General features: G+C 71.5%; 49 protein-coding genes and 2 tRNA genes. 12 read left to right on the forward strand and 39 right to left on the reverse strand.

The window, feature by feature from the left end:
* Positions 1–34: 34 nt before the first annotated feature.
* The 8 genes from ACWDCZ_RS19860 to ACWDCZ_RS19895 all read right to left on the reverse strand — a co-directional run bounded on the left by ACWDCZ_RS19860 (position 35) and on the right by ACWDCZ_RS19895 (position 4,909).
* Positions 35–107: transfer RNA gene (locus tag ACWDCZ_RS19860), tRNA-Ala, on the reverse strand.
* Positions 108–150: 43 nt separating this feature from the next.
* A tRNA-Ala gene (locus tag ACWDCZ_RS19865) sits at positions 151–223 on the reverse strand.
* A 170-nt stretch (positions 224–393) separates the two neighbouring features.
* Positions 394–1,044: a histidine phosphatase family protein gene (locus ACWDCZ_RS19870; protein ID WP_074001141.1), complete on the reverse strand. Its 651-nt coding sequence runs from the start codon at positions 1,042–1,044 to the stop codon at positions 394–396.
* Positions 1,041–1,499 (reverse strand): ribosome silencing factor, encoded by a 459-nt coding sequence (gene rsfS, locus ACWDCZ_RS19875; RefSeq protein WP_049658573.1) that lies wholly within the window; start codon positions 1,497–1,499, stop codon positions 1,041–1,043. The genes ACWDCZ_RS19870 and rsfS overlap by 4 nt, the downstream gene beginning before the upstream one ends.
* 192 nt (positions 1,500–1,691) lie before the next feature.
* Entirely contained in the window at positions 1,692–3,578 is a 1,887-nt protein-coding gene (locus ACWDCZ_RS19880) for a LytR C-terminal domain-containing protein (RefSeq protein WP_449816548.1), read from the reverse strand.
* A 14-nt stretch (positions 3,579–3,592) separates the two neighbouring features.
* The gene (gene nadD, locus ACWDCZ_RS19885) at positions 3,593–4,225 is read right to left on the reverse strand and encodes a nicotinate-nucleotide adenylyltransferase (RefSeq protein WP_049658574.1); all 633 of its coding nucleotides are present in this window, start codon (positions 4,223–4,225) and stop codon (positions 3,593–3,595) included.
* A 123-nt stretch (positions 4,226–4,348) separates the two neighbouring features.
* On the reverse strand, positions 4,349–4,504 hold the full coding sequence (locus tag ACWDCZ_RS19890; protein WP_181970583.1) for a hypothetical protein: 156 nt from the start codon (positions 4,502–4,504) through the stop codon (positions 4,349–4,351).
* A gap of 258 nt (positions 4,505–4,762) precedes the next feature.
* The gene (locus tag ACWDCZ_RS19895; RefSeq protein ID WP_158077652.1) at positions 4,763–4,909 is read right to left on the reverse strand and encodes a hypothetical protein; all 147 of its coding nucleotides are present in this window, start codon (positions 4,907–4,909) and stop codon (positions 4,763–4,765) included.
* Positions 4,910–5,234: 325 nt separating this feature from the next.
* On the opposite strand from ACWDCZ_RS19895, the gene ACWDCZ_RS19900 reads away from it, so the two are divergent.
* Positions 5,235–6,311 carry a M48 family metallopeptidase gene (locus ACWDCZ_RS19900; protein ID WP_416876113.1) on the forward strand — a complete coding sequence of 359 codons (1,077 nt, stop codon included), beginning with the start codon at positions 5,235–5,237 and terminating at the stop codon, positions 6,309–6,311.
* Between the two features lie 92 nt (positions 6,312–6,403).
* Here the strand turns inward: ACWDCZ_RS19900 and ACWDCZ_RS19905 are convergent, their stop codons facing one another.
* The 5 genes from ACWDCZ_RS19905 to proB form a co-directional block, all read right to left on the reverse strand.
* The gene (locus tag ACWDCZ_RS19905; RefSeq protein ID WP_380782544.1) at positions 6,404–7,465 is read right to left on the reverse strand and encodes an SCO2583 family membrane protein; all 1,062 of its coding nucleotides are present in this window, start codon (positions 7,463–7,465) and stop codon (positions 6,404–6,406) included.
* Positions 7,466–7,571: 106 nt separating this feature from the next.
* Complete coding sequence (locus ACWDCZ_RS19910; RefSeq protein WP_074000709.1) at positions 7,572–8,153, reverse strand: SCO2584 family spore wall biosynthesis protein; 582 nt, start codon at positions 8,151–8,153, stop codon at positions 7,572–7,574.
* 127 nt (positions 8,154–8,280) lie between these two features.
* Positions 8,281–9,597: a glutamate-5-semialdehyde dehydrogenase gene (locus tag ACWDCZ_RS19915; RefSeq protein WP_049659684.1), complete on the reverse strand. Its 1,317-nt coding sequence runs from the start codon at positions 9,595–9,597 to the stop codon at positions 8,281–8,283.
* Positions 9,598–9,707: 110 nt separating this feature from the next.
* On the reverse strand, positions 9,708–10,232 hold the full coding sequence (locus ACWDCZ_RS19920) for a hypothetical protein (protein ID WP_074000707.1): 525 nt from the start codon (positions 10,230–10,232) through the stop codon (positions 9,708–9,710).
* A gap of 191 nt (positions 10,233–10,423) precedes the next feature.
* On the reverse strand, positions 10,424–11,560 hold the full coding sequence (gene proB, locus ACWDCZ_RS19925; RefSeq protein WP_049660991.1) for a glutamate 5-kinase: 1,137 nt from the start codon (positions 11,558–11,560) through the stop codon (positions 10,424–10,426).
* A gap of 304 nt (positions 11,561–11,864) precedes the next feature.
* On the opposite strand from proB, the gene ACWDCZ_RS19930 reads away from it, so the two are divergent.
* Positions 11,865–12,623 (forward strand): hypothetical protein, encoded by a 759-nt coding sequence (locus ACWDCZ_RS19930; protein ID WP_117487742.1) that lies wholly within the window; start codon positions 11,865–11,867, stop codon positions 12,621–12,623.
* Between the two features lie 99 nt (positions 12,624–12,722).
* On the opposite strand, the gene obgE is transcribed toward ACWDCZ_RS19930, so the two are convergent.
* The 5 genes from obgE to ACWDCZ_RS19955 form a co-directional block, all read right to left on the reverse strand.
* Positions 12,723–14,201, reverse strand: a complete 1,479-nt coding sequence (gene obgE, locus ACWDCZ_RS19935) for a GTPase ObgE (RefSeq protein ID WP_388044074.1) — start codon at positions 14,199–14,201, stop codon at positions 12,723–12,725.
* Positions 14,202–14,341: 140 nt separating this feature from the next.
* Positions 14,342–14,599 (reverse strand): 50S ribosomal protein L27, encoded by a 258-nt coding sequence (gene rpmA / locus ACWDCZ_RS19940; RefSeq protein WP_030309712.1) that lies wholly within the window; start codon positions 14,597–14,599, stop codon positions 14,342–14,344.
* Positions 14,600–14,613: 14 nt separating this feature from the next.
* Positions 14,614–14,931, reverse strand: coding sequence for a 50S ribosomal protein L21 (rplU, locus tag ACWDCZ_RS19945; protein WP_045696828.1), 318 nt, complete (start codon positions 14,929–14,931; stop codon positions 14,614–14,616).
* A gap of 230 nt (positions 14,932–15,161) precedes the next feature.
* Entirely contained in the window at positions 15,162–18,866 is a 3,705-nt protein-coding gene (locus tag ACWDCZ_RS19950; protein WP_449816549.1) for an Rne/Rng family ribonuclease, read from the reverse strand.
* A gap of 397 nt (positions 18,867–19,263) precedes the next feature.
* Positions 19,264–20,064: a TIGR03936 family radical SAM-associated protein gene (locus ACWDCZ_RS19955; RefSeq protein WP_049659422.1), complete on the reverse strand. Its 801-nt coding sequence runs from the start codon at positions 20,062–20,064 to the stop codon at positions 19,264–19,266.
* A 348-nt stretch (positions 20,065–20,412) separates the two neighbouring features.
* Between ACWDCZ_RS19955 and ACWDCZ_RS19960 the strand changes: the two genes are divergently transcribed.
* Entirely contained in the window at positions 20,413–22,032 is a 1,620-nt protein-coding gene (locus ACWDCZ_RS19960) for a recombinase family protein (protein ID WP_449816550.1), read from the forward strand.
* Positions 22,033–22,130: 98 nt separating this feature from the next.
* Here the strand turns inward: ACWDCZ_RS19960 and ACWDCZ_RS19965 are convergent, their stop codons facing one another.
* From ACWDCZ_RS19965 to ACWDCZ_RS19985, 5 genes are all read right to left on the reverse strand, one after another.
* The gene (locus tag ACWDCZ_RS19965) at positions 22,131–23,657 is read right to left on the reverse strand and encodes a replication initiator (RefSeq protein WP_449816551.1); all 1,527 of its coding nucleotides are present in this window, start codon (positions 23,655–23,657) and stop codon (positions 22,131–22,133) included.
* A 127-nt stretch (positions 23,658–23,784) separates the two neighbouring features.
* Complete coding sequence (locus ACWDCZ_RS19970) at positions 23,785–23,976, reverse strand: hypothetical protein (protein WP_380741483.1); 192 nt, start codon at positions 23,974–23,976, stop codon at positions 23,785–23,787.
* A complete protein-coding gene (locus ACWDCZ_RS19975; RefSeq protein ID WP_449816552.1) occupies positions 23,976–24,962 on the reverse strand; it encodes an FtsK/SpoIIIE domain-containing protein in 987 nt (328 codons plus the stop codon). Before ACWDCZ_RS19975 ends, ACWDCZ_RS19970 begins: the two co-directional genes overlap by 1 nt.
* 317 nt (positions 24,963–25,279) lie before the next feature.
* Complete coding sequence (locus ACWDCZ_RS19980) at positions 25,280–25,486, reverse strand: hypothetical protein (protein WP_117487749.1); 207 nt, start codon at positions 25,484–25,486, stop codon at positions 25,280–25,282.
* The gene (locus ACWDCZ_RS19985) at positions 25,486–25,845 is read right to left on the reverse strand and encodes an SCO3933 family regulatory protein (RefSeq protein ID WP_074000700.1); all 360 of its coding nucleotides are present in this window, start codon (positions 25,843–25,845) and stop codon (positions 25,486–25,488) included. The genes ACWDCZ_RS19980 and ACWDCZ_RS19985 overlap by 1 nt, the downstream gene beginning before the upstream one ends.
* A 254-nt stretch (positions 25,846–26,099) precedes the next feature.
* On the opposite strand from ACWDCZ_RS19985, the gene ACWDCZ_RS19990 reads away from it, so the two are divergent.
* Entirely contained in the window at positions 26,100–26,879 is a 780-nt protein-coding gene (locus ACWDCZ_RS19990) for a GntR family transcriptional regulator (RefSeq protein WP_449816553.1), read from the forward strand.
* Between the two features lie 417 nt (positions 26,880–27,296).
* Here ACWDCZ_RS19990 and ACWDCZ_RS19995 read toward each other — a convergent pair whose 3' ends face one another.
* The gene (locus tag ACWDCZ_RS19995) at positions 27,297–29,414 is read right to left on the reverse strand and encodes an ATP-binding protein (RefSeq protein ID WP_449816554.1); all 2,118 of its coding nucleotides are present in this window, start codon (positions 29,412–29,414) and stop codon (positions 27,297–27,299) included.
* Positions 29,415–29,525: 111 nt separating this feature from the next.
* Between ACWDCZ_RS19995 and ACWDCZ_RS20000 the strand changes: the two genes are divergently transcribed.
* The gene (locus ACWDCZ_RS20000) at positions 29,526–30,587 is read left to right on the forward strand and encodes a DNA cytosine methyltransferase (RefSeq protein WP_449816555.1); all 1,062 of its coding nucleotides are present in this window, start codon (positions 29,526–29,528) and stop codon (positions 30,585–30,587) included.
* 313 nt (positions 30,588–30,900) lie between these two features.
* Here the strand turns inward: ACWDCZ_RS20000 and ACWDCZ_RS20005 are convergent, their stop codons facing one another.
* The 4 genes from ACWDCZ_RS20005 to ACWDCZ_RS20020 all read right to left on the reverse strand — a co-directional run bounded on the left by ACWDCZ_RS20005 (position 30,901) and on the right by ACWDCZ_RS20020 (position 32,570).
* On the reverse strand, positions 30,901–31,194 hold the full coding sequence (locus ACWDCZ_RS20005; RefSeq protein WP_449816556.1) for a hypothetical protein: 294 nt from the start codon (positions 31,192–31,194) through the stop codon (positions 30,901–30,903).
* Between the two features lie 161 nt (positions 31,195–31,355).
* Positions 31,356–31,643 (reverse strand): hypothetical protein, encoded by a 288-nt coding sequence (locus ACWDCZ_RS20010; protein WP_117487753.1) that lies wholly within the window; start codon positions 31,641–31,643, stop codon positions 31,356–31,358.
* Complete coding sequence (locus ACWDCZ_RS20015) at positions 31,640–31,960, reverse strand: hypothetical protein (RefSeq protein WP_117487754.1); 321 nt, start codon at positions 31,958–31,960, stop codon at positions 31,640–31,642. Before ACWDCZ_RS20015 ends, ACWDCZ_RS20010 begins: the two co-directional genes overlap by 4 nt.
* A gap of 145 nt (positions 31,961–32,105) precedes the next feature.
* Positions 32,106–32,570, reverse strand: coding sequence for an ATP-binding protein (locus ACWDCZ_RS20020; protein WP_449814344.1), 465 nt, complete (start codon positions 32,568–32,570; stop codon positions 32,106–32,108).
* 170 nt (positions 32,571–32,740) lie between these two features.
* Here ACWDCZ_RS20020 and ACWDCZ_RS20025 point away from each other — a divergent pair, with 170 nt between their 5' ends.
* Both ACWDCZ_RS20025 and ACWDCZ_RS20030 read left to right on the forward strand, forming a co-directional pair.
* A complete protein-coding gene (locus tag ACWDCZ_RS20025) occupies positions 32,741–34,015 on the forward strand; it encodes a hypothetical protein (protein WP_449816557.1) in 1,275 nt (424 codons plus the stop codon).
* Positions 34,016–34,040: 25 nt separating this feature from the next.
* Positions 34,041–34,754 (forward strand): creatininase family protein, encoded by a 714-nt coding sequence (locus tag ACWDCZ_RS20030; RefSeq protein ID WP_449816558.1) that lies wholly within the window; start codon positions 34,041–34,043, stop codon positions 34,752–34,754.
* A gap of 313 nt (positions 34,755–35,067) precedes the next feature.
* Here ACWDCZ_RS20030 and ACWDCZ_RS20035 read toward each other — a convergent pair whose 3' ends face one another.
* Positions 35,068–37,011: a TIGR03960 family B12-binding radical SAM protein gene (locus ACWDCZ_RS20035; protein ID WP_074000690.1), complete on the reverse strand. Its 1,944-nt coding sequence runs from the start codon at positions 37,009–37,011 to the stop codon at positions 35,068–35,070.
* Between the two features lie 556 nt (positions 37,012–37,567).
* Between ACWDCZ_RS20035 and ACWDCZ_RS20040 the strand changes: the two genes are divergently transcribed.
* Entirely contained in the window at positions 37,568–38,872 is a 1,305-nt protein-coding gene (locus ACWDCZ_RS20040) for a M14 family zinc carboxypeptidase (protein ID WP_387827148.1), read from the forward strand.
* A gap of 99 nt (positions 38,873–38,971) precedes the next feature.
* Here the strand turns inward: ACWDCZ_RS20040 and rodA are convergent, their stop codons facing one another.
* The 8 genes from rodA to folC form a co-directional block, all read right to left on the reverse strand.
* Positions 38,972–40,171, reverse strand: coding sequence for a rod shape-determining protein RodA (gene rodA, locus ACWDCZ_RS20045; RefSeq protein ID WP_449816559.1), 1,200 nt, complete (start codon positions 40,169–40,171; stop codon positions 38,972–38,974).
* Positions 40,168–42,483: a penicillin-binding protein 2 gene (gene mrdA, locus ACWDCZ_RS20050; RefSeq protein WP_380743957.1), complete on the reverse strand. Its 2,316-nt coding sequence runs from the start codon at positions 42,481–42,483 to the stop codon at positions 40,168–40,170. The genes rodA and mrdA overlap by 4 nt, the downstream gene beginning before the upstream one ends.
* A 73-nt stretch (positions 42,484–42,556) precedes the next feature.
* Positions 42,557–43,195, reverse strand: coding sequence for a rod shape-determining protein MreD (mreD, locus tag ACWDCZ_RS20055; RefSeq protein ID WP_049658707.1), 639 nt, complete (start codon positions 43,193–43,195; stop codon positions 42,557–42,559).
* Positions 43,196–43,198: 3 nt separating this feature from the next.
* Positions 43,199–44,170, reverse strand: a complete 972-nt coding sequence (mreC, locus tag ACWDCZ_RS20060; RefSeq protein ID WP_449816560.1) for a rod shape-determining protein MreC — start codon at positions 44,168–44,170, stop codon at positions 43,199–43,201.
* Positions 44,171–44,285: 115 nt separating this feature from the next.
* On the reverse strand, positions 44,286–45,311 hold the full coding sequence (locus ACWDCZ_RS20065) for a rod shape-determining protein (RefSeq protein WP_049648984.1): 1,026 nt from the start codon (positions 45,309–45,311) through the stop codon (positions 44,286–44,288).
* 332 nt (positions 45,312–45,643) lie between these two features.
* Positions 45,644–46,057: a nucleoside-diphosphate kinase gene (gene ndk, locus ACWDCZ_RS20070; protein WP_049648947.1), complete on the reverse strand. Its 414-nt coding sequence runs from the start codon at positions 46,055–46,057 to the stop codon at positions 45,644–45,646.
* Positions 46,058–46,165: 108 nt separating this feature from the next.
* Positions 46,166–46,516, reverse strand: a complete 351-nt coding sequence (locus tag ACWDCZ_RS20075; RefSeq protein WP_049648948.1) for a DUF4233 domain-containing protein — start codon at positions 46,514–46,516, stop codon at positions 46,166–46,168.
* Between the two features lies 1 nt (position 46,517).
* On the reverse strand, positions 46,518–47,909 hold the full coding sequence (gene folC / locus ACWDCZ_RS20080; protein WP_079271806.1) for a bifunctional tetrahydrofolate synthase/dihydrofolate synthase: 1,392 nt from the start codon (positions 47,907–47,909) through the stop codon (positions 46,518–46,520).
* 184 nt (positions 47,910–48,093) lie between these two features.
* On the opposite strand from folC, the gene ACWDCZ_RS20085 reads away from it, so the two are divergent.
* The 3 genes from ACWDCZ_RS20085 (at position 48,094) to ACWDCZ_RS20095 (ending at position 52,426) form a co-directional block, all read left to right on the forward strand.
* Complete coding sequence (locus tag ACWDCZ_RS20085) at positions 48,094–49,527, forward strand: glycosyltransferase family 2 protein (protein ID WP_082345126.1); 1,434 nt, start codon at positions 48,094–48,096, stop codon at positions 49,525–49,527.
* A 52-nt stretch (positions 49,528–49,579) separates the two neighbouring features.
* Positions 49,580–50,725 (forward strand): non-hydrolyzing UDP-N-acetylglucosamine 2-epimerase, encoded by a 1,146-nt coding sequence (wecB, locus tag ACWDCZ_RS20090; RefSeq protein ID WP_449816561.1) that lies wholly within the window; start codon positions 49,580–49,582, stop codon positions 50,723–50,725.
* 165 nt (positions 50,726–50,890) lie between these two features.
* On the forward strand, positions 50,891–52,426 hold the full coding sequence (locus ACWDCZ_RS20095) for a chitinase (RefSeq protein ID WP_449816562.1): 1,536 nt from the start codon (positions 50,891–50,893) through the stop codon (positions 52,424–52,426).
* A gap of 31 nt (positions 52,427–52,457) precedes the next feature.
* Here ACWDCZ_RS20095 and ACWDCZ_RS20100 read toward each other — a convergent pair whose 3' ends face one another.
* Both ACWDCZ_RS20100 and ACWDCZ_RS20105 read right to left on the reverse strand, forming a co-directional pair.
* On the reverse strand, positions 52,458–52,982 hold the full coding sequence (locus ACWDCZ_RS20100; RefSeq protein WP_049648950.1) for a hypothetical protein: 525 nt from the start codon (positions 52,980–52,982) through the stop codon (positions 52,458–52,460).
* Between the two features lie 311 nt (positions 52,983–53,293).
* Positions 53,294–55,933: a valine--tRNA ligase gene (locus tag ACWDCZ_RS20105; RefSeq protein WP_049648951.1), complete on the reverse strand. Its 2,640-nt coding sequence runs from the start codon at positions 55,931–55,933 to the stop codon at positions 53,294–53,296.
* Between the two features lie 190 nt (positions 55,934–56,123).
* Between ACWDCZ_RS20105 and ACWDCZ_RS20110 the strand changes: the two genes are divergently transcribed.
* Positions 56,124–56,996, forward strand: coding sequence for a hypothetical protein (locus ACWDCZ_RS20110; protein ID WP_449816563.1), 873 nt, complete (start codon positions 56,124–56,126; stop codon positions 56,994–56,996).
* Positions 56,997–57,084: the final 88 nt, after the last annotated feature.

The following is a 57,084-nucleotide window of genomic DNA, read 5'->3' on the forward strand; positions in this document are numbered from 1 at the left end:
GCCACCCCTTGGGTGACGGCCTTCCGAACTACTGTGGAGCTATGGGGAATTGAACCCCAGACCTCTTGCATGCCATGCAAGCGCTCTACCAACTGAGCTATAGCCCCGCGACACGGGCGACCCTGGCTGACCACGACCGCCGATGCGGAGTGGAGCTATGGGGAATTGAACCCCAGACCTCTTGCATGCCATGCAAGCGCTCTACCAACTGAGCTATAGCCCCGCACTCACCGGATCTCCCGCTTCCCTTCCGGGCCGCGTTCCTTCCCTGCGAACGAGGAAGACTCTAGCTGGTCAGGGCCGGAACTGCGAAATCCGCTCCCTCCGGACCCCCGCCGAGGGCCCCGTGAGGGCCCCCGGCACCCGGTGCCGCCCGAGCCGGTACGGCTCGGCTCAGGTGTCGTCGCCGATGACCGGCTGCGGGAGGGTGCCCGCGTTGTGCTCCAGCAGGCGCCAGCCGCGCGTGCCCTGGCCGAGCACCGACCAGCAGCAGTTGGACAGTCCGCCGAAGCGCTCCCACTGGTCCGGCTCCATGTCGAGCAGCCGCCCGAGCATGGTGCGGATCGTCCCGCCGTGGCTGACCACCACCAGCGTGCCGTCCTCGGGGAGCTTGCCGACGGCGTCCAGGACCACCGGCACCGAGCGGTCGGCGACCTCGGTGGCCAGCTCGCCGTCACCGCCCCGCCGCACCGGCTCACCGGCCGCCCAGGCCTCGTACTCCTCCGGGAAGCGCTCGCGGATCTCGGCGTTGGTCAGGCCCTGCCAGGAGCCCGCGAAGGTCTCCCGCAGGCCCTCGTGGTGCTGCACGTCGAGCCCGGTGACCTCGGCCAGCTCCGCGGCGGTGCGCCGGGCCCGCTGGAGGTCCGAGGAGATCAGCAGGTCGGGACGGAGCCCGGAGAGCAGCCGGGCCGCCCGCTGGGCCTGCTGGACGCCCTGGCCGGTCAGCTCGATGTCCGTGGTGCCCTGGAAGCGCGATTCGAGGTTCCAGGAGGTCTGGCCGTGCCGCCAGAAGACGATGCGCGGGCCGCGCGGGCCCCGGCTCAGTGCAGGTCCTCGGGCTTGCCGAAGTCGTCGGCGGGGGCGACGACGTTGCCGGCCTCGTCGGTGAACGCGTCCGGACGGTTGCGCGAGGCCAGGGCGTCCTCGGGCAGCGGGAGCTCGGGGCAGTCCTTCCAGAGCCGGTCCAGCGAGTAGAAGGAGCGCTCCTCGGCGTGCTGGACGTGCACGACGATGTCCAGGTAGTCGAGCAGGATCCAGCGGCCGTCGCGCTCGCCCTCGCGGCGCACCGGCTTGATGTCCAGCTGCTCGCGCAGCTGGTCCTCGATCTCCTCGGCGATCGAGCGGACCTGGCGGTCGTTGTTCGCGGAGGCGATCAGGAAGGCGTCGGTGATCGACAGCACCTCGCTGACGTCGAAGGCGATGATGTTGTGCGCGAGCTTGTCGGCCGCCGCCTGCGCGGCGACGGTGATGAGCTGCTGGCTGTGGTCGGTAACGGTCACGGTGTTCTTCCGGCTCGGCGGCTTGGGGGGCGCCCCGGCGCTCGGCCGGGGTCGCCTTCCAGGATCTCACGCCGCCCGGGCGGGCCCGGAACCGTTTTTCCAGGCCCCCGAGCCCCGGGCCCCCAAGCCAATACCGGGCCACCGCCCCCGCCGCCACCAGGCCCGGACCCCCGCCGGGCCCGGGCCACCGCCCTACTGGGTCTTCGGCGGCTGGTAGTCCTTGCCGAGCACCACCAGCAGGTCCGCGTTCTGGGTGTCGCCGGTCACCTTCTTCACCACCGTGTCCGGCAGCCCGAGGCTGGTCGCCAGCGACTTCGCCGCGCCCTGCCGGGCGTCGTCGGTGTAGCGGATCTCACTGGTGGCCTGCGGGGCGCCCTTGGCCCCGCCCGGGATGAAGGTCAGACCGGAGTTGACGATCTGGACCTGTACGGCGGCCGCCGCCGCGTCGTTGCCGCTGGAGTCCTGGACCGCGACCCGGACCGGGGCGTCGCCGGCGGCCGCGGACTTCACGGTGCCGCCCAGCACGTCCTTGACCTGCTTGCCCGCGGTCGCCTCGTCCAGGCTGCCGTCCGGCTTGACGGTCAGCGCGGCGGTGCCGAAGTGGCCGTCCTTCGCCTGCTGGGAGAGCTGGACGAGCACCCCGGCGAGGGCGTCCTCGGGCAGCGAGGGGTCGAGCACCGCGTTCATCCGGTGCACGTCGTCCTTGGCGTCCTTGAACTCGGTCGGCATGGCGCGCACCAGCGCGTCCATGACCTGCCCGAACCGGGCCAGCTGGGCGTCCCGGTTCTCGCCGGGGTTCTGCAGGGTGGCGTAGGCGACCGCGGCCTTCCCGCTGAGCATGGTGTTCTTGCCCGCCGCGGACAGCAGCTTGCCGTCCGGCTTGCCGCCCTCGTGGGTCTCGGCGTTGGTGTCCACCCGGACGCCGCCGAGCTGGGAGACCAGCAGTTCCAGGTACGGGGTGTCCAGCCGCCAGGTGCCGGCCACCGGGGCGCCGAGCACGGTGGACAGGCCGTCGCGGGTCGCCGAGGCGCCGATGCCGTCCATGGACTGGCCGACCGTGGTGACCGGCGGGTCCCCCGGGCCGGGCAGCCGCAGGGTGTCGGGCAGCAGCAGCACCGTGCCCTTCTTCCCGGAGGCGTCGTTGACCAGCAGCGCGCTGGACACCTTGCCCTGGAGGTCGCGCAGGTGGACGACGTTGACCTGGCGCCCGCCGGCGGCGGCCGCCGCGGTCGGCTTGCCGCCGGTGAGGAAGAGGTACCCGCCGACGCCGGCGGCGGCCAGCGCCACCACCGCACCGAGGCCGATCAGCCGGTTGCGCAGCTTGCGGCGGCGCTCGGCGCGCACCTCGCTGCGGGACTCGGCGAACTTCAGCCAGTCGATGACGTCCTCGGTCTCCTCCGCCTCCTCGTCGACGAAGGTGAACTCCCCCGTGGTGTAGCTGTCGTCGGGCGCCTTGCCGCCGCCCTTCCCGCCCTTCCCGGCCTTCCCCGCCTTCCCGGCCCGCGCCCCGGCGACCTGCTCGGACGGCGGCTCGGCCTTGGCCGGCACCGGCTCGGCGGCCGGCCGGGGCACCCGCGGACGCGCCGGTGCGACCGCCGCGGCCGCGGCCGGCTCGGCCTGCACCAGTTCCTGCGCCTGCGACGGCGCCTGCGACGGCGCCTGCGGTTCGGTCACGACCGGGGCGGCCGCCTGGTACGGCTGCTCCTGGTACCCCTGGTAGCCCTGCTGCTGGTAGACGTACGTGCCCTGCCCGTACACCGGCTGCCCGTACTGGTCGTACTGCTGGTCGTACTGCTGCTGCTCGTACGGCTGTTGCTGCGGGAACTGCCCGCCCTGCTGGTACCCGTCGTACCCCTGGTAGCCCTGCTGCTGGTAGCCGTACGCGCCCTGCCCGTACACCGGCTGCCCGTACTGGTCGTACTGCTGCTCGTACTGCTGCTGCTCGTACGACTGCGCCTGCGGCTGCTGCTGTGGCTGCTGCTGCTGCGGGTCCTGCGGCTGCTGGTAGCCCTGGTACGGCTGCTGGTACTGCCCGGTGGACCAGTCCTCCGGCCGCCGGCCGTCGCTGCGATCAGTCATGCACCGCTCCCGGATCAGTCCCCGCGCGGCGCGTACAGCGCCCGCTTGTCGATGTAGCGGACCACGCCGTCCGGGACGAGGTACCAGACCGGTTCGCCCTTGGCGACCCGGTTGCGGCAGTCCGTGGAGGAGATGGCCAGCGCCGGGACCTCCACCAGGGAGACCCCGCCCACCGGAAGCCCGGCGTCCGACAGAGTGTGCCCCGGGCGGGTGCATCCGATGAAGTGGGCCAGCGAGAAGAGCTCGTCGGAGTCGCGCCAGGACAGGATCTGGGCGAGCGCGTCGGCGCCGGTGATGAAGAAGAGGTCGGCGTCCGGGTGCAGGGCGTGCAGGTCGCGCAGGGTGTCGACGGTGTACGTCGGGCCCTCGCGGTCGATGTCGATCCGGCTGACCGAGAACTGCGGGTTCTCGGCGGTGGCGATGACCGTCATCAGGTAGCGGTCCTCGGCCGGGGTGACGTGCCGGTCGCTCTTCTGCCACGGCTGCCCGGTCGGCACGAAGATCACTTCGTCCAGGTGGAACGCGCTCGCGACCTCACTGGCGGCGACGAGGTGGCCGTGGTGGATCGGGTCGAAGGTGCCGCCCATCACGCCGAGGCGCTTCTTCACCGGTTCCGGTCCGCCGGGATTCCCGGCCTGCTCTCCCATGCCGCCACACCTTACGCGACACGCGTTACGGTGCGGGAACGGCCGGGTGGGGGTTCTCCGCAGACGCGTGAGGGAGCGTCCGGCCGGTGGCCGGACGCTCCCCGAGCGGCCCCAGGCCCCGGCTCAGCGGTCCCGGTTGAAGCGGGTGGTGATGAAGAGCAGGACCAGCAGGATGACCAGTGCGGCGCCACCGGTCAGGGCCGGGTTCAGACTGTCGTGGTTGCCCCCCTCGCCCTCGGCGAGCAGGTTCAGAACGGGGAGTGCGGCAGCAGTGCTCATGGTCGGCGGGACCTTCTCGGCTCGGTGAACGGACCTGGGGGTTGTTCCGGGCCGGGTGAGGGCCCACCCGTCATCGTACGGGGGGTTACACGGCAACCGCTCGGCGGCCCACCGCCGCTGACCGGGCGTGAGCGCGGGCCGAGGGACCGACCGGCGAACGGGCCCGGGCCCCGGCGAACGGACCGGAACGGCCCCGGCGAACGGACCGGGGACGGCCCCCGGGAACGGACCTGGGACGGCCCCGGGGAACGACCGGCCCTAGTTGTTCTTGAAGGCGCGGGCCATGATCCAGATCAGCAGGCCGATGCCCACGAAGGACGCGACCACGATGATCCGCAGGAACAGGCCGGGGCCGGACTCGTCGGAGATGGGCGCGGCCAGGCTGACAAGCGTGTCGGTGGACATCTGCGGGGGCTCCTCGTACTGCTCGGTACCGCGGCCGGGTCCGGTCTCGGTCGTCCAGGCCTCAGGGTAAACCGGCCTCACACCGGCGGAGCCCCCCGGCCCCGCGGACGCGCCCCGCAGACGCGCGCCACCGGCCCCGCGGGCGCGCCCCGGCGGCCCGCCGAGCCGCCCACGGCCCCGGCGCCCACCGCGCGGACCGCGCGTACGCTGACCCCGGGGACGAGTACGCAACCGCGCACGTTGCACAGACAGTCGTTGCAGGCGAAGACCAGCGGGGGGCGGGCCAGCGGGCCGCGGCCGCCGTCGACCAGGAGGTACTCACACCATGACCGACACGACCTCGAAGACGCCGAGCCGCCGCCGCGAGCGCTTCCCCGGGATCTCCACCCGGGCCTGGGAGCACCCGGCGGACCGCTCGGCGCTGGTCGCACTGCGCAGGCTGACCGGCTTCGACGACATCCTGAAGAAGCTCGCCGGCCTGGTCTCCGAGCGGGCGATCCGGCTGATGTTCCTGGCCACCGCGGTGAAGACCTCCGAGCGCCAGTTCCCGGAGCTGCACGACATGGTGCGCGACGCCGCCTACGTGCTCGACCTGGAGCAGGTCCCCGACCTGTACGTCTCCCAGGACCCGACGGTCAACGCGTACTGCATCGGCATCGACACCCCGGTCATCGTGATCACCAGCGGCCTGGTCGAGCTGCTGGACGAGGAGGAGCTGCGCTCCGTCATCGGCCACGAGGTCGGCCACGCGATGTCCGGCCACGCCGTCTACCGGACGATGCTGATGATCCTCACCAACATCGCCACCCGGATCGCGTGGGTGCCGCTCGGCAACCTGGCGATCACCGCGATCATCACCGCGCTCAAGGAGTGGTTCCGCAAGGCGGAGCTGTCCAGCGACCGGGCCGGCCTGCTCGCCGGGCAGGACCTCCAGGCGTCCATGCGGGCCCTGATGAAGCTGGCCGGCGGCCACAACCTGGCCGAGATGAACGTCGACGCCTTCCTGGAGCAGGCCGAGGAGTACGAGAAGGCCGGCGATCTGCGCGACGGCGTGCTCAAGGTGCTCCAGCTGCTGCCGCAGACCCACCCCTTCGCGGTGGTCCGGGTCGCCCAGCTGAAGAAGTGGGCGGAGAGCGACGACTACCGCTCGATCATGGCCGGCGCCTACCCGCGCCGCTCGGACGACCCGGACACCTCGGTCACCGAGCAGTGGAAGGCCGCCGCCGAGCACTACACGACCTCGGTCAAGGAGAGCAAGGACCCGCTGATGGGCCTGCTGCGGGACGTGGCCGGCGGCGCCGCGACGGTCGGCGGCAAGCTCCGCGACACCTTCACCGGAGGCGGCGGCAGCAGCAACGGCAACGGCAGCCGCAACGGCTCCGCGGACCGCGACGGCAGCTGACCCACCGCGACCGACCACGACCGCAAGCCGCGACGGCGGCCGGCGTCCCGCCCGGGGCACCGGCCGCCGTCGCGTTCCACGGCCCGGGCGCCTCAGCCGCCCGCCAGCACCTCGCACACCTGCCAGCCCGGCCGGGCGTGGTTGCCGGGGTCGACCGGCGCCGGCGGCGTGACCGCCGTGCCCTGCGCGGTGGCCAGCACCGGCTGCAGGAAGCCCGCCATCGAGGCGCCGCAGGGCTCCGGCCCGGCCTGCACCACCGAGTCCACCAGCCGCAGCTGCCCCGAGGCCAGGTCCACCCGGTCGAACTCGAAGGTCAGCTGCCGCCGCACGGTCTCCAGGGTGACCGGTGCCCCGGCCGGGGCACCGGCCGGCTTGAGCGCGTAGACGAAGGTGTGGTCGGTGGTGATCTGCAGCGTCCCGCTGTCCGCCTCGTCGATCCGCATCGCGCCGACCACCTTCACGGTGTTCGAGGCCAGCGCGACCTGTGCCGGGTCGAAGCGGACCATCCAGCCGGTCACCGCGTGGTGGCGGTCGTCCACCGGCTGCGCCACGCTCGCGTCGAACTCCGCCTGCTCACCGGGCGTGACGAAGACCCGTACGTCGGCGGTGGCGCCCTGGACCAGCGTCGCCGGGGAGAGCGAGGAGGCGACCAGGTAACGCTGGACGGTGTCGAGCGCCTTGGCCACCTCGACCCGGCCGAAGTTCCCGGTGGCGGCGCCGGTCGGGGTGTTCAGCCCGATCGTGCCGTCCCCGTACCCGAGCGGCAGCGCGGCGAACGGGTCCGCCGGGTCGGCGACCGGGTGGACGGCCGACGCCGGGCTCAACGCGACCAGGCTGACGGTCAGTTGGCTGCCCTCGGGCCGCACCGCGGTGCCCTTCGGCGAGCTCACCCCGAAGTACACCGCGGCCCCGAAGGCGAGCAGGATGAGCAGCAGCAGGATGAGCGCCTGGCGCGGGACGGTGCCCAGCGGGCCGAACCGCACCCGCGACCGGGTGGCCTTGCCGAAGGAGCCCGCCAGCCGCTCCCGGGCGGAGAGTTCCTGGATGCGGGCAGCCCGCACGAACGATTCGTCGAACACGACGGACCGGAATTCGTCCTCGTTGCCGGAACCGCCCTCGGGCGTCCCCTCAGGAGGCTCTCGCGGGTCACCCACACCACCAGGGTAGGCGGACACCAGCGCCGCCACGAGGGTCCGGGCGCACATTCCCGGGAACGCTCCGTGACCACCGCCCCGGGGCGTGCGCCCCCGGGCGCTCGGGCTAGCCCGCGGGCGCCGTGACCACCAGCGGGGGCTCCGCCGGGGCCTGCCCGGGGGCCACCCCGGTGCTGCTGCTGCCGGACTGGGGGCGCCGGGGCGTGCCCGAGGGGCCGCCCACCCCCTGGTAGATCGCCGCGACGGCGACCGCCACCAGGCTCACCCCCATGATCACGGCGAGCACCCAGGCCACCGGCCGGTGCCACCGCTGCTGGGCCACGTACCGCCCGGGAACGCGCACCGGGTCGTCACCGCGCCGCCACCGCCGGACCCGGCGGTCGGCCGCCCGGCCCGGCCCCGACCAGGGGTCGGGGTAGAGGTGGTCCGCGTCGAGTCCGCTCGGGTACGGGCGCAGCTCCAGCGGCAGCCCGTCCCCGGCCGGAACGTCACGGCCCCAGCCCGGCCCCGCGGCGTCCGGCTCGAACCGGGCCTCGGCGGCGGCGAGTTGCCGCTCCTTGGCGGTCGGCTCGTGCACGGCGGCGGACCGGACGAAGGCCTCGTCGAAGACCACGGTGGCGAACTCGTCGTCCGCACCACCGTGGTCGGAGCCGTCGGGGTACGGGAAGCCCCCCACATCCTCAGCCACGGATTCAGCGTATTACCGGCCGGACGATTTGTCTGTGGCTCCCGGCAGTTGGTCCGTCGCACGTGTGACGGACGCCCCGCACGCGCCGCCCGGCGGCCGTCCGCGCCCCCGCCCGCGGCCCGCGCGCCTACTCGGCCCCGCCGCCCACGGTCTGCGCGGCCTCGCCCCGCACGTGCCCGTCACCAGTGACGATGTACTTGGTGCTGGTCAGCTCGGGCAGGCCCATCGGGCCCCGGGCGTGCAGCTTCTGGGTGGAGATGCCGATCTCCGCGCCGAAGCCGAACTCGCCGCCGTCGGTGAAGCGGGTGGAGGCGTTGACGGCCACCGTGGTGGAGTCCACCAACCGGGTGAAGCGGCGGGCGGCGGCCTGCGAGGTGGTGACGATCGCCTCGGTGTGGCCGGAGGACCAGCGGCGGATGTGCTCGACGGCGGCGTCCAGCGAGGGCACCACGGCGGCGGCCAGGTCCAGCGAGAGGTACTCGGTGCCCCAGTCCTCGTCGGTGGCCGGCACCACGGTGGCCGGTCCGCCCTCGGCGGCCTTCAGCACCGCCTCGTCGCCGTGCACGGTGACCCCGGCCTCGGCGAGCGCCGCCAGCGCGAGCGGCAGGAAGGCGTCCGCGACGTCCTGGTGGACCAGCAGCGTCTCGGCGGAGTTACAGACGCTGACCCGCTGCGCCTTGGAGTTCAGCAGGATGCCGACGGCCATCGCCAGGTCGGTCTCGGCGTCCACGTAGACGTGGCAGTTGCCGGTGCCGGTCTCGATCACCGGGACGGTGGAGCCCTCGACCACGGTGCGGATCAGCGAGGCGCCGCCGCGCGGGATCAGCACGTCCACGTAGCCGCGGGCGCGCATCAGCTCCCGGACCGACTCCCGGCTCTCCCCCGGCACCAGCTGGACCGCGTCGGCGGGCAGCCCGGCCGCGGCGACGGCGTCGCGCACCACGGCGACCAGCGCGCTGTTGGAGCGGTAGGCCGAGGCGGAGCCGCGCAGCAGCACCGCGTTGCCGGACTTGAGGCAGAGCGCGGCGGCGTCCGCGGTGACGTTCGGGCGGGCCTCGTAGATGATGCCGACCACGCCGAGCGGCACCCGGACCTGCCGCACGTCCAGGCCGTTGGGCAGGGTGTAGCCGCGCACCACCTCGCCGACCGGGTCGGGCAGGCCGGCCACGTCGCGCACGTCGGAGGCGATCGCGGCGATCCGCTCGTCGGTCAGGGTCAGCCGGTCGATCACCGACTCGGCCGTGCCAGCCGCCCGGGCCCGCTCCACGTCCTCGGCGTTGGCCGCGACGATCTCCGCGCTGCGGGCCACCAGCGCGTCCGCGACCGCCAGCAGCGCGGCGTCCTTCGCGCCGCGCGGCAGCGGGGCGAGCGCGGCGGCGGCCTCCCGGGCTCGGCGCGCTACGGCGAGGACGGGGCTGTCGGCGGTGGCGAGATCGCTGGTCATGCCGCCAAGGGTAGCGACTGCGCCCGCCCCGCCCGGGCGGCATTTCGCCCGGTGAGACAGCTCGGTACGGCGTTCGGTCCGGCGTTCGGTCCGGTGTTCGGTACGGGCGCTCAGTACGGGTGCACGCCGCCCAGGTGCGGCGGCGGCTCGCCGAAGCCCTCCGCCACCCGCTTGTGGTACGTCGCCCGGTCGACCACCTCCAGCCCGACGATCTCCCAGGGCGGCAGGTTCGAGGTGACCTTGTGCTCGCCCCACAGCCGCAGCGCGATGGCCGCCGCGTCGTGCAGGTCCCGGGCCTGCTCCCAGTAGCGGATCTCGGCGTGGTCGGCCGCGTAGCGGGCGGTCAGGAAGAACGAGTGGTCGTGCGCCAGCTGCTCCAGCGAGGCGCGCAGCGCGGACAGCGGGGTGACCTGCCCGGCCACGCTCAGCACCACGTGCCACAGCCGCGCCTGCTCGGGCACGGTGGGCGGCTGGGCCGCCCGGTCGAGTTCGGGCCGCATCCCGCGCATCCCGCCGGGCCGCTGCGTCGGCGGACCGGCCGGCTCGGCGGGGCCGTCCCCGCGTCCGCCGTCGATGCTGGTCAGCCGCCGGCCCGCGGTCCCTGCGGTCAGCGCTGCCTCGCGCCTGCGTTCCACCGGCGGCCTCCTGTTCGGCGATGTCGTGTCGTCCCCACCGGCCCCGTCGGCCCTCGGCCGACCGGTACGGCTGCGCCCCTCCTCGCCCGCGGCCGGGCCGCTCCCGGTACGGAGCGGCCCGCCGTCCGCGCGGCGCCGATCGGCCGGGCGGCCGGTGCCGGGGCAGGCCCCGGCACGGTCGACCGGGCCGGTCAGCCGCGCAGAACGACCAGGTCGTCGCGGTGGACGACCTCGCGCTCGTACGCGGCGCCGAACTCCTGGGCCAGGTCGCGGGTGGACCGGCCGAGCAGGCGGGGCAACTCCCTCGCATCAAAGTTGACCAGTCCGCGAGCCACGATGTGGCCGTTTTCGGCAAGAAGGTCCACCGGATCACCCGCGGCGAACTCCCCGTCGACCTTGGTGACCCCGGCGGGCAGCAGCGAGGCGCCGCCGGAGACGACCGCCCGGACGGCGCCCTCGTCCAGGTGCAGCGCCCCGCGCGGGCTGCTCGCGTGGGCCAGCCAGAGCATCCGGTCGGAGGTGCGGCTGCCGGTGCGCAGGAAGAGCGTGCCGGTGGGCCGGCCGGCCAGCGCGTCGGCGGCCTGGCTGGCGGCGGTGAGCACGACCGGGATGCCGGCGCCGGTGGCGATCCGGGCCGCCTCGACCTTGGTGACCATGCCGCCGGTGCCGACGCCGGCCTTGCCGGCGCTGCCGATCTCGATGCCGTCGAGGTCCTGCGGGCCGCGCACCTCGGCGATCCGGCTGGTGCCGGGGCGGGACGGGTCGCCGTCGTACAGGCCGTCCACGTCGGAGAGCAGTACGAGCAGGTCGGCCCGGACCAGGTGGGCGACCAGGGCGGCCAGCCGGTCGTTGTCGCCGAACTTGATTTCGGCGGTGGCGACGGTGTCGTTCTCGTTGACGATCGGCATCGCGCCCATCGCCAGCAGCTGGTCCAGGGTGCGGTACGCGTTGCGGTAGTGGGCGCGCCGGCTGGCGTCCTCGGCGGTGAGCAGCACCTGGCCGACCCGGATGCCGTACCGGGCGAAGGAGGCGGTGTAGCGGGCGACCAGCAGGCCCTGGCCGACGCTGGCGGCGGCCTGCTGGCGGGCCAGGTCCTTGGGCCGGCGGTCCAGGCCGAGCGGGGCGAGCCCGGCGGCGATCGCGCCGGAGGAGACGAGCACGACCTCCGGGGCCTCGGGGCGGCCGCGCAGCTTGGCGAGCGCGTCCACCAGGGCGTCGACGCGGTCGGCGTCCAGGCCGCCGGTCGCCGTGGTCAGGGACGAGGAGCCGACCTTGACGACGATCCGTCGTGCGGTCAGCACCTCCTCCCGCAGAGGGTCCTCGCTCATCTCGCTGTACGCCCTTCCGGTGTGGTGCGGGTACGGCGGGGCCCGGGCCCGGCCGTCACCCCCGAAATCTACGCGATCCCCGCAGGTCACCGGCGGGGTGTTTCACCGGATGGACCGGATCCGGTACGGGCCGCCACGGGCCGCCCGCCAAGCCGGATGGCTGGTATGGTCCCTGACCGCAAGCCAGATCGGGGGACGGCTTCTTGCCCGCTGTACCCATGTCGTCATCGACCCTTCCTGTCACGACGGGCGGCGCCGCACTGGGCAAAGGCCGGCAACGGTCGCGGCCGTGCGCCCAGGAGAAATGCGCACCATGCGTTCGTACACCACCAAGCTGACCGTCGCCGCGCTCGCGGCGGCCACCGCCCTCTCGCTCGCGGCCTGCGGGCCAGACAACCCGGACACCCCGGCCGGTACCGGCGGCGCCACCGGCGCGGCCCCGGCCCAGACCGGCGCGCCCCAGACCGGCGCGACCCCGGGTGCCACCGCCGGGGGCGCGGCCGGCGGTTCGGCCGCGGCCCCCTCGGGCGCGGCCCCCTCCGGTGCGGCGGGCGGGGCCGGCACGGCCGGCGCGGCGGGCGGCGGGGCCGGTGCCGGAGCCGTCCCGGCGGCCGCCACCAGCGTGAAGGTCGGCCAGAGCGCCACCGTGGACTTCGCCGACAAGACCTCCAAGGTCGCCACCAAGCTGGAGGTCACCGTCACCGGCGTCGAGGCCGGTTCGGCGCAGGACTTCACCGCCGCCAAGATCAGCATCGTCGGCCTGGAAGGCCGCACCCCGATGTACGTCAGCTACACCATCAAGAACCTCGGGGACGCCAGCCTCTCCTTCACCGCCCCGGACTCGAAGCTCGTGCTCTTCGACACCACGGGCAAGAAGGGCGTCAACGTCCTGACCGCCGCGACCCCGCTGCCCAAGTGCACCGGCGCGAAGTTCCAGGGCGTGGCCAAGGGCGCCGAGGTCAAGGGCTGCACCATCATCTCCACCCCCGGCAACACCCCGGCCGCCGTCGGCTACACCGACCTGGCCGACCCGCTGAAGCTCCAGGCCTCCTGGACCAAGTGACGCCCCGTCACCGCCGGACACGCGGACGGCCCCCGCCACCTCGACAGGTGGCGGGGGCCGTCCGGACCGGACCGGTCAGCGGTCCTCAGTCCTCAATCCTCAGTCCTCGTCGTCGTCGCCCTCGATGGCGGCCTGGCGGCCGCTGGAGAGCGCCTCGAAGGCGAGGAACTCGGACTCGGCCGCGTCCCGGCCCTTCTGCTTCTCGCGACGGCGGTCGACCGCCGGGCGCGGGGTCTCGAAGCGGTGGTCCTCACCACGGCGGCCGAGCATCTCGGCACCGGCGGCCATGGTCGGCTCCCAGTCGAAGACGACGGCGTTCTCCTCGGGGCCGATGATGACGGTGTCACCCTCGTGCGCCCCGATCTTCCACAGCTCCTGCTCGATCCCGAGGCGGGCCAGCCGGTCGGCGAGGTAGCCGACGGCCTCGTCGTTGCTGAAGTCGGTCTGGCGGACCCAGCGCTCCGGCTTGATGCCGCGGATGCGGTACGCGCCGTCCTCCTCGGTGATGGTGAAGCCGGCGTCGTCGACGGCCTTGGGCCGCAGCACGATCCGGGTCGACTCCTCGGCCGGCTTGGCGGCGCGCGCCTCGGCGACGATCCCGGCCACGGCGAAGCTCAGCTCGCGCAGGCCCTTGCGGGAGGCGGCGGAGACCTCGAACACCCGGTAGCCGCGCTCCTCCAGGGAGGCGCGGGTCAGGTCGGCGATGTCCTGGCCGTCCGGGACGTCCACCTTGTTGAGCGCGACCAGGCGCGGACGGTCTTCCAGACCGCCGTACTCGGCGAGCTCGGCCTCGATGGTCTCCAGGTCGGTCAGCGGGTCGCGGCCGGGCTCCAGGGTGGCGCAGTCCAGCACGTGCACCAGCACCGAACAGCGCTCGACGTGGCGCAGGAACTCCAGGCCCAGGCCGCGGCCCTGGCTGGCGCCCGGGATCAGGCCGGGCACGTCGGCGATGGTGTAGACGGTGTCGCCCGCGGTGACCACGCCCAGGTTGGGGATCAGGGTGGTGAACGGGTAGTCCGCGATCTTCGGCTTGGCGGCCGAGAGCACCGAGATCAGCGAGGACTTGCCGGCGCTCGGGTAGCCGACCAGGGCCACGTCGGCGACGGACTTGAGCTCCATGACGATGTCACGGGCCTCGCCGGGCTCGCCGAGCAGCGCGAAGCCGGGCGCCTTGCGGCGGGCCGAGGCCAGCGCGGCGTTGCCGAGGCCGCCGCGGCCGCCCTGGGCCGCGACGAAGCTGGTGCCGTGCCCGACCAGGTCGGCCAGCACGTTGCCCTTGCGGTCCAGCACCACGGTGCCGTCCGGCACCAGCAGGACGAGGTCCTCGCCGTCCGCGCCGGTGCGGTGGCCGCCCGCGCCGGGCTTGCCGTTGGTGGCCTTGCGCTTGGGCGAGTGGTGGTACTCCAGCAGGGTGGTGACCTGCGAGTCCACGGTGAGGATGACGCTGCCGCCCTCCCCGCCGTTGCCGCCGTCCGGGCCGCCGAGCGGCTTGAACTTCTCGCGGTGCACGGAGGCGCAGCCGTGGCCCCCGTTACCCGCGGCGACGTGAAGTTCGACGCGGTCCACGAAGGTGGTCATGGGTGTGCCTCCAGTGCGCGAGAGTCTGCTTGCTACCTGCGTAAAGCGTGAAGGGTGGACCGGAGAATTCCGGCCCACCCTTCACTGTGAGTCTTGTCCCGACCCGGTGGGTCTTCTCAGACTCGGGAGTCCGCGGGGACTCAGGCCTCGACGGCCACGATGTTGACGACCTTGCGGCCACGACGGGTGCCGAACTGCACCGCACCGGCGGTCAGCGCGAACAGGGTGTCGTCGCCACCGCGGCCGACACCGGCACCCGGGTGGAAGTGGGTGCCGCGCTGGCGGACGAGGATCTCGCCGGCGGAGACGACCTGGCCACCGAAGCGCTTCACGCCGAGGCGCTGGGCGTTCGAGTCACGGCCGTTACGAGTAGAGCTTGCGCCCTTCTTGTGTGCCATTTTTCGCTATCCCCTTACTTGCTGACCGAGTCGATGCTGGTGATGCGCACCGCGGTGTGCTGCTGACGGTGACCCTGACGGCGGCGGTAGCCGGTCTTGTTCTTGTAACGCAGGATGACGATCTTGTCACCCTTGGTCTGGTCGACCACCTCGGCGTGAGCCTTCACGCCGGCCAGGACCCACGGGTCGGAGGTGACAGCGTCACCATCGACGACGAGGATGGTCGAGAGCTCGACCGAGTCACCCGGCTTGGCCTCGATACGGTCGATCTCCAGCACGTCGCCGACGGCGACCTTGTGCTGGCGGCCGCCTGCGCGAACGATCGCGTACATGCGGTACCTGCTTTCCTTGCTCGGTCGGAACCCCCGACGCCAGCCACCTGGGTACGGACACAGGAGCCTCTCCCCGGCCCTCCGCGCGAACGCGGTGACCTCGGGAAGGTGATGTGCTCGGGAGCAATGGCGTAGACACGCCGATGGTCAAGAATACGGACCGGCCGCCCGGGGGGCAAACCGGCCCGTACGGCCCGGGGCGGGATCACTCCCGCCCCGGGGCGTGGGCACTACTCGGACGCCGTATCACCCTCGGCGGCCGCGGCCTTCTTGGCCGCCGCGCTCGTCCGCTTGGTGGCGGTCTTGCGGGCGGTGGTCTTCTTGGCCGCCGTGGTGGTCTTCTTGGCGGCGGTCTTCTTCGCGGCGGTCTTGCGGGCGGCCCGCTTCTTCGGCGCCGGCGCCTCCTCGGCCGCAGCCTCGGCGGCGGCCTCGACGGCCTCGGCGGTCTCCGGAGCCTCGACGGCCTCCGGAGCCTCGGCGACGACCGCGGCCTCCGCGGCCACGACCGGCTCACCCGGCGCCTCGGCGACGACCTCGGCCGCGGCTTCCGCGACCGCCGGGGCGGCGGCCTCCAGGGCCGCCTCCAGCGCCGCCTCGGCCTTGGCCTGGAGCACCACGATCTCGGCGGTGCCCGGGGAGCCCGCCGGAGCGGTCGCCTTGCGCACCGCGCGGCGGCGCGGACGGCCCGCCGGAGCGGCGGCCGGGGCCTCCGCCACGGGAGCCTCGACGACCGGGGCCGTGACGGCGGGAGCCGCCTCGGCCGGGGCCTCGACGCCCGGGACCTCCAGGGCCAGCTGGCCCTCGATCTCCTCGCGCACCGGCTCGGCCGGCTCGGCGAAGGCCTCCACCGCGACCGGCTCGGCCACCACGGCCACCGCGGCCTCGACGGCCTGCGGCTCCTCGTGGCCCGCGCCGCCCTTGCCCCGGCGACGGCGCTTGCCGCTGCCCGCACCGGCCTCGCCCGCCACCACGGGGGTGTGGACGTGGGCGCTCGGCTGCTCCATGTGGACGATCACGCCGCGGCCGTTGCAGTGCACGCACGGCTCGGAGAAGGACTCCAGCAGGCCCTGGCCGACCCGCTTGCGGGTCATCTGGACCAGGCCCAGCGAGGTGACCTCGGCCACCTGGTGCTTGGTCCGGTCCCGGCCCAGGCACTCCAGCAGGCGGCGCAGCACCAGGTCGCGGTTGGACTCCAGCACCATGTCGATGAAGTCGATCACGATGATGCCGCCGAGGTCGCGCAGCCGTAGCTGGCGCACGATCTCCTCGGCCGCCTCGATGTTGTTCCGGGTGACCGTCTCCTCCAGGTTGCCGCCCTGGCCGACGAACTTCCCGGTGTTGACGTCGATGACGACCATCGCCTCGGTGCGGTCGATCACCAGCGAACCGCCGCTGGGCAGCCAGACCTTGCGGTCCAGCGCCTTCATCAGCTGCTCGTCGATCCGGTAGGTGGCGAACACGTCCACCTCGGAGGTCCACCGCTGGAGCCGCTCGGCGAGGTCCGGGGCCACGTTGGAGACGTACTCGTGGATGGTCTTCCACGCCTCGTCGCCGGAGACGATGACCTTGGTGAAGTCCTCGTTGAAGATGTCGCGGACGACCCGGACGGTCATGTCCGGCTCGCCGTACAGCAGCGCCGGGGCGTTGCCGGTCGCGGCCTTCTTCTGGATGTCCTCCCACTGCTGCTGGAGGCGCTGGACGTCGCGGGTCAGCTCCTCCTCGGAGGCGCCCTCGGCGGCGGTGCGCACGATGACGCCCGCGTCGTCCGGGACGATCTTCTTGAGGATCTGCTTCAGCCGGGCGCGCTCGTTCTCCGGGAGCTTGCGCGAGATGCCGGTCATCGAGCCCTCGGGCACGTACACCAGGTAGCGGCCGGGCAGCGAGATCTGGCTGGTCAGGCGGGCGCCCTTGTGGCCGATCGGGTCCTTGGAGACCTGGACCAGCACGGACTGGCCGGACTTCAGCACCGACTCGATCCGGCGCGGGCCGCCGTGGCCCAGCGCGCCGAAGTTGACCTCGCCGGCGTACAGCACCGCGTTGCGGCCCTTGCCGATGTCGACGAAGGCGGCCTCCATCGACGGCAGCACGTTCTGGACCTTGCCCAGGTAGACGTTGCCGACGTACGAGGTGGCCTGCTCCTTGTTGACGTAGTGCTCGACCAGCACGCCGTCCTCGAGGACGCCGATCTGGGTCCGCTGGCCGCTCTGGCGCACCACCATGACGCGCTCGACCGACTCGCGGCGGGCCAGGAACTCGGCCTCGGTGATGATCGGCACCCGGCGGCGGCCCAGCTCGCGGCCCTCGCGGCGGCGCTGCTTCTTGGCCTCCAGACGGGTCGAGCCCTTGATGGACTGCACCTCGTCCGGGTCGAACGACGGCTCGGTGGAACGGCGGCGCGGCTCGCGCACCTTCACCACCGTACGGACGCCGTCCTCGGTGGTCTCGGCGGTCTCGACGGCGCCGGCCTCACCGCTGCGGCGGCGACGGCGACGACGGCGGCGCGACGAGGACAGGCCGGCGGCCAGGTCGTCGTCCTCCTCGCCCTCCTCCTCGGCGACGGCCTCGGCCGACTCCTCGACGGACTGCTCGGTCTCGACGGCCTCGGCGGCCTCGAACTCCTCGGCCTCACCGCGGCGACGACGGCGACCGCCCCGGCGGCGACGGCGCGACGGACGGCCGTCCTCCCACTCGTCCTCGGTCTCCGGACCGGCGGCGGGGGCCTCGACGGCGGGCGCCTCGACGACCGGGACCTCGACGACGGGCGCCGCGACCGGCGCCTTCGCCGCGGCCTTGGCGGCCTTCGCGGCGGCCTTCACCGGAGCCTGGGCGCCCGACTTGCGACGGGTCGGCTCGACCCGGGTGCGGACCCGGCGGCGACGGCCGACACCGCTGTACTCGAACTCGTCGTCCTCCTCCTCGCGCCCGGCCTGCACCGGGGCCGCGGCCGGAGCCTCGGCCTTCGCCGGGGCGGCGGCGGGCTGCTGCGGAGCGGCCTGCGCCACCGGAGCGGACGGCGCGGCCTGTGCCGCCTGAGCGGACGGCGCGACGAAGGCGGCGGGCTCCTGGAACACCGGCGCCTGGAAGACGGCGGTGGCCGGGCGGACCGCACGGCGGCGCACCCGGTGGGGCGGCTCGGCCTCGGCGGCCGGGGCGGCAGCGGCGGGCCGGGCGGCCGGCGCGGCGGCGGGGGCCTCGACGGCCTCCTCCTCGGGCTCCTCCGCGACGGCGGGCTCCTCGGCCTGCGGCTCCTCGGCGGCGGGCTCCGCCACCGGGGCCTCGACGACCGGCGCGGCCTCGACCACGCGACGGCGGCGGGGGCGGCGGGCCGGAGCGGCCGGGGCCTCCTCGGCCACCGGCTCGGCGGCGGGGGCCTCCACGGCGGGGGTCTCGACGGCCGGCGCCTCGACGACGGGGGCCGCGGCCTCGGCCACGGGGGCACCGGCGGGCGCCTCGGCGCGCTTGCGGGTACGGCGGGCCCGGACGGGCTTCTCGGCGGCCGGCTCGGCCGTCGGCTCGGCGGTCTCCGCCTTCGCGGCCTTGGCGGCCCTGGTGGTCTTCGAGGCCTTCGCGGCCTTCACGGGGGCCTCGGCCACCGGGGCCTCGACGGCCTCCGGCGCGGTCACCACGATCGGGGTGGCCTCCGGCGCCCCGGCCGGGGCCTCGGCGCGCTTACGGGTACGGCGGGCCCGGACGGGCTTCTCGGCGGCCGGCTCGGCCGTCGGCTCCACGGCCGGAGCCGGGGCGGCCGCGGGGGCCTCGGCCGGCACGACCGTCTCGGCCGCGTCGGCGGCCGCACCCTGCGGGGTACCCGCCGGGCGGGACACCGCGCGGCGGCGACGGCGCGGCGGCGCGGCGGACGCGCCCTCACCACCGGTCGCGGCGGTTTCGTTCTGTTCCGTGGCCGCAGTCTGCTGCGGATCGGTGTTATCGAGCATGCGGGTGGATCTCCCGTCAGGCCCCCGGGCTCCGCATCCGGGCACGGCACGGCACCGCTGGGCGGCCGGCATCACGACGATGCCTGGACCGGACCCTTGGGACGGTGCCGCCGCGCGGACGCGAGGCCGCACAGGGGCTCGTAGTCTCGCTCGGCGCCCCGCACACGGCGGGGTGTCGAAAGTCTTCTGGTCTGACCAGTCTTCTGAGGTTTTCCCAAGCTGCGCCGTCCCCCAACCCCGGGTGGCTCCCGGACGGGGTCCCGGACCGGCCGACCTTCCTGGTCGGCAGGCCCCGGTTGGCAGGCCTGCGCTGCGACGACGCTCGCTCCCCTGGGGAGCCGCGGGAACCCTGGAGGACCGTCGGGCCCAGTGAGGCACTGGGCCCGGCCTCCCCCCGCTAGGCGGACGCGGTAGCGTGCGGCCCTGCTGCCGGCTCCGAGCCGACCGGGGCCGCTGCGCGGTCGAGCGCCAGCGGGTCGGTCACCGTGCCGGACTCCTCGTCGAGCGGCCCCTGCGCCAGCCTGGTCACCTCTGCGGGGACCGGCGGCGCCAGGTCGGCCGTCACACGGAGACCGGACAATACGTCGTCGGGTCGTACGGCTGGTGTGGCGTGTCGTACTACCAGGCGCAGTATCGCACAGGGACGGCCGGTCCGAACATCGCGGTCGGTTCCGGCCCCGGCGTCCGCACCGGCCTCGACCTGGGCCGGGACGGCTTCCAGCGCCGCCACCGCGCCCCGCGCGTCGAAGACCCGCAGGCCGTTCTTGGTGCGGCGCTCGACCTCGACCCGCTCGGCGGCGAGGAAGCGCGCGACCGCGTCGGCGGCCGCGTCGGGCTCGACACCGTCCAGCCGGAGCAGCCACTCGGAGGCCTCCAGGCGCTCCACGAAGTTCGGCGTCCGCACCTCGACCGCGTCGATCACGTCCAGGCCCGTCGGCAGCGACTCGTCCAGCTGCGCCCGCAGCTGCTCGGGGTCGCGGACAGCGGCCAGGCCGATCTCCAGGTACTCCGCCTCGCTCGCCACCCCGGTCGGGGCCGCGTTCGCGTAGGAGACCTTCGGGTGCGGGGTGAAGCCGGCCGAATAGGCCATCGGAACGGCGGACCGGCGCAGGGCGCGCTCGAAGGCGCGCTGGAAGTCGCGGTGGCTGGTGAAGCGGAGCCGGCCGCGCTTGGTGTAGCGGAGACGAATCCGCTGCACCGTCGGCGCGGGCGGCGGACCGTCGGGCGTACGGCGTGCCAGGGTCGCTCAGTCCTTAGTCAGTTGTCCCCGTCCGGCGTGGCGTCTTCCCGCCACTGTCCGGACTCTGTCACCTCAAAGGGTACGCGCCCCGCCACCCCCCTCGCTCCGCCCCTGGTCAGCCGCCGCTCCCCGGCACGCCGCGACCCCCGGCCGAATCAGTCCGGCCGGGGGTCGCGGGTGTGACGTGCGCTACTTGTTGACGACCGTCAGGGGGAGCATCTTCTTGCCGGTGGGGCCGATCTGGATCTGGGTGTCCATCTGCGGCCACATAGACATGGACCTAGAACCATCGCTAGCGTCCCTGACATGGGACGAGGTGCAAAGCGCGCCGTACCGGCGCAGCAGCGACAGCAGCAGTACGACGTGGACGCCGAGTGGTCGCCGGCGGACCTGAAGCTCCTGAAGGAGCTGAAGCGGGCGGAGGCCCAGCTGCCCGAGGAGGCTCCGCGGGCTCTCCTCTCCATCCGGCTCAGCGTCCTCACCGACGAGACCACATCTCCGGTACGCCAGGAGCTGGACCTACGGATGCTGGCCCGAGACATGGGCGTGCGGGTCGTCGGGGTCGCGAGCGACCTCAACGTGAGCGCCACGAAGGTCCCGCCGTGGAAGCGCAAGCAGCTCGGGGAGTGGCTGAACAACCGGGCGCCGGAGTTCGATGTCCTGCTGTTCTGGAAGCTGGACCGCTTCGTGCGCCGCCTCTCGGACCTCAGCACCATGATCGAGTGGTGCCTGAAGTACGGGAAGAACCTCGTCTCCAAGAACGACGCGATCGACCTGACCACCGTGGTCGGCAAGGTCATGATCACCCTGATCGGCGGAATCGCGGAGATCGAGGCCGCCAACACCTCCACTCGGGTTACCAGCCTCTGGGACTACGCCAAGACCCAGACGGAGTGGCTCGTCGGCAAACCGGCATACGGCTACAAGACGGCCCTGGACGAGAACGGCAAGACCGTCCTCACCATCGATGAGACCGCTTACAAGGTGCTGCACTGGAGTCGGCGCCGGGCGTCGAAGATCTCGGCTTCGCACCAGGTGCGCATCATCAAGCGCGCAGGCGTGCCGGGCTCCGAGGGGCTGACCACGGCGACCCACCTCCGGAGGCTCCGGAACCCCGCACTCATGGGGTACCGGGTAGAAGAGGACAAGAGCGGCGTCGGCCGCAGGTCGCAGTTGATCCTCGGCAAGGACGGCAAGCCGATCAGGGTCGCGGAGCCGATCTTCACGGAGGACCAGTTCGGGCAGCTCGGCAGGGACCTCGACAGGTGGGGGAAGAACCAGCCCGCCCGCCAGGAGGGCGGCGCCACCAAGTTCCTCGGGGTCTTCGTCTGCGAGGACTGCGGCACCAACATCACGGTGCAGGTCACGACGACCAAGGGCGTTCAGTACAAGTACATGCGGTGCAGCGGCTGCAAGGGCGGCGGGCCCGGGGTCAACGATCCGGACGGGGTCAACGCCGCCCTCGTGCGAGACGTGCTCAAGGTGCTCGGCGACGAACCGGTCCTGGTCCGGGAGTACGCCAAGGGGGCTGAGGCCCTGAAGAGGAAGAAGCAGCTGGAGGAGTCCGTCTCCTACTACATGAAGGGCTTGGAACCCGGCGGTCGATTCGCCCGCACCACCTTCACCCGCGAGCAGGCCGAGGAGACGCTGAACCAGCTCATCGACGAGTTGGCGGCCATCGACCCCGAGTCCACCCAGGACCGATGGGTCAACGCCGCCAACGGCAAGACCTTCCGGGAGCACTGGGAGGCCGGAGGCATGGAGGCCATGGCGGCCGACCTGGTCCGCGTGGGCGTGACCTGCAAGGTGACCCGCACGAAGGTCCCGGGGCAGCGGCAGCCCACCGTGCACCTCAAGCTCAGGATCCCCAAGGACTACCGCGATCGGCTGGTCATCAAGGAGGACGACTTCGCGAGCAAGCTCTGACGGCGACAGCCCCCGTCGTCGCGGCGGGGGCTGTTGATCATCAGTGTCTGGCCGAGTCGTACGGCTCCTCGTGCCCCTCGTCGTCCACGATGACGATCTCACTCTCGATGGCCGGGGCCCGGAGCGCCTTCCGACGTGATGGAGCCGGCGGTACCGCCTCGCGAGGACCCGTCGCTGCTCTGGCCCCTGTCTGCTTGGCCGTCACGGTCTCTCCCCTGCCTGCTCGGCACGGGCGATCTCCCGGTTGGTGGCGAGGTCTTCGGCGATGCCGGCCGCGACGAGCGCTTCGGCCGGGGTGTGACCGGTCCCGACGAAGCGCCAGGCACCTTCGGCCAGGTCCCGTCGTCCCAGTCCGCGTACAGGCCGCAGGCGTGTTCGACGCGGGCGGCTCTGAGCTGCCCATATGTAGTGGAGTAGGCCCGCGTCTTGGTCAGGCAGTGCCCCCGGTACCCGAGCATGTGGGCCCAGGCCCGAAGCCGCAGGTGCTGAAGTTCGGGCAGGCCGCCGAGGCGCCAGGCGGTGGTGATGAGGGCGCGGACGTGCGGGCTGACGCGCAGGGCCTGTATCTCTGCCAGAGACTCGATGCGGCGATCGACAGCGCCGGCGGCCTCCACACTTTTGCTCGTGTACTTGGCGACGTAGGCCGCCACTGCATCGTCCGAGATGTGCCCGCCACCTCCCTTTATAAGGAGGTGCACATCCAGCTGAGCACCGAAGCCGAGCCGTCCGCCGCCGGAGGCCATCGAGTCGGGACACGGGAGCGCCACGGCAGCGGCCGCCGAGCGGACGGCCTCCAGCAGGAGGTCTTCTGCTGCCCACGGCGGAGGCGGAGTAGTGGGACCATCCGGGCCGTCGAGTCTGATGACAGCGTGGAAGTGGACGGCGCCACGCTTCTGGTACTCGGCGACCTTGGCGGTGGATACCCTGACCAGGGTGCGGACCTCTGAGCGGCCGACGCCCGCCCCGGTGGCGAGGTGGTGGTACAGGTTGTCGCGGAAGGCCTTCCACAGGGCCGGGGCCATGGCGTTCCACAGGACGTGCCTGGGGTAGTCGTAGCAGTCCGCGCAGAGCGGTTGCCCGACGAGCGGGTCGGCCTCCAGGTGGGTTCGACCGCAGCCTCGGCAGCCGCCGTGCTCACACCGTCGACGCCGAGCCGGGTGGCAGTCGCCCGCCCGGTGCACCGGCCCGAACGACGGCGCGGTCAGGGTGACGAACAACCGCGGGTGCGTCCGTACCGTTTCCGGGACGCCTTTGCCGCCGACCAGGCCGGAGCGGACCAGGTGGAAGGTGTCGCCGCTGTGCTCCCGGGAGCAGGGCGCGCAGCGGGAGGCCCGCCGGTTGCGGCAGCGGACGGCAAGCCGGCCACCGGGTTCGGTGGCGGTCGAGTAGTGGCGCAGGACTTCGCCGGTGTCGGGGTCGACCATGGTGGTGTGCCCCGCGAGGTAGACCGGTTCGGCACAGCCACCGGTGGTACGGATCTGCTCCAGCCAGCGGCCCAGGTCCGGCATCTCACCGAGGCGGACGAAGTCACCTTCTGTCGGCGGCAGTTGGCGCAGCCGCGCCTCCCGGTCGAGGAAGGCGCGGCGTGCGGTGGGGTCGGTGTACGGGTTGGTGTTGGCGGTCATGGTGGATGTCTCCAGGGCCAGGGTCTGCCGGGCCCCGGCCGGGCCAGGCATGCGGTGGCGCGGCCGGGGGCGGCGGTGGGACGGGCGGGCTGGGTGGCTGGTCGGGTTGGCACGGTGATCACGCCTCTCAGGTGGTGTGGGTGAGTCCCTGGACGAGCCAGGTCACCGCGTAGACAACGGGGTCGGCCCAGCCGATGCGGTCGAGGTAGATCCCGAGGACGCCGACGAGGACGACGTGCCAGATCTTGAGTTCGCCGGAGCGGACCAGGAGGTAGGTGACGAGGGCCAGGACGGCGGTCAGGATGAGAGCGGCGCCCATCAGATGTAGACCCCTTCGTTCGGCTCGTCCGCCGTGTGGAGGCCGGGCCAGGACGGAGCCAGCCGGGCGTACTTCCTCGCCGCTCGGCGTGCCTGTTCGGGGGTGACGTGGACGGACCGGGCGCGGGTCCACCGGCCGTCGGCGCCAACCGTGATGGCGACGCCCTGCTCAGCGGCGGTGATCTGCTGAGCAGCGGCCAGGGCATCCTTGTCGAGATCGCCGAGCACCATCTCCGCCGTCCCCGCATCGTTCACCCGGTGGCAGACCCGGCCGGCCAACTGGGCCCGCAAGGCGGTCACCCCGGGCCCGAGGTCGGAGCCGACCCGTTGCCCCGCGACCACCAAGTGGACGCCCAGAGCGGCACCGAGCTGGGCGAGCCGGAGCAGGTTGGTGGAGATCTCCCCCACCTCCGCCTTGTCCTCCCTGGTCGCCACCAGGTACAGCTCCGCTACCTCGTCCACGATGACGACGACCGGCATCTTGCGAAGCTTCGGCGGCAGGTCCCAGACGGACCGGGCCCCGACCGAGCGGCACAGCTGCATCCGGGCTTCGGTCTCCGCGACCAGCTCCGCGAGCAGGTGGGCGGCTTCCGCCCGGGTGGCCGCCAGAGCCGACAGCCGGTCCTCGAACAGGGACAGCTCCATGCCGCCCTTGAGGTCGATGCCGAACAGGGCGACGCGTTGCGGGGCGAGTTCCTTCACCAGCGCGGCGATGAGGGTGGACTTCCCGGAGCGGGTCGCGCCGACGATCAGCCAGTGCGGCGCCCGCCGCAGGTCGATCGTCCAGGCCCGGCCGTCCTCCAGCAGCCCGACCACCGCCCGCAACAGCCGCTCCTTCAACCGGTACGGCGCCACCGGCGTGATCAGCGGGTCCCAGGCGAGCGCCGAGAGGGTGAGGAACCCGCGCTCGTCCGCGACCAGCCGTACCGCGTGCACCCGCCAGGCATGGGTGAGCGCGTCGAGGGCCTCGGCGAAGTGCTCGGGCACCTGCCCGGGGTGAAGCCGCACCCGCACGTCGATGCCGCCACGCCGGCACTTCGCGACACCCAGCCGGGGCGGTGTCGGCCGAAGCGGATCCCCTCGAACCATCAAGTCCCCGACTCTGGCCCGCCCCGGACGTTTGGCCACAGCGAGGCCGAGGTTCGTGGTCAAACGCCGCCACGTCATCCGGACTCGGATCACGGTCGCCGGGTAGCCGAACAGGTGCCACCAGAGATAGGGGTGGCTGCGCCTCAGCACCGGGGCCATGCTGAGCGCGATGAGCACCGTTGCCAGCATCGCCACCCAGAGCAGTTGAAGGACGATCACAGCCGTCCCCCGTTCTCCACCGCCGTGTTGTGGGCCACGGTCTCCAGGTCACGGGCCTGACCGGCAGCCTTGGTAGCGATGCCGGCGATGTGGTCGAAGAGCTGAGCCCCCTCGTCGTCCCGCCCGAACGGGTCGACCTCTTCGGCCAGGTCGCCGAGTTCACGCAGCAGGCCGCGCAGCTTCACACGGGTCGCGCCGCTCATCAGGCGTCGCCGCCCTTGCGGGAGGCCGCCGGAGCCGGGACGGCAACCGGAACCGGGGTGATGGCGTCGGCCCGGAAGGACAGGCCGTGCCGGTCCCCCATCGCCCAGGAGAAGGCCGTCAGTCCGGTGACGTGCACCCGCACGCCCTCCACGACGCCGACCGGTTCGCCGGACACGCTGATCTCGATGATCGAGGCCCGCCGGCCGTCCTGCCGGACCGCGACCCCGACCGTGTAGACGGTCTGGCCCTCCCGGTCCTTCCTGATCTCCCCGGTCTCGCGGTTCGCGATCCGCGCTTCGGGGGCAACGATGCAGGTCATCGCGCCGAGCCGGGTTCCGTCCACGGGAATGGACTGCATGAGCGCACGCTCCTCTGACACCAAGGGCCGCATGACGTCAGTCGTCAAACGTACTTACCTTTGGCACCTCGATGATGCTCCTCCTTGACGCCCCGACGCAAGCAATTCATGCTTACGTTTAACGGCTAGCAACTGACTACAGACCTAGAGATGCCGCCCGACCAGGGCAAACGACCACAGACGAACCCTCGAAAACGACACGGCACACGCGAAGCGGGCCCGTTCCCCGGCGTCCGCACCAAGGGGTCAACACCATGGCGATCATTCGGAACGAGGCACTGCACAAGCAGGTGGCGGCGGCGATGCGACAGTCGATCGCCACCGGCGAGTGGCCTCCCGGCACTCAGCTGCCCACCGAAACCGATCTCGCCGAGACCTACGGCGTCTCCCGCCCCACCGTCAGGCTCGCCGTCGCCGCCCTCCGCACCGAGGGGCAGTTGGACGTGAAGCAAGGCCGCGGCACCTTCGTCCGCGCCGCCGTCCACGGCCCGAGCACCAGCCTGGACCGAACCATCACCGCCCAGGGCGACACCTTCTCAACGCCCATCGACGCCTGGTTCGACCACGCCGAGAAGCCCGCGGTCTACCGCACCCGCACCGACGCCATCACCGCGCCGCTGCTAGAGATGAACCAGGACGAACTGATGCTCGGCTGCGACCGCCTGCTCGCCGACCCCACCGGCAACGGCCGCGCCCTCCACCGCCTCCTGCTACCCATGGAACGCGTCGAGGCCACCCCGCTCGCCCAACAACCCACCGCCACCCCGGCCGAGGCCTACGCGGCGCTCGCCGACGCCGGCGGCCGCGACCTCACCTGGCGCGAGCGGGTCAGCGCCCGAGTCCCCCAGCCCGACGAACGCGAAGCCCTCCAACTCTCCGAAGCCGCCGTCCTCCTGATCGCCTACCGCATCACCTGCGACCAGACCACCGGCCTCCCCCTCATCCTCGAAGAGACCCGCCTCGGCGCCGAAACCACCGCCCTCACCTACGCCATCGACGCCCACAAGCCCAAGCGCGCCAAGGCCTCCCGCTAACCACCCCGAACACACCGAAGCCCCCATGTCCACAACGGGCACGGGGGCTGTCGCAACTCTTCTTCACTTACTCAAGGGCGCGCACAGCGCGCCAGCGCGCGGCCCTGCCGCTCGCCGTCGCTCCTGTCTTGCGCCCCGCTCCGGCGGCGGCCGGCCGCGCACGTCGAACGTGCGGCCGGGAGGGTAACCGAGGTTAGAGCCCGTCGTGGCTGGGGTCGGGCGGCTCCACGGTTTTACCCACCTCCCAGGCTCGGGACCCGAGTCGAGCAAGAACGGGGGGCCACTCGGCCAAATTGCGGTCAGGCCCAGAAGCCCTGACCGAGTCGCAACAGCTTACGGCCCCCCGATCATGCTCGACCCCAAACCAGGCAGGACACCGGCCAAAACCGCTCCACCGCCCGTGGTGGTTGGTCCAGCTTAGAGTTCGTCGGCTTGGCTACGAACCTTTTCGACCTTGGCCAGGAAGTCCCTATGCGCCTGGTCGGTTTGTTCCAAGAGGTCATACCAGCTGCGGCGCTCAATATTTGCGTTTTGCTCCAAGAGCTTCCGATTCGCGCGGCTCAATCGGTCGACATTGTCGACGATGAACGTAAGCCGCCGAACAGGAAACTCGTCTCCGAATCGAGGAGTATCGTCGAGGAAGTCCTCCAGGGCTCCCAGATAGTCGACTGCCCGGGAAAACTCCTCGTCCGTCAGCTGATAATTGACGCGCTTGATCTCCACGACCCAAAGTGTCCCCCGCGGCCCGTTGAGTAGCACGAAATCGGGCCGGCGCTCTGGATTGCGAATATTGGTGCCGGAAATCAACTCGCCGTACTTAGTGAAGCACCATGAATCGAAACTGCTGCGGACGCGGTCTAGGGTTTCATTCATCCCTAGCGGCGTCCATTCAGGGGCCAAGAGCCATGGCGCCTTCTCAATTAGCTCCTGAAGAGGGCGTTCGAGAGTGCTTCCGTCTGAGATCAGCTGTCGGAGTCGGTTTACGACATCCACCCGCTCCTGAGCCACCTGTCCAAGCGCATAGAACTCCGCAATTCGCGCCTTCTGGAAGAGGGCAAGGACCATGTCGAGGGGGCTGTTCACCTCTTCTGAGACCTTGTGTAGGGTATCCAGAAGCTCTGTGTGAGGGCCAATGCTTTTGGCGAGTTGGACGTAGCTTTCCACGCGTTCCGGGTCATCGGCCGCGTCGCGATCGCTGTCGGCCACCAGTGTGCTGAACGCGCTCTTGACGGAGGCTCGGTACTGAGGATCTCCAGGTGACTCCTCAAGGAGTCGGGCGTCAAGGTTAGCCGCCTTCTCGAAGACCTCTTGTGTCCTCTTCCGGACCGACGACCTGCCGCGCTTTGCGAGAGCTTTGACCTGTGCAGTTCCCCAATCCTGCAAGGCCTGCCCGAGCTCGGATGTCCAGATGATGTCCTGGCGGTCGGAGCGAATCAGGTCTTCGTCTTCGTCAAGCCATTCGGCATGGATTTCGCCTACGAGGTATGAACGGACCCCCCATTCTCCCGTGAATCCTGTTGTGGCGCCAAAGTCCCTGGTGGTAGCTACAATCTTGCCGCGAACGTAGATGCGGACGCCAGCCATCACCTCGTCCTTGTAGGGGTCCTTTGCAAAGGCGAGCCAGCCTGACACGGGAAGCGCCTCGTCGCCTTGGCGGGCGATCGGGTGTCTATCGAACGTGACCTTCGTATCCTCTTGAAGATCGATCTTCAGCTCGCCAAGCCGAAAGGAATCCTCGGTGAGGCCGGGGAGCGCTCCATCATGTCTTGTATTGATGACCTCGACATCCCAATCGTCGCGCCGAATTCCGAAGCGCGCGCAGAGCTGTCGATGCAGCTCATCCCCCTTTGGAACGAGCTTCCGATTAAAGTCGGTCAGGTGGATTGTTGTCCCCGTCCAATCCCTGAACGTGCCATCCAGGTCACCGACCTCAGGAATATAGTCATCCTCGCTGTCGAACATCATGGCTTCGAGGTGCAGCTTGAGGTGGGACACGCGATAACCGTTGTCGGTGCGTTCACCCCCGGATGTGATGACTTCTACGGTTCGGCAGATGCCAAATGGGGCCAGCTTCCCAATGCCTTTCCGGCCCATGACGCGCCGCTCTCTGCGGCGGGAGGTGTCCTTTCCGAAGCGTCGACGTCGGTCGGAGCCAACAAGCAGGTAGTGGCTGTTTACCTCCTCGGTGGTCATGCCGTGCCCGTTGTCCACCACAGTGATCTCGTAACTGTCCACGGCCGGTTTACCGGCGGATGGGGCCAGCCATGTGTCGAACGGCAGGCGAACAGTCACCTCTGTTGCGTCGGCGTCGTATGCGTTTGCGATGATCTCGGCGAGGACTGCGGAGACTCGGTCGTAGAGCTTGATCCCTAGCTTGTCGACAGTGAGCCGGCTGATGCGCATCCGGTAGGGGGCAGAGGTGCCGGGCCCGACGCCGGTGCCCGAATCTCGGCTCTCCCGTCGATTGGCCTTCTGCTGAGGCAGTGTTACGAACAGCTCACCGTGATCGGGTTCCTCTGCGCTCGCGTGCTGCATGCCCCACCCATCTCCGCGGTCGTCACGTAGAGCAACAGCTAAGCACATATGAGTGGTTGCCACCAGGGATCATCTGTTGCAACGGTGCTCTGCCGGTCTAGGATCGGCGCCATGCCCACGTACAGTGCTGTCGACCTGTTTGCCGGGGCGGGGGGTGCCACACGGGGCCTGAGGGATGCTGGCTTTCGGATGCTCGCCGCAGTGGAGAACGACCAGGAAGCCGCTGAAACCTACCGCAGGAACCACCCAAGGGTGCGTCTCTTTGCTCAAGACATCCGAACTGTTGAGCCACAAGAGATCCTGACTGGTGCTCAGCTTGGCCAAGGGGAGCTGGACCTGCTCAAGGCTTGCCCGCCGTGTCAAGGCTTCTCTAGCTTGGCGAAGGGAGCGGTCGATGAGCGCCGCAACGACCTGGTCCTAGACACCTTCCGCTTCGTTGAGTCGCTTCGACCTCGGATCGTCCTGCTCGAAAACGTTCCGGGCCTCGCCCGCGACCGCCGCCTGCCCGAACTTGACCGCATGTTGACGGATTCTGGCTATCAATTGAGAACGCGTGTGCTTGATGCGGCGATGTTCGGGGTTCCTCAACGTCGAAAGCGCTTCATTTGCTTCGCCATTCGCGAGGATGTCCCCTTCTCGTTCGAGGGGCATCTGATCGATCTTCTGCCAAGTAGCTTCCAGACCGCTCCCAGGACCGCCCGGCAAGCGCTGGCGCATCTGGCTCGCCACAGACGTTCGGATGATCCGCTCGATGTTCATCGATCGAGCTCTGAGACTGTTCAAGCGAGGATTGCAGCTATCCCTGTGGGCGGCAACCGCTTCGACCTGCCAGAGGAGCACCAGCTGGACTGCCATAAGCGTCTTGCTAGCGCGCGCAATGCCAGTTCCTCGTATGGCAGGGTCAAGCTCGATGAACCGGCCCCAACTATGACCACGCGATGCACTACACCTGCCTGCGGGACCTTCATTCATCCCACACTCGACCGCGGTTTGACACTGCGGGAGGCAGCAGCTTTCCAGACCTTCCCTGTGACCTATCAGTTCCATGGGCACTACGGATCGATCGAGCGACAGATCGGGAACGCTGTTCCTGTGCGCATGGCCAAGGGGCTGGGTCTCATTGCCTCCACCATCTTGGGCGGACAGGATCGTGACACCGTCACGAATCGCTAGTCGTCTGCCAGCCGGACCGCTGCAGCTAGCTGGGTGAGACTTTGGCCTGTGTCTAGTCAGGCATCGAGAAGTTGCGAACTCGGGTGCGCCCGTGCCACAGGCGTGCCAGAACGGGCGGTATGTGGCGGTCAGTTGCGGGCGCCGGCGGTGAGGTGAGTCGGGAACCCGCAGGGTGGCTGAGTCCCAGGTCACGCAGGGTGCCGGATGGTCGCTCTTATAAAGAGGGGGTGGAACAACTCGCCTCCCACTCCTCATCGTTGGCCCCTGCTCGGGAGTGAATGACCAGTGCAGGCGGGTTCCTGCACTGGCCCTTTCACGTCAGTTCTCCGCGGACGTTGGCTGCCAAGCAGAGCAGTTCCTTGAGACTCATCCAGCCCTCCAGGACGCCCTCAAGGCGGACCAGCGCCCCACCCTGAGCATCGGTGTCGGCGATCGCCCGCAAGTGCGATCGATCCACGCCGCATGCTGCCAGCAGGATGTTCACTTCATCCGCCGTCTGCCGCGCGGCCCTCCAGCCGGCGGCGTAGTCGACGCCCGGCAGCCACACCCACGAGTCAGGGTCGAGGCTCGCCGCCAACTCCGCACCGAAGTCGTCGTCCCCGTCCAACTGTGCTTCAACTCCCCTGGTCAAGAACTGAACCGGCCGTCCACGCACTGGCATGCCGAGGAGCCCGATACCATCGGCATCGGGTTCCGACCCACCGGACCACCCCTCTCCCGCCAAGGTTCCGGGGTGGTCCGGCACGTCTTCAGTTGTCCCTGATCAGGTCAGGTGCGGTCCCGCGTCGGCTGCTCGCAGTCGAAGATCCGCCGGAACAGCTCCGCCTCGGTCAGGTCGAGCAGCGGATCGTCAACGCCGGTCTTCTCCCACCAGATCTGCCGCATGAGCAGCATCCGCTCTTCCTGAGCGAAGTCAGGCTCCGTGTACCACGCCAACGCGTCGCGGTGCGCGGCCCGCCGGCTCGGCGAGACGGCCCGCACCGGCCAGGTGAACTGGCCGTCCAGCAGCCACCAGGTCGAGAGCCGGTCCCATCGGGCCCGCAGGTGCCGGATCACTGGGCTGTCCCGGGGCCGGCGGGGTACAGGCGGACCACGGTCGGGGTCAGGTCGAGGAAGGCCAGGGCCCGCACCTCTCCGTGCGTCGCGAGCCGGCGCCCGATCGACTGCTCCTCCGACGGCCCGAACAACTCGGCGAAGTAGCCCTGCTGGTCCGGGCTGAGCGGAAGCGTGCCGACCGCCGTCAGGAGCGCTGCCATCGCCTCCGGCAGCCTGCCGAAGTACTCGGGCTCCATAAGGCCTTGGACTTCCAGGACCACCGGGAAGGGGTACGGGGCGGCCGTCTCCGTCACGTCGGGGACTCCGATCGGCGTCACTTCCCCGACACCTCCCCTGCGCGCCGCGGGTGCCACCTGTGGACACCGACCGTCTGCCCGTTCACCACGATGCTTCGGGTCAGCGCCTTCCTCAGCCCCGCGCCGCAGTAGAAGCACCGCGTCGCCGTCCCGGACGACCGCCTGCTCATTCCACACCGCCTTCCGGGCCCACCAGGGCCCAAACGATCTTTCCGACACCTTCAGGGCGGGGCTCGAAGCCCCACTCCAGGGACAGGGCTTCCACCAGGTGCAGCCCACGCCCCGAGACGTCGCCCGGGTCGGCAGCACACCGGATCGCGGGCTTCTCGCTGCTCGCGTCGTGCACCTCGATCCGCAGCTGGTCGCACGCCATCTCGAACCGGACAGCGATCTCGCGCCCGGGCGAAACTCGCGCGTGCACCACCGCGTTGGCCACCAGTTCACCGAGCACCAGTTGGCCGTCGCCCATGAGGGCCGTGCCGCCCGGGATGCTCTGGAGGAAGTCACGCAGGTGGCTCCTGGCCACCGTCGCGGACCGCCTGTGCCGCGCGAGTCGCGCCTCGAACGCTGGTATCCCGTTGCCCGGCTTGTAGGGTTCGGAGCCGTCGCGGGGTTCTCCCGAGCTGGTCACGTGCACCGCCTCCCGATGCCCAATGGGCGGCCCGAACCCGAACGTCCCGGCCCTTGGTGCCAGGTTGCCGAGAGGGAGTGCGGACTTCGTACCCAAGCTGGTTGCCCACTGTGGGTAAACTCACAGGTAATCAACTTGCTTGCAGCGGCTGCTGATCAACAGCGGGGGCAATGGTGACCGAGGCTCGCGTACCGGACCGGCTCCCCGCGAGCCTGCTGTCCAACCCGGAGATGATCACTGCGTGTCGAAGACGAGACTTCGCCGCCGTGTTCCGGTTGCTCAAACTGGCGGGGATCTACCCGTCGCTCATCGCTCGCGCCTGTGACATGACACCGAGCCGGGTCGGTGAGGTCCTGTCCGGCAAGCGCAGGATCGAGAAAATCGATCTGATTGAGCGGATCGCCGACGGCCTTCACATTCCGGGCCGCCTGCTCGGCTTGGCTTCTCGGTCATGGGAGCTGGAGGCCCCGGTCCAGCATCCCCGCCGCCGCCCGCCTGAGCCTGCCGACGGCGGACAAGGCCTCAGCGCCCCGATCGACCCCGAGTTCTTCGTCAGCCACCTGCGCGGTGTGATACCCGGCCACTACAAGGCCGCGAACCTGCTCGGCTCCCGACACGCGCTCGACTCCGTGACACGACACCTCCAACTGCTCGACCGTCTCCAGCAGGCCATCGGGGGCCGCGACCGCGAGGAACTCCTCACCATCGGCACTCGTACCGCGGAGTTCCTGGGCTGGTTGAACCAGGACCTCGGGGACTTCGACCGAGCCCTGTTCTGGTCGGACCGCGCAATGGAGTGGGCGCAGGAGGCCGGCGACGACGTGATGGCCGCCTACGTGCTCTTCCGGAAGAGCAACCAGGCCACCGCCCAGCGCAACGCCCAGAAGGCCGTCAGCCTTGCCCGCGCGGCCCAGCGGTCGGTCGGGGCCACTCACCGGATCCGGGCACTGGCGGCGCAGCAGGAGGCACAGGGCCACGCGATGATGGGCAACCCTCGCTTCGCACAGGCGAAGTTCGACGAGGCTCACGAGATCGCGGCCGCGCCGGACGATTCGCACGCCGACGACGCTCTTGATCTCGCCTACTGCACACCGACCTACATCGAGATGCAGCGCGCGAACTGTCTGATCGAACTCGGCGACCCGCACACGGCCGTGGGCATGTTCGAGGCGGAGCTCCGAGTGCTGCCGCCGGTCTACCGTAACGACCAGGGCGTCTACCTCTCCCGACTGGCGCGGGCCTACGCGGTGTCCGGTGAACCCGAGCAGGCTGTCGCCGCAGCCGACCGCGCACTGTCCATCGCCGTCGACACCGAGTCAGCGCGCGCAATGTCCGAACTATCCACCGCCGGAAAGGCCCTCCAGCGGTGGAGCGCCGTACCCCAAGTAGCCACGTTCACCCACCGCTTGGCACTGATGAGCAGCGGAAGCCCTCTCGACCGCTGACGACCCGATGAGAGAGGCTGGGCTCATGGACGCACTGATCACGGCCGCCACCTCCGCAGACGAACGCCGGCGCGGCGCCAAGATCGCCGTGCTGCCGGTCGGCAGCTTCGAGCAACACGGCGATCACCTGCCCCTGACCACCGACACCGTCGTCGCCAGCCTGATCGCCCAGCGGATCGCCACCGACTACGACCTGTTCCTCCTGCCACCCATCACCCTGTCCTGCTCCCACGAGCACTCCCACATGCCGGGCACCGTCAGCATCAGCGCCGCCACGCTCTACGCCGTGATCAACGACACTTGGAGGTCCCTCCAGGCGTCCGGCGTCCCCGGCCTGCTGATCGTGAACGGGCACGGCGGGAACTACGTCCTCTCCAACGTGGTCCAGGAGGCCAACACCGAGGGCCCGCGCGTCGCCCTCTTCCCGGTCCGCGAGGACTGGCACCAGGCCCGCGAGGCCGCAGCCCTGGAGAGCAGCGGCGGCGAGGACATGCACGGCGGCGAGCTGGAGGTCTCACTCCTCCTCCACGGCGCTCCCCACCTCATCCGCGAGGGCATCGAGCAGGACGACCACGACGCCCCGGAGCGCCCCCACCTCCTCACGCTGGGCATGGCCGGCTACACCGAGAACGGCATCATCGGCCGCCCGTCCCTCGGTACCGCCGAAAAGGGCGGGGCCATCCTGGAGAGCCTGTCCAAGTCGGCCGCCGGGCACCTGTCACTCATCAGAGGTAGCTGACAGCCACCGGCCATCACTCGAAGGCGTTCAGCACTCCATCGAACGCAGGAGCCCTCCCCGACAGGATCGGGGAGGGCTCTGGGCGTGGCCTCAGCGGGTCAGACCCACTCGATGGAGGACTCGATGCCCTGGGCACTCCGGGCGGCGGGCAGAGGAGTCTTCCGGCCCCCCTGCCGGGCCGCCCGTGGGGCCGGGGCTGGCTCGCCCGGGGCGCGCGTCACACCGAGTGCGCCCAGGACGAGCTGTCGTTCGCCCTCCGAGAGGCTGTGAAATACGTCACACAGCTCGCCGAGCGTGTCCCCCATGCCTCTGGCTAACCCTGCTGGCCAGTGGCGTTGACGACCGTCAGCGGCAGCATCTTCTTGCCCGTCGGGCCGATTTGTATGGCCGTGTCCATCTGCGGGCACACGCCGCAGTCGAAGCACGGGGTCCAGCGGCAGTCGTCGACCTCGACCTCCTCCAGGGCGTCCTGCCAGTCCTCCCAGAGCCAGTCCTTGTCGAGGCCGCTGTCCAGGTGGTCCCAGGGCAGCACCTCCTCGTAGGTGCGCTCGCGGGTGGTGTACCAGTCGACGTCGACGCCGGTGCCGGCCAGGCCCTTCTCGGCGCAGGCCATCCAGCGGTCGTAGGAGAAGTACTCGCGCCAGCCGTCGAAGCGGCCGCCGTCCTCGTAGACCTCGCGGATGATCGCGCCGACCCGGCGGTCGCCGCGGGAGAGCAGGCCCTCGACGATGCCCGGCTTGCCGTCGTGGTAGCGGTAGCCGATGTTCTTGCCGTACTTGCGGTCGCCGCGGATGGAGTCGCGCAGCTTGGCCAGGCGGGCGTCGGTGGCCTCGGCGGACAGCTGCGGGGCCCACTGGAACGGGGTGTGCGGCTTGGGCACGAACCCGCCGATGGAGACGGTGCAGCGGATGTCGTTCTGGCCGGTGACCTCGCGGCCCTTCTGGATGACGTTCTTCGCCATCTCGCCGATCTGGAGCACGTCCTCGTCGGTCTCGGTGGGCAGGCCGCACATGAAGTACAGCTTCACCTGGCGCCAGCCGTTGCCGTACGCGGTGGCGACGGTGCGGATCAGGTCCTCCTCCGACACCATCTTGTTGATGACCTTGCGCATGCGCTCGCTGCCGCCCTCGGGGGCGAAGGTGAGGCCCGAGCGGCGCCCGTTGCGGGACAGCTCGTTGGCGAGGTCGATGTTGAAGGCGTCGACGCGGGTGGACGGCAGCGACAGGCCGATCTTGTCCTCGGTGTAGCGGTCCGCCAAGCCCTTGGCGATGTCGCCGATCTCGGTGTGGTCGGCGCTGGACAGCGACAGCAGGCCGACCTCCTCGAAGCCGGTCGCCTTCAGCCCGCGCTCCACCATCTCGCCGATGCCGGTGATGCTTCGCTCCCGCACGGGGCGCGTGATCATGCCGGCCTGGCAGAAGCGGCAGCCGCGGGTGCAGCCGCGGAAGATCTCCACGGACATCCGCTCGTGCACCGTCTCGGCGAGCGGGACCAGCGGCTGCTTCGGGTACGGCCACTCGTCGAGGTCCATCACGGTGTGCTTGGACACCCGCCACGGCACGCCGGGGGCGTTCGGCACGACGCGGCCGATCCGGCCGTCGGCCAGGTACTCCACGTCGTAGAACTTGGGGACGTAGACTCCGCCGGTGCGGGCCAGGCGCAGCAGCAGCTCGTCCCGGCCGCCCGGGCGGCCCTCGGCCTTCCAGGCCCGGATGATCTCCGTGATGTCGAGGACGGCCTGCTCGCCGTCGCCGACCACGGCGCAGTCGATGAAGTCCGCGATCGGCTCCGGGTTGAAGGCCGCGTGGCCGCCGGCCAGGACGATCGGGTCGTCGATGGTGCGGTCCTTGGCCTCCAGCGGGATGCCGGCCAGGTCGAGCGCGGTCAGCATGTTCGTGTAGCCGAGCTCGGTGGAGAACGACAGGCCGAACACGTCGAAGGCCTTCACCGGGCGGTGGGCGTCCACGGTGAACTGCGGGACGTGGTGCTCGCGCATCAGCGCCTCGAGGTCCGGCCAGACGCTGTAGGTGCGCTCGGCGAGTACACCCTCACGCTCGTTCAGCACCTCGTAGAGGATCATGACGCCCTGGTTGGGCAGCCCGACCTCGTAGGCGTCGGGGTACATCAGCGCCCAGCGGACGTCGCAGGCGTCCCAGTCCTTGACGGTCGAGTTCAGCTCGCCGCCGACGTACTGGATCGGCTTCTGGACGTGCGGGAGGAGGGCCTCCAGGCGTGGGAAGACCGATTCGACAGTCATGTACTAGGAACCCTTACGACGTGATTCGGTGCCGCGAGTCGGCACGGGAGGGGTGACCCTCAAGGGTAGCCCAATCCGGGGAACGGGCCGTCTGCCCCGGTTCACGGGCCCTCCGCGCTCCGGCGCGACCCCGGACGGGCCGGTCTCCGCCCGCACCCGCCGGTGTCCACCGGTGCCCACCGGTGGCCTCCCGAGCCCGCTGGTGCCCGCCCCGGCACGCGCGGTGGGCGCCCGCCGGCCGGTCCCGTCCGCCGTTGACACGCCCGGACGGCCCGTGCGGTACTGACAGGGCTCCGCCAAAGACATCTGCACCCCTTCCGGACAAGGAAGTTGAGTCGTACGCTCGGCCCTCGTCGGTTTTCCGGCCGGCACGCCTCTCCCTCCCCACGGGCCGCCCACGGACGGCCCCGTCCGTCCCCGCACGGCCGCCGTTCCCGGCCCGCGGTGCCACGCCCAGCCCCGTCCCCCTCCCCCGTCCCCCCGCCCGCACGCCGTGCCCGGCGGCGCACCCGCACGCCCGCGCCCCGGCGGCCGTACGACCGGCGCAAGGAGAACCATGACCGACACCGGTCGGCGGATCCGCCCGCTCCGGACCCTCGACACCCGGCCGGCCCGCTACCCGACGCCGGCCCAGGCCGAGTCCGCCGCACGGCGGCTCGCCCTGCGGCACCCGGACCGCTGCCGGCTGCGCGAGGTGGGCCGCTCCCGGGCCGGCCGCCCGCTGCTGCTGCTCTCCGTGGACCGCGGCCCGCGGGCCGTCCTGGTGGTCGGCGGCCCGCACCCCAACGAACCGATCGGCACCGCCGGGACCGTCCGGCTCGCCGAGGTGCTGCTCGACCGCCCCGCCCGCCCCGGACTCTCCTGGCACCTGCTGCTCTGCCTCGACCCCGACGGCGCCGCGCTCAACGCCGGCTGGCTGGACGGCCCGCTCACCATGCGGCGCCACTACGAGCACTTCTTCCGCCCCTCCTTCGAGGAGCAGCCCGAACTGCTGCCCGCCCCCGGCTCCGGCCGCCCGCCGATGCCGGAGAGCCTGGCGCTGACCGGACTGATCGACGAACTGCGCCCGTTCCTCCAGTGCTCGCTGCACGGGGTGGACTTCGGCGGCGCGTTCGCCCAGCTCACCCGCCCCGTCCCGGGCCTGGCCGGGCGCTTCGCCCGCTCCGCGCAGCGGGCCGGCGTGCCGCTCGACGTGGACTCCTACGACGCGATCGGCTGGGCCAGCCCGGACCCGGGCACCTACCTGATGCCGTCTCCGGGCGCCGGCGGCTCCCGGGCCCTGCCGGACGAGCCCGAGCTGTCCACCTGGTCGTACGCGGCCCGGTACGGCGCGGTCTCCGCGGTGCTGGAGGTCCCGATGTGGGCCGTCGACGCGGTCGGCGACGCCCACCGCCACCCGGCCGGCCCGCAGGCCCTCGCGGCCGCCGCCCGCGACCTCACCGCACGCGCCGCGGACCTCACCGCCCTGCTCCCGGCCGTCCGCGCGCACCGGCCCGGGGCGCCCGGCCACGAGGCGTACGGCCCGCTGCTGCGCACCGCCGAGTCCAGCCTGGCGGTCGCCCCGCGGGTGGCCGAGGAGTGGCTGGAGCGCTGGGGCGCCGAACCGCTCACCGCCTCCCGGGTGACCACCGCCGGACTGGTCGCCGCCCGCGTACCGCTGCGGGTCGCGTCGATCCTGCTGCGGCTGCTCGCCGACACCCGCGGCCCCGGCGTCGAGGCCGCCCGCGACCGCGCCCGCACCGTCGTCGCCGACAGCCTCGACCGGCTGCGCCACCGCTTCGGCACCCGCTGGGTGCCCGTCCAGGAGCAACTCGCCCACCAGACCCGCGCCGTCCTCACCACCGCCGACTGCCTCCTCTGAACCCGCCCCGGCCCCGGACACGACAGCACCCCCGGACACGACAGCGGGGCCGGCCCGGGAAGTCCCGGACCGGCCCCGCCGCCGCACGGCGCGGCGCGCTCAGGCCGCTATCGGCCGCTGGCTCCGCACCGCCTGGAGCAGCCCGATGGCGATCCAGTTGGCGAACATCGACGAGCCGCCGTACGAGACGAACGGCAGCGGGATGCCCGCGACCGGCATGATGCCCAGGCACATCCCTATGTTCTCGAAGGCCTGGAAGGCCATCCAGGCGATGACCCCGGCCGCCACGATCGTCCCGTACAGGTCGGTCGCCTGCCGGGCGATCCGGCAGGCCCGCCAGAGGATCACGCCGACCAGCGCGATGATCGCCAGCGCCCCGACGAAGCCCAGCTCCTCGCCGGCCACGGTGAACACGAAGTCGGTCTGCTGCTCCGGCACGAACTGCCCGACGGTCTGGGTGCCGTGGAACAGCCCCTTGCCGTTCAGCCCGCCCGAGCCGATCGCGATCCGGGCCTGCGCGGTGTTGTAGCCGACGCCGTTCGGGTCCAGCTGCGGGTTGGCGAAGGCGGCGAAGCGGTCGATCTGGTACTGGCTCAGCAGCCCGAACTTCCAGATCGCCACGCATCCGGCGGTGCCCGCCACCAGCAGGCCGAGCACCCAGCGGTTCGCCGCGCCGGAGCCGAGCAGGATGCCCAGCACGATCGCGGCCATCACCATCACCGAGCCGGCATCCGGCATCAACAGCACTATGCACATCGGCACCCCGGCCCAGAGCAGGCCCCGGAACACCGCCCGGTGCGAGGGGAACTCCCGCTCCCCCGCGTCCACCTGGTCCGACAGCACGACCGCCATCGCCAGCACGATCGCGAGCTTGGCGAACTCGGCCGGCTGGATCGAGAAGCCGCCGCCGAGCTGGATCCACGAGTGCGCGCCGTTGATGGTCGAGCCGAGCGGGCTGAGCGTCGCCAGCAGCAGGACGAGCACGCCGACGTACAGGAACGGCACGATCGTGCGGAAGCGCCGGCTCCCTATCGCTATCACCACGGAGCACAGCACCAGCCCGACCACGAAGTTGGTCAGGTGCCGGTACAGGAAGTACTGCGGGTCCCCGTGGGTCAGCGAGTCGCGCCCGCGGGTGGCCGACCAGACCAGCAGCGAGCTGCCGGCCGAGAGGGCGAGGGCGGCCACCAGCAGTATCCAGTCGAGCCGCCAGAGCGGGGAGTCCTTGGACAGCGCCTTGGAGACCCCGCGGCGCTGCGGGGCCAGCCGCAGCTGCCGGTACGAGCCGTAGGAGGTCATGCCCGTCCCCTTCCCGGTCCGCGCGTGGGTTCGAGCGCGGCGTCGGCCGCGGTGTACGACGCCGGACGGTCGGCCGGCGGCGTCCGGTCGAGGAAGGCCGTCGCCGGGGCCGGCTGCGCCGTGGCCGCGTCGAGCAGCGCCGGAGCGGCGGCGACGGCCTGGGCCTGGAGGCCCGGGGCCTGGGCGCCCTGCGCCGCGTCGGCGCCGTACGAGACCGGCTTGATGATCGCGGTGCCGTCCGGGTTGAACTTCGGCAGCTCGGCCTGCGGCGCGGGCAGCAGCGCCTTGCCGCTGTCGATGCCGCCCTTGTCGTCCACGCCGTACAGCGCCTGGTAGATCCGGCGGATGGCGTCGCCGGAGCCGCCGGAGCCGGTGCCGCCCTGGCTTATCGTCATGACGACCGCGTAGTCCTTGCTGTACGTGGTCAGCCAGGAGGTGGTCTGCTTGCCCTCGACCTCGGCGGTGCCGGTCTTGGCGTGCAGCGTGATCTTGTCCTGCGGCCAGCCGTTGAACTTCCAGGCGGCGGTACCGCTCTTGATGACGCTCTCGGTGGCCTGGTTGATGTAGCTGAGCAGCTTCTCGTCGCCGGGGAACTTGGCGTCCTCGTGCGGGGCGATCTCGCGGACGAGGTCCCCGCCCGGGCTTATCACGGCCTTGGCGATGGTCGGCCGGTAGAAGGTGCCGCCGTTGGCGAGCGCCGAGTAGATCCGGGCCATCTGGACCGGGGTGACGAGGGTGTCGCCCTGGCCGATCGCGAAGTTGACGGCGTCACCGGCGCGCATCTGGTAACCGTCGACGCAGTTCTCCCGGGCGATCTGGTCGGAGTAGCTGTTGCCGCCCTTCTGCCCCTGGGCGCACCAGGCGTCCTTGTTGTTGTCGTAGAAGGACTGCTTCCACTGCCGGTCCGGCACCCGGCCGGTGACCTCGGACGGCAGGTCGATGCCGGTCTTGGCGCCGAGGCCGAACTCGTGGGCGGTCTTGAAGAACCAGTCGCCCGGGTCCTTCTTCGGCTTGATGCCGCCGTCCTTCATCCACTGGTCGTACGCCAGGCCGTAGAAGACGGTGTCGCAGGAGACCTCCAGCGCCTTCTCCAGGGAGATCTGGCCGAAGTTCTCGCTCTCGAAGTTCTTGAACTCGCGGCCGCCGATGGTCATGCTCTTCGGGCAGTCGTAGCGGCCGTCCAGCGAGTAGCCGGCCTGCACGGCGGCGGTGGTGGAGATGACCTTGAAGGTCGAGCCGGGGGCGGACTGACCCTGTATGGCCCGGTTCAGCAGCGGGAAGTTGGAGTCCTTGCTGGTCAGCGACTGGTAGTCCTTGCCGCTGATGCCGCCCACCCAGAGGTTCGGGTCGTAGGTCGGGGCGCTCGCCATCGCGACGATCCGCCCGGTGTGCACGTCCATCACCACGGCGGCGCCGGAGTCGGCCTCGTAGTTGCGGTTGGTGATCTTGTCGAAGGTGTTCCGGGCGTCGTTCATGGCCTGCGCCAGGTTGTCCTCGACCACCTTCTGCACCCGGGCGTCGATGCTGGTGACCAGGTTGTCACCGGTCTGCGGGGCGACGGTGCCGGCGTTGCCGATCACCCGGCCGAGGTTGTCGACCTCCAGCTTGGTGATGCCCGCGGTGCCGCGCAGGTCGCGGTCGTACACCGACTCCAGGCCGGCCCGCCCGATCTGGTCGGCCGGCAGGTAGCGGTCCAGGCCGCTCTTGCCGGCGGTCTTGCTGACCTCCTCGTCGGTGACCGGCGAGAGGTAGCCGAGCACCTGGGCCATGTTGGCGCCCTCGGCGCCGGTGTAGCGGCGTACGGCGGTGGGCTGCGCGGTGATCCCGGGGAAGTCCTCGCGGCGCTCCATTATCTGCATCGCCTGCTGGGTGGTCGCCTCCTTGGTGACCGGGATCGGCTGGTACGGCGAACCGTTCCAGCAGGGCTGCGGGGTCTTGGCGTCGCAGAGCCGGACCTTCTCCTGCACGTCCTTGGCCGGCATCCCCAGCACCTCGGCCAGCCGGGACAGCACCGCCTTGCCGCCGTCCTTCTGCTGGAGCAGCGAGGTGCGGCTGACCGAGACCACCAGCCGGGTCTCGTTGCCGGCCAGCACCCGCCCGGAGGCGTCCAGGATCTCGCCGCGGACGGCCGGCTCGACCACCTCGCGGATGTGGTTGCCGGTCGCCTTGGCGGTGTACTCCTTGGCGTTGCGGATCTGCAGGTACCACAGCCGTCCGCCGAGGGTGGCGAGCAGCGACAGCACCAGGATCTGCAGCACCACCAGACGGATCGTCACCCGTCGGGTGCGGCCGGTCTCGGGGATGTTGCTCACGTCTCGTGCGCTCCAGGATGCGGGGAGGTCGGGTGGTCGGGGCCGGAGGGCCGGGGCCGGGAGGCCGGTCCGGTTACGGGCGGCGGGCGAAGCCCGGCACGCGCCGCTTCTTGTACGACGGGCCCGTCGAGGTGTCGCGGGTGGTGCGGTAGCGGGCCAGCGTGCCCAGGCCGGAGCCGCCCTCGTCGTCGTCCGCGGCGGCCACCGGGTCGCGGCCGAAGCGGCGGCCGAGGTACATCACCAGCGGCACCACGAAGGGGGCCAGCAGCAGGTCGTAGAGCAGGGCGCTGATGACCAGTCCGCCGAGGCCGACGTGCCGGGCCGCGGTGTCGCCGACCAGGGCGCCGACCATCGCGTAGAGCAGGGTGGAGGCGACCGCCGCGGCGCCGACCACGACCAGCGAGCCGGCCACGGAGCGCTGGCGGCCGTGGTCCGGGCGCAGCAGCCCGGCGGCGTAGCCCATCAGGCAGAGCACCAGCGCGTAGCGGCCGATGGCGTGGTCGGAGGGCGGCGCGAGGTCGGCCAGCAGGCCCCCCGCGAAGCCGACCAGGCAGCCGCCGGTGGGCCCGTAGACCATGGCCAGGCCGACCACGACGAGCAGCAGTATGTCCGGGGTGGCTCCCGGGAGCTGGAGCCGGCCGAACACGCTGACCTGGAGGATCAGGCCGAACAGGACGAGGCCGGCGGAGACGGGGATGCGGGCGAGGCGCATGGCTCAGTTCCCCCCAGTGGGCTTGGCGGGCGGGGCGGCGGGCGCGGAGGCCGGGACCTGGCCGGGCGCGGAGGCCGGGACCTGGCCCGGCGCGGCGGCCGGCTGGCCCGCGGCGGGCGCCGGCGGCAGGACGGCGTCGCGCGGGTCGGCGCGCGGCGGCACGACCACCACGCCGACCAGGTCCAGCCGGGTGAACTGGACGAAGGGCTCGACCAGGACGGTCTTGGTCAGCTGGCCGGCGTTGGCCTGGACCTCGACGACCTTGCCGACCGGGACGCCGGGGACGAACGGGCGGCCGCTCTGCGAGCCGAAGGTGACCAGCCGGTCGCCGGCCTTGACCTGGGCCTTGCCGTTGAGCAGGGAGACCTTCATCGGGCTGTCGCCGCCGCCGGAGGCGAAGCCGATCTCGCCGGTGCCCTCCAGCCGGGTGCCGGCCGAGAAGCCGGGGTCGGAGGCGAGCAGCACGGTGGCGGTGGTGGGCGCGACGGTGGTGATCCGGCCGACCAGGCCCTGACCGTTGATCACCGTCATGTCGCGGGTGAGGCCGTCGTCGCTGCCGGCGTCGATGGTGATGGTCCAGGAGAAGCCCTGGGCCGGGCCGATCGCGATGACCTGGGCGGCCTTGACGGTGTAGCCGCCGGCTCCGGCGGTGCGCAGCAGGTCGTCCAGCTGTTTGGTGCGCCCGGTGGCCATGTCGGAGGAGGCGAGCTTCTGCCGGAGTTCGGTGTTCTCGCGGGCGAGCTGGTCGGTGCGGCCGCTGTCGGTGGCCGCGTCGCGGAAGGCGCGGACGGTGTCGGCGACCGGGTCGACGACGGTGGCGGCTCCGCGCTCGACCGGTCCGAGGACGCTGGCGGCGGCGTGCCGGGCGGGCCCGAGCGGGGAGTCCTCACCGCCCTTGATGTCCACGGTGATCAGCGCGAAGGCGACGGCCACCAGCAGGATCAGCAGCAGCCGGCTCTCTCGTGTGTCCCTCACGGTGCTGGTACTGCCCCTTCGTACCTGGCCGCCGCCCGGGGCTGTGGGGCCCGGGCGGCGGCCCGTTCAGTCGAGTGTCTGATGTGACGTGTGGTGCCGGTGGTGCGGCGACCTGTCAACGACGCGGCGAAGCGTCGAGTACCTGCTGGAGCGCCTCGAACTCCTCGACGCATTTGCCGGAGCCGAGCGCGACGGAGTCGAGCGGGTTCTCCGCGATGTGGATCGGCATGCCGGTCTCGCGGCGCAGCCGCTCGTCCAGGCCGCGCAGCAGGGCGCCGCCGCCGGTGAGCACGATGCCCCGGTCCATGACGTCGCCGGCCAGCTCGGGCGGGCACTGGTCGAGGGTGGTCTTGACCGCGTCGATGATCGCGTTGACGGGCTCGTCGATGGCCTCGCGGACCTCGGCGGCGGAGATGACCACGGTCTTGGGCAGACCGCTGACCAGGTCGCGGCCGCGGATCTCGGCGTGCTCGTCCTTCTCGCCCTCCAGGCCGAAGGCGCTGCCGATGCTCATCTTGATCTGCTCGGCACTGCGCTCGCCGAGGAGCAGCGAGTACTCCTTCTTGATGTGCTGGACGATCGCGTTGTCCAGCTCGTCGCCGGCGACCCGGATGGACTGGGCGGTGACGATGCCGCCGAGGGAGATCACGGCGACCTCGGTGGTGCCGCCGCCGATGTCGACGACCATGTTGCCGGTGGCCTCGTGGACGGGCAGGCCGGCGCCGATCGCGGCGGCCATCGGCTCCTCGATGATGTGCACCTGGCGGGCGCCGGCCTGCGAGGAGGCCTCGATGACGGCGCGGCGCTCGACGCCGGTGATGCCGGAGGGCACGCAGACCACGACGCGGGGGCGGGCGAGGTAGCGGCGGCGGTGGATCTTGAGGATGAAGTACCGCAGCATCCGCTCGGTGATCTCGAAGTCGGCGATCACGCCGTCCTTGAGCGGGCGGATGGCGACGATGTTGCCCGGGGTGCGGCCGATCATCTTCTTGGCCTCGGCGCCGACGGCGAGGATGCCGCCGGTGTTGGTGTTCACCGCGACGACGGACGGCTCGTTCAGAACGATGCCCTTGCCCCTGACGTACACCAGCGTATTGGCTGTTCCGAGGTCGATCGCCAAGTCGCGGCCGATGAACGACAGGTTGCTCGCCATGGGGTGTGGGTGCCTTCCCGGGCTCGGAGTTCATGGGGGGGTGGACGAATGCGCGCGTCCACGCGTGGGCGGAGAACAGCTGAGCTGTCTTACCGGGCCCTTGAGTCGCGTCCATCGTAGCCACGCCACTCGGTACGGACGTCGGCGTGGGGCATACCGTCCATTGTCCGGGGCGTGATCGCATCTCCGAGGATTGGGACGCCGTGTCGGCGCCGCCAGTTCCCTATTTCACGATAAGAATGCCCCGGCCGGGCCAATGGTCCCGACCGGGGCGGTACGAACGTCCCCCCGGGCGTGTCGCCCGGGTCCCGCTCGCCGGATCAGGCGTGCGCGGGGAAGAAGATCTTGATCTCGCGCTCGGCGGACTCCGGGGAGTCGGAGGCGTGGATCAGGTTCTCGCGGGTGATCGTCGCGTAGTCGCCGCGGATGGTGCCGGCCCCGGCCTCCAGCGGGTTGGTGGCGCCGGCCAGCATGCGGATGCCCTTGACGACCTCCTCGCCCTCGACGATCAGCGCGATCGACGGGCCGGTGGTCATGAACTCCAGCAGCGGCTCGTAGAACGGGCGGCCCACGTGCTCCGCGTAGTGCTGCTCCAGCGTCGCCCGGTCGAAGGTGCGCAGCTCGATGGCGGCGAACCGCCAGCCGGCCTTGCGCTCGATGCGGCTGATGATCTCGCCGGCCAGGCCGCGGCGGACGGCGTCGGGCTTGAGCAGGACGAGAGTGCGCTGGGACACGGTGCGTCTCCTGGGGATTCGGTTCGGCAGACAGTCGGGTCGACAGGCGGCGCCGACAGGGCAGAGATTACCTTGCGTACACGGCGTGTCGGTCCGCTGGTCCGGGCCTCAGGCCTGTACGGCGGCGGCCTCCGCGGCGGCCCGGGCGGCCTTGAACGCGTCCACCTTGCGGCCGTAGTGCACCGAGCACCACCACAGGCCGGCGAAGACCACGCCGAGCCCGAACATGGTCGGCAGCACGAAGCCGCTGGCGATCAGCCCGATCTGCAGCGCCCAGCCGATCTGCACCGCGCCGGGGCGGTCGATCATGCCGCAGAGCAGGACGCACAGTGCCATCGCGATGCCGCTGACCGTCCAGATCTCCGCGTTGGAGACGTCGGTGAGCCGCATCGCGACCAGCGCCGCGAACAGGACCAGCAGCACTTCGCCGATCAGAGTCGAGGAGCAGAGCGTCCTCATGTCACTTCCTCCCGAGCAGCAGGCGGGCCTCGCCCACCGTGATGACCGAACCGGTGACCAGCACCCCGGCGCCGCCGAGGTCGCCCTCCTCCTCGGCGAGGCTGACGGCGGCGGCGATGGCGTCGTCGAGCCGGGGCTCGACCTGCACGCGGTCCTCGCCGAAGATCTCGACGGCGAGGGCGGCGAGCGCGTCGACGTCCATCGCGCGGTGGGTGGAGTTCTGAGTGATGACGACCTCGGCCAGGATCGGCTCGAAGGCCTCCAGCACGCCGGCCACGTCCTTGTCCCCGGAGGTGCCGATCACGCCGACGAGCCGGGTGAAGCCGAAGGACTCGGTGAGCGCGGCCACGGTGGCGCGGGCGCCGTGCGGGTTGTGCGCGGCGTCCAGGACGATCGTGGGGCTGCGGCGGACGACCTCCAGGCGGCCCGGCGAGGAGACGCCGGAGAAGCCCTGGCGGACCTTGTCCACGTCCAGCTGCCCGCCGCGCGCGCCGCCGACGCCGAAGAAGGCCTCGACCGCGGCCAGGGCGAGGGCCGCGTTGTGCGCCTGGTACTCGCCGTGCAGCGGGATGAAGACGTCCTCGTACTCCTCGCCGCCGAGTCCGCGCAGCGTCACCAGCTGGCCGCCGACGGCGAGTTCGCGGCGGATCACGCCGAACTCCATGCCCTCGCGGGCGACCGTGGCGTCCACCTCGACGGCGCGGCGCAGGATGTTCTGGGCGGCGTCCAGCTGCTGCTGGGCGACGACGGCGACGGCGCCGGACTTGATGATCCCGGACTTCTCGACCGCGATCTCGCCGGTGGTCTCACCGAGCTTGTCGGTGTGGTCCAGCCCGATCGGGGTGATCACGGCGACGGCGGAGTCGATGACGTTGGTGGCGTCCCAGGAGCCGCCCATGCCGACCTCGACCACGCCGACGTCCACCGGGGCGTCGGCGAAGGCCGCGTAGGCCATGCCGGTCAGCACCTCGAAGAAGGACATCGGCACCGGCTGCGCCGCGTCGACCATCTGCACGTAGGGCTCGATGTCGCGGTAGACCTCGACGAAGCGCTCGGGGGTGATCGGGGCGCCGTCCAGGGTGATCCGCTCGGTGACGGACTCCACGTGCGGGCTGGTGTAGCGGCCGGTGCGCAGCTCGAAGGTGTTGAGCAGCTGCTCGATCATCCGGGCGGTGGAGGTCTTGCCGTTGGTGCCGGTGATGTGGATGGAGGGGAAGGACCGCTGGGGCTGGCCCAGGATGTCCATCAGCGCCTCGATCCGGTCGAGCGAGGGCTCCAGTTTGTTCTCCGGCCAGCGCTTGGAGAGCTCCACCTCGACGTCGCGCAGGGCGTCGCCGGTGCCGCCGTCGGCGGGGCGGATGGTGTACGGGTTCGGGTCGGCCTTGTCGCTCACGTCCACAGTCTACGGAGCGCTGGCGGGTCCTCCTCACGGGGTGAGAACGACCACTTTGCCCGTTCTTTCCCATGATCAGCTAGTTTCCTCCCTTTACTATTGATTTAGCGATTTGAACCGCAATGAAGCATCGATTCGCAACCGATAGGAGCCTTCAGCCTTTGATCACTGGGAGCGCTGCGCCATGCCCGACGCCCTGCACGAATGGATCGTGCTTCGCCAGGACGCCGTCGTCTGGGTCGCCGGACTGATCTCCCTGGCGCTCGTCGGCTACATGGCCCTCGTCTTCGGACGCTTCCTCGTGTACTGGGCGGGCTCCCGCCACGCCTTCCGGCACGGCCGCCCCGCCGAGCCCGGCGACCCCGCCGCCTTCCGGTGGCACCTGGTGATCCCCTGCCGCGACGAGGAGGCCGTGGTCACCCAGACCCTGGACGGCCTGCGGACCAGCGCGCCCGAGGCCCATCTGTGGGTGATCGACGACGACAGCGAGGACGCCACCCGCGAGCTGGTCCTCGCCGCCGCGGCCCGCGACCCGCGGATCCACCTGGTCCAGCGCCGCCGCCCGCACGCCCGGATCGGCAAGGGCGCCGCCCTCAACGCCGCCTACCGGGAGATCTCCGCCCGGCTGCCCGAGGGCACCGACCGCTCCCGGGTGGTGATCGGCGTGGTCGACGCCGACGGGCAGCTCGACCCCGGCACCCTCGCCCGGGTCTGCAACCCCAAGGCCCTCGGCCGGCCCGACACCGGCGCCGTCCAGATCGGCGTCCGGATGCGCAACGCCGACGACGAGCTCCCGCTGCCCGGCCGCGGCCGGATCGCCAACGCCCTGGCCCGCGCGCTGGTGCGGATGCAGGACGTCGAGTTCCAGGCCACCAACACCGGCATGCAGCTGCTGCGCCGCCGCACCGGCAGCGTCGGCCTCGGCGGCAACGGCCAGTTCGTCCGGCTCACCGCCCTCGACTCGCTCACCGCCGAGGAGGGCCGGGCCGGCCGCCCCTGGCCGGAGCGCGCCCTGCTGGAGGACTACGAGTCCGGCCTCGACCTGCGCCTGGCCGGCTGGCGGCTCACCCACGTCACCGAGGCCCAGGTCTCCCAGGAGGGCCTGATCTCGCCGCGCCGCTTCCTCACCCAGCGCACCCGCTGGGCCCAGGGCAACATGCAGTGCCTGCGCTACACCGGCCGGGTGCTGCGCTCCCCGCACTACACCGCGACCGGCAAGGCCGAGGTGCTGTACACCTTCCTCCAGCCGGTGGTCTGCGTGCTGCTGGTGCTGCTCTTCCCCGTCTCGCTCGGGATCACCGGCGCCGGGCTGGTGCTCTTCCCGGAGGAGACCGCCGAGTTCCAGCTCCGGTTCGGCCCGTGGATGCTGCTCGCCTTCGTGCTCGCCACGCTGCCGATGGTGTTCTGGGGCTTCGCCTACCGCCGGGCCGTCCACCCCGACCGCGGCCGGCTCACCGGGCTGCTCTGGGGCGTCCTGGTCTGGCTCTACGCCTACCACCTGTTCGTGGTCGCCACCCGGGCCGCGGTCCGGATGCTGCTCGGCCGCAACGGCTGGGCCAAGACCCGCCGCAACGCCGAGAAGACCGCCCTCGGCGCCCCCACCGCGCTCGAGTCCTGAGCCCGCCCCTCTCCCTTCGCGCCGCCCCTCCCCCACGCCACCGGAGCCCCGCATGAGCATGTGCCTGCCCCCGTCCAGCGTCGCCGTCGTCCTCGGCACCCGCCCCGAGCTGGTCAAGCTCGCCCCGCTGATCCACGAACTCGGCGACGCCACCCGGCTGGTGCACACCGGCCAGCACTGGGACGAGGCGATGTCCGGCCGCTTCCTGCGCGACCTGGACCTGCCCCGGCCGGAGCTGCTCACCGGGGTCGGCGGCCGCCCCCGGGCCGGTCAGATCGCCCAGTCCCTCGGCCAGTTGGACGCCGCCTTCGCCGAGGACCGCCCCGCCGCCGTGGTCGTCCAGGGCGACACCAACGCCACCCTGGCCGGGGCGCTGGCCGCCAACGCCCGGGAGATCCCGCTGGTCCACGTCGAGGCCGGGCTGCGCAGCTTCGACCGGGCGATGCCCGAGGAGCACAACCGGGTGATGGTCGACCACGTCTCCGACCTGCTCTGCGCCGCCACCGGGGAGAACGTCGCCAACCTGCGCGCCGAGTCGCTGGCCGAGGACCGGATCGAGCTCACCGGCAACACCGTCGTCGAGGTGGTCCGCCGTCAGCTGCCGGGCGGGGCCGCCCGCGCCGCGCTGCTCGCCGCGCACGGCCTGCGCCCGGACGCGTACGTGCTGGCCACCGTGCACCGCCCGGAGAACACCGACACCGCCGAGGCGCTCGGCGCGGTGCTCGCCGAGCTGGACCGGATCGCCCGGGCCGGCACCCCCGTGCTGTTCCCGATGCACCCGCGCACCCGGGCCGCCGTCGAACGCTTCGGCCTGGACGGCCTGCTGGAGCGCCTCGCCGTCACCGGCCCGGTCGGCTACGGCGACTTCCTGGGCCTGGCGTGCCACGCGGCGCTGCTGGTCTCCGACTCCGGCGGCGTGCAGGAGGAGTGCACCGTGCTCGGCCGCCCGCTGCTGGTGGTGCGCCGCTCCACCGAGCGTCCGGAGGCGGTGGCGGCCGGCTTCGCCGCGCTGGTGCGGCCCGGCGAGGAGCTGGGCACCCTGGCCCGCGCCTGGCTCTCCGACACCCCCGAGCGGCTCGCCCGGCTGGCGGCCACCCCGAGCCCGTACGGCGACGGCCTGGCCTCGGCCCGGATCGCCGCGCTGACCGTGGCACTCGCCGGCCCGGCCGGCCAGCCGGCGTTGCCGTCGGCGGCCTAGGTCCTCTTGACAGCAGAATTGGTCTACTCCACCTTGTGAGGCAAGTCTCCGTTCCCGACCGGGACTTGAGTTGTCGGTAGCTCCCGCACGCGCACCATCGACACCCCGGACGGCGCTCCTCCCCCACGAGGCGCCCGCCGGGCCTCCCCCACTGGAGACGGAGTCATGCCACCTGCCCGACACCGGCGCCCGCGCGCCGTCCACTCCCTGCTCGCCGGAGCGAGCGCCCTGGTCATCGGCCTGGGCGGACTCGTCCTGGCCGGCGGCACCGGCGCCCACGCCGCCGACACCGACCTGATCGTCAACGGCGGCTTCGAGACCGGGAACCTGTCCGGCTGGACCTGTTCGAGCGGTACGGTCCAGCGCACCACCGTCCACTCCGGCACGTACGCCCTGCAGTCCACCCCGGCCGGGAGCGACACCGGCGAGTGCACCCAGACCGTCCAGGTGAAGCCCTCCTCCGCGTACACCCTGAGCTCCTGGGTGCAGGGCTCGTACGTCTACCTGGGCGCCCGCGGCACCGGCGGCACCGATCCGAGCACCTGGACCCCCGGCGCCGGCGGCTGGACCCAGCTGACCACGAGCTTCACCACCGGCCCGAACACCACCAGCGTCACCGTCTACCTGCACGGCTGGTACGGGCAGCCGGCCTTCGCCGCCGACGACGTCTCGCTGCTCGGCCCCGGCGGGCCGCAGCCGTCACCGAGCCCGACGGCCACCGCCACCTCCACCGCCTCGCCGAGTCCGACGGCCACCCCCACGGACAGCGGCACGCCCACCCCCACCTCCACCGGCAAGCCGCCGGACCTGCCCAAGCACATCCTCACCGGCTACTGGCAGAACTTCGACAACGGCGCCACCGTCCAGCGGATCAGCGACGTCCCGGCCGCCTACGACATCATCGCGGTCTCCTTCGCGGACGCCACCGCCACCCGCGGCGGCCTGAGCTTCACCCTCGACCCGGCGCTCTCCTCCCGCCTCGGCGGCTACACCGACGCCCAGTTCAAGGCCGACATCGCGGCCAAGCGGGCGGCCGGGAAGCGGGTGGTGCTCTCCATCGGCGGCCAGAACGGCACGGTCTGGGTGGGCGATTCCGCCTCCGCCGCGACCTTCACCAGCACCGCCTGGACGCTGATGCAGAGCTACGGCTTCGACGGGATCGACATCGACCTGGAGAACGGCATCAGTTCCACCTACATGGGCCAGGCGCTGCACGCCCTGGCGGCGAAGGCGGGGAGCGGATTCATCCTCACCATGGCGCCGCAGACGATCGACATGCAGTCGACCGGCATGGAGTACTTCAAGCTGGCGCTGAACGTGAAGGACATCCTCACCATCGTCAACATGCAGTACTACAACTCCGGCGCGATGAACGGCTGCGACGGGAACGTCTACTCCCAGGGCACCGAGAACTTCCTCACCGCACTGGCCTGCATCCAGCTCAAGGGCGGGCTGCGGCCCGACCAGGTGGGCCTCGGGGTGCCGGCCTCCACCAGCGCCGCGGGCGGCGGGTACCTCGCCGCCGGCACCGTCAACAACGCGCTGGACTGCCTGGCCTCCGGCACCAACTGCGGCAGCTACAAGCCGGACGCCACCTGGCCGGGCATCGGCGGCGCGATGACCTGGTCGACCAACTGGGACGCCAAGGCGGGCAACCCGGTGGCCGGCACCATCGGCTCGCACCTGCACGCCATGCCGTAACCGGCCCGGCCGGTCTGCCGGAGGCCCGGGTTCAGACCCCGGCCCGGGCCTCCGGGACATGCGCGGCTCCGCCGTGCCGACGGCGCAACTCGGCCGTGATCTCGGCCAGTTCACCGTCGGGCAGCAGCGGCAGCATCATCGCGACGCCCTGCAGCAGACCGCCGAGCAGGAAGGTGGTGTCGGGCGTCGCGGCCACCAGGCCGCGGACCTCGGCCACCTCGCCGGCCGCCACCGCCTCGATCAGCTGGGCCGCGTTCGCGGTCTCCTCGTCCACCGCGACCCCGCCGGTGTCCTCCGGGGCGCGCCGGGCCATCGCCCGCAGCACCCGGTCGCCGACCTCGGGGGCGTACGCCTTGCGGACGGCCTCGGCGGCGATCCAGGCGAGCAGGGTGGTCACCTCGCGCTCGGCGTGCTCGGCGAACAGCAGGTCCAGCTCGTGGTCGAACGCGATCTGGTTGCCGTGCCGGAACGCGAGCAGCAGGGTCGCCGCCCTGGCCTTGGCCTCCTCGACCGCCTCCAGAGGCAGTTCGTCGGCCAACTCCTCGGTCACCACCACGCCATGCCCTCCCGTCCGTCGCTCAGCAGGAACGCTCAGCGGAAACGCCCATTCGGAAACTCCGTGCACACGGTACACAGCGGACCTGCAAACTTCCGCGAACCCGCGCGGGCAAGACCGGAATCAATTCGCTCGGAATAGGACCTCACCCGGTCGCAGGATGATAATTCGCCGGAAGGGAGCAATGTTCCTGGGCTATTTGGTGTAAGGAAAGCGGCCGGGGAAGCCGAACCGGAACCGGAACCCGGAAAACGCCGAGGGGCCGCACCCCGCGCGTCGCGGAGTACGGCCCCTTCGGCGGGGACGGGCGGTCAGCCCTGCGGCAGCGCCGCGAGCTGGGCGGTGATCCGGGCGATGTCGGCCTCGGCGGCCTCCTGGCGGCCCCGGATCTTGGCGACCACCTCGTCCGGCGCCTTGGCGAGGAACGCCTCGTTGCCGAGCTTGGCGGTGGTCTGGGCCTTCTCCTTCTCGGCGGCCGCGAGGTCCTTGGCCAGGCGCTTGCGCTCGGCCGCGACGTCGATGGTGCCGGAGAGGTCCAGCGACACGGTGGCGCCGGCCACCGGCAGCGAGGCGGTGGCCGCGAAGCCCTCCTCGGGCGCGGTCAGCCGCAGCAGCGAGCGGATCGCGTCCTCGTGGACGGCCAGCACGGTGCCGGCCAGCTCCAGCCGGGCCGGGACGCGCTGCGCGGGCTGCAGGCCCTGGTCCGAACGGAACCGGCGGACCTCGGTGACCACCTGCTGCAGCGTGGCGATCTCCGACTCGGCGGCCGCGTCACGGTAGCCGCTGTCCTTCGGCCACTCGGTCACGACCAGCGACTCGGCGCCGGTGAGCGCCGTCCACAGCGCCTCGGTGACGAACGGGACGACCGGGTGCAGCAGCCGCAGGGTGACGTCCAGGACCTCGCCCAGCACCCGGCGCGAGGCGTCCGCCTGCGGACCGCCCTTGGCCAGGGTGGTCTTGGAGAGCTCGACGTACCAGTCGAAGACCTCGTCCCAGGCGAAGTGGTACAGCGCGTCTGTGGCCTTGGCGAACTGGTAGTCCTCGTACAGCCCGTCCACCTCGGCGACGGTGGCGTTCAGCCGCGACAGGATCCAGCGGTCGACCGCGGTCAGCTCCTCCGGCGCGGGCAGCGGGCCCTCGACGGTGGCGCCGTTCATCAGCGCGAAGCGGGTCGCGTTCCAGATCTTGTTGCAGAAGTTGCGCGAGCCCTTGACCCAGTCCTCGCCGATCGGCACGTCGGCACCCGGGTTGGCGCCGCGGGCCAGGGTGAAGCGGACGGCGTCGGCGCCGTAGGCGTCCATCCAGTCCAGCGGGTCGACCGCGGTGCCGGAGGACTTCGACATCTTCTTGCCGAACTCGTCGCGCACCAGACCGGTCAGGGCGACGGTCTTGAACGGCGCCTCGCCGTCCATCGCGTACAGGCCGAACATCATCATCCGGGCGACCCAGAAGAAGATGATGTCGTGGCCCGTCACCAGGACGTCGGTCGGGTAGAACTTCTCCAGGTCGGCGGTCTTCTCCGGCCAGCCGAGCGTGGAGAACGGCCACAGGCCGGAGGAGAACCAGGTGTCCAGGACGTCCGGGTCCTGGTGCCAGCCCTCGCCGGTCGGCGGCTGCTCGTCCGGTCCGACGCAGACGACCTCGCCGTCCGGGCCGTACCAGACCGGGATCCGGTGGCCCCACCACAGCTGGCGCGAGATGCACCAGTCGTACATGTTGTCGACCCAGTCGAAGTAGCGGCGCTCCAGCTCCTTCGGGTGGATCTCCACCTTGCCGTCGCGGACGGCGTCGCCGGCGGCCTTGGCCAGCGGCTCGACCTTGACCCACCACTGCAGCGACAGCCGCGGCTCGACCACGGTGTGGCAGCGCGAGCAGTGGCCGACCGCGTGCATGTACGGACGCTTCTCGGCGACGATCCGGCCCTGCTCGCGCAGCGCGCCGACGACGGCCGAGCGGGCCTCCAGCCGGTCCATGCCGAGGAAGGGGCCGTGCACGGTGATCGCACCGCACTCGTCCATGACGGACAGGTTGGGCAGGTCGTGGCGCTGGCCGATGGCGAAGTCGTTCGGGTCGTGCGCGGGCGTCACCTTGACGGCGCCGGTGCCGAACTCCGGGTCGACGTGCTCGTCGGCGACGACCGGGATCTCACGGTCGGTCAGCGGCAGCTTGATGGTCCGGCCGACGAGGTGCTTGTAGCGCTCGTCCTCCGGGTGGACGGCCACCGCGGTGTCGCCCAGCATCGTCTCGGCCCGGGTGGTGGCCACGACGATCGAGTCGTCGCCCTCGCCGTAGCGGATCGAGACCAGCTCGCCCGGGGTGTCCTCGTGCTCCACCTCGATGTCGGACAGCGCGGTGAGGCAGCGCGGGCACCAGTTGATGATGCGCTCGGCGCGGTAGATCAGGCCGTCGTCGAAGAGCCGCTTGAAGATGGTCTGGACGGCCTGGGACAGGCCCTCGTCCATGGTGAAGCGCTCGCGCGACCAGTCCACGCCGTCGCCGAGCCGGCGCATCTGGCCGAGGATGCGGCCGCCGTAGCTCTTCTTCCACTCCCAGACCTTCTCGACGAAGGCCTCGCGGCCCAGGTCGTGCCGGGACAGGCCCTCCTCGGCGAGCTGCTGCTCGACCTTGTTCTGGGTGGCGATGCCGGCGTGGTCCATGCCGGGCAGCCAGAGCGTCTCGAAGCCCTGCATGCGCTTGCGGCGGGTCAGCGCGTCCATCAGCGTGTGCTGGAAGGCGTGGCCCAGGTGCAGGACGCCGGTGACGTTCGGCGGGGGGATGACGATGGTGTACGCGGGCTTGTCGCTCTTCGCGTCCGCGGTGAAGTAGCCACGGTCTACCCAGCGCTCGTACAGCTCGCCCTCTACGTCCGCGGGGGTGTAGGTCGTCGGGAGGGTCGCTGCTTCGTCCCCGGCAAAGGTGCTCACGGGGCGCTGGTTCGTCGTGTCGGTCACGACGCACAGTTTACGTAACCGGGGGGTGGGTCACGAACCGCTTTCCGGCCCGCGGCCCCGGCGCGGACCGGACGGGGCCCGGCCCGGCGCCGTGCGGTAGCGTGCCCGGGCACTCGTCCGGTGGACCGGACGGGCACGGACGACCGGACAGACGACAGGCCGCGGGTGCGGCGGGGGAGCACGGACGCAGATGTACGGCCAGGGACAGCAGTACCCGCAGGGACAGCCGCAGCCGTACGGGGGTCAGCCGCCGTACGGCCCGCCGCCGCAGCAGCCGTACGGCGCACCCCCGCCCCCGCCCGCGTACGGCCGGCCGCAGTACGGCCAGCCCCAGCCGCAGCCCCCGTACGGCCAACCGCAGTACGGCCAGCCCCCGCAGCAGCCGTACGGCGTGCCTCCGCAGGCCCCGTACGGCCAGCCGGGCTACCCGCAGCAGCCGCAGCAGCGCAAGGGCAAGGGCGGCCTGGTGATCGGGCTGGTGGTCGGCGCCCTGGTGCTGGGCGGCGGCGGCTTCGCCGCCTGGAAGTTCCTCGGCGGGAACGACCAGGGCGGCCGGTACCGGATGTCCGCCCCGGACACCATCCCGGACGGCTACTCCCAGAAGTCGGCCGAGGACAAGGCAGTCGACCCGAACAAGCCGGAGGCGGCGGACTTCGGCAAGGACCTCCACGTGATCGCGGCCAGCTACAGCCGGGGCACCGACCTCGACACCTTCTCGGTGCTCGGCGTCTACGGGAAGCTCAACGACCCCGGGAAGATCATCGCGGACGCCAAGAAGAGCACCGGCGACGACGACGTCACCTGGACCACCCCGCTGACCGACTTCCCGGCCCGCGACTCCAGGAACTCCTCCGCGAAGCTCTCCTGCGGCGTGGCCGGGATCGCGGGCAAGCCCGGTCCGACGGTCTGCGTGTGGGCGGACCGGTCCACCACCGGCCGGGTCACCTTCAGCAGGATGAACGTGAACAGCCACGGCCAGCTCACCGGCGGCCAGGAGACCACCCTGACCCAGGCGGCCGACCAGACCAGGGCGATCCGCGACGCCATGGTCGTCGCCAAGTAGCGCGCACCACGAGGAGGGGCCTCGCACCCGATCCGGGGGGAGGGCCCGCCGCGTGGGGGGGGGCGCGGGTGAGGCGGGCAGGTAGGGA

It is taken from the genome of Kitasatospora sp. NPDC001225 (genome assembly GCF_053597855.1).

Coding starts and splice junctions, on each gene's coding strand:
- ACWDCZ_RS20030 (WP_449816558.1), top strand. CDS start 34,041: ATGGACGCACTGATCACGGCCGCCACCTCCGCAGACGAACGCCGGCGC.
- ACWDCZ_RS19930 (WP_117487742.1), top strand. CDS start 11,865: ATGCGCACCATGCGTTCGTACACCACCAAGCTGACCGTCGCCGCGCTC.
- ACWDCZ_RS19990 (WP_449816553.1), top strand. CDS start 26,100: ATGGCGATCATTCGGAACGAGGCACTGCACAAGCAGGTGGCGGCGGCG.
- wecB (WP_449816561.1), top strand. CDS start 49,580: ATGAGCATGTGCCTGCCCCCGTCCAGCGTCGCCGTCGTCCTCGGCACC.
- ACWDCZ_RS19950 (WP_449816549.1), bottom strand. CDS start 18,866: ATGCTCGATAACACCGATCCGCAGCAGACTGCGGCCACGGAACAGAAC.
- ACWDCZ_RS19880 (WP_449816548.1), bottom strand. CDS start 3,578: ATGACTGATCGCAGCGACGGCCGGCGGCCGGAGGACTGGTCCACCGGG.
- rplU (WP_045696828.1), bottom strand. CDS start 14,931: ATGTACGCGATCGTTCGCGCAGGCGGCCGCCAGCACAAGGTCGCCGTC.
- ACWDCZ_RS19890 (WP_181970583.1), bottom strand. CDS start 4,504: ATGAGCACTGCTGCCGCACTCCCCGTTCTGAACCTGCTCGCCGAGGGC.
- ACWDCZ_RS20110 (WP_449816563.1), top strand. CDS start 56,124: ATGTACGGCCAGGGACAGCAGTACCCGCAGGGACAGCCGCAGCCGTAC.
- ACWDCZ_RS20085 (WP_082345126.1), top strand. CDS start 48,094: ATGCCCGACGCCCTGCACGAATGGATCGTGCTTCGCCAGGACGCCGTC.
- ACWDCZ_RS19895 (WP_158077652.1), bottom strand. CDS start 4,909: ATGTCCACCGACACGCTTGTCAGCCTGGCCGCGCCCATCTCCGACGAG.
- proB (WP_049660991.1), bottom strand. CDS start 11,560: ATGAGCGAGGACCCTCTGCGGGAGGAGGTGCTGACCGCACGACGGATC.
- ACWDCZ_RS20040 (WP_387827148.1), top strand. CDS start 37,568: ATGACCGACACCGGTCGGCGGATCCGCCCGCTCCGGACCCTCGACACC.
- ACWDCZ_RS20095 (WP_449816562.1), top strand. CDS start 50,891: ATGCCACCTGCCCGACACCGGCGCCCGCGCGCCGTCCACTCCCTGCTC.
- ACWDCZ_RS20075 (WP_049648948.1), bottom strand. CDS start 46,516: ATGAGGACGCTCTGCTCCTCGACTCTGATCGGCGAAGTGCTGCTGGTC.
- ACWDCZ_RS19960 (WP_449816550.1), top strand. CDS start 20,413: ATGGGACGAGGTGCAAAGCGCGCCGTACCGGCGCAGCAGCGACAGCAG.
- ACWDCZ_RS20025 (WP_449816557.1), top strand. CDS start 32,741: ATGGTGACCGAGGCTCGCGTACCGGACCGGCTCCCCGCGAGCCTGCTG.
- ACWDCZ_RS20000 (WP_449816555.1), top strand. CDS start 29,526: ATGCCCACGTACAGTGCTGTCGACCTGTTTGCCGGGGCGGGGGGTGCC.
- ACWDCZ_RS20035 (WP_074000690.1), bottom strand. CDS start 37,011: ATGACTGTCGAATCGGTCTTCCCACGCCTGGAGGCCCTCCTCCCGCAC.
- obgE (WP_388044074.1), bottom strand. CDS start 14,201: ATGACCACCTTCGTGGACCGCGTCGAACTTCACGTCGCCGCGGGTAAC.
- rpmA (WP_030309712.1), bottom strand. CDS start 14,599: ATGGCACACAAGAAGGGCGCAAGCTCTACTCGTAACGGCCGTGACTCG.
- ACWDCZ_RS19980 (WP_117487749.1), bottom strand. CDS start 25,486: ATGAGCGGCGCGACCCGTGTGAAGCTGCGCGGCCTGCTGCGTGAACTC.
- ACWDCZ_RS19965 (WP_449816551.1), bottom strand. CDS start 23,657: ATGACCGCCAACACCAACCCGTACACCGACCCCACCGCACGCCGCGCC.
- ACWDCZ_RS19900 (WP_416876113.1), top strand. CDS start 5,235: ATGACCGACACGACCTCGAAGACGCCGAGCCGCCGCCGCGAGCGCTTC.
- nadD (WP_049658574.1), bottom strand. CDS start 4,225: ATGGGAGAGCAGGCCGGGAATCCCGGCGGACCGGAACCGGTGAAGAAG.
- mreD (WP_049658707.1), bottom strand. CDS start 43,195: ATGCGCCTCGCCCGCATCCCCGTCTCCGCCGGCCTCGTCCTGTTCGGC.
- rodA (WP_449816559.1), bottom strand. CDS start 40,171: ATGACCTCCTACGGCTCGTACCGGCAGCTGCGGCTGGCCCCGCAGCGC.
- ACWDCZ_RS19995 (WP_449816554.1), bottom strand. CDS start 29,414: ATGCAGCACGCGAGCGCAGAGGAACCCGATCACGGTGAGCTGTTCGTA.
- ACWDCZ_RS19915 (WP_049659684.1), bottom strand. CDS start 9,597: ATGACCAGCGATCTCGCCACCGCCGACAGCCCCGTCCTCGCCGTAGCG.
- ACWDCZ_RS19970 (WP_380741483.1), bottom strand. CDS start 23,976: ATGGGCGCCGCTCTCATCCTGACCGCCGTCCTGGCCCTCGTCACCTAC.
- ACWDCZ_RS19985 (WP_074000700.1), bottom strand. CDS start 25,845: ATGCAGTCCATTCCCGTGGACGGAACCCGGCTCGGCGCGATGACCTGC.